The organism is Arcobacter sp. CECT 8989, assembly GCF_004116715.1.
GTDB lineage: Bacteria > Campylobacterota > Campylobacteria > Campylobacterales > Arcobacteraceae > Halarcobacter.
Genome location: NZ_PDKE01000011.1, coordinates 57,672 through 115,342 on the forward strand (window position 1 = coordinate 57,672; position 57,671 = coordinate 115,342).

General features: G+C 28.3%; 58 protein-coding genes (2 of these 58 cut by a window edge). 28 read left to right on the forward strand and 30 right to left on the reverse strand.

What is annotated here, in order from left to right; genetic code table 11:
* The 5 genes from CRV02_RS10915 to ccsA all read right to left on the reverse strand — a co-directional run.
* Window positions 1–1,371: the 5' portion of a methyl-accepting chemotaxis protein gene (locus CRV02_RS10915; RefSeq protein WP_164968995.1), read on the reverse strand. It extends 375 nt beyond the left edge of the window; 1,371 of the gene's 1,746 nt are visible here — the first part of the coding sequence; its start codon is at window positions 1,369–1,371; the stop codon falls past the left edge of the window.
* Window positions 1,372–1,473: 102 nt separating this feature from the next.
* Complete coding sequence (locus tag CRV02_RS10920) at window positions 1,474–3,432, reverse strand: methyl-accepting chemotaxis protein (RefSeq protein ID WP_375137086.1); 1,959 nt, start codon at window positions 3,430–3,432, stop codon at window positions 1,474–1,476.
* 207 nt (window positions 3,433–3,639) lie between these two features.
* Entirely contained in the window at window positions 3,640–4,263 is a 624-nt protein-coding gene (locus CRV02_RS10925) for an HAD family hydrolase (protein WP_129090366.1), read from the reverse strand.
* A gap of 15 nt (window positions 4,264–4,278) precedes the next feature.
* The gene (locus tag CRV02_RS10930) at window positions 4,279–5,016 is read right to left on the reverse strand and encodes a response regulator transcription factor (protein ID WP_129090367.1); all 738 of its coding nucleotides are present in this window, start codon (window positions 5,014–5,016) and stop codon (window positions 4,279–4,281) included.
* Between the two features lie 97 nt (window positions 5,017–5,113).
* On the reverse strand, window positions 5,114–7,864 hold the full coding sequence (ccsA, locus tag CRV02_RS10935; RefSeq protein WP_129090368.1) for a cytochrome c biogenesis protein CcsA: 2,751 nt from the start codon (window positions 7,862–7,864) through the stop codon (window positions 5,114–5,116).
* A gap of 161 nt (window positions 7,865–8,025) precedes the next feature.
* On the opposite strand from ccsA, the gene cmoB reads away from it, so the two are divergent.
* Window positions 8,026–8,940, forward strand: coding sequence for a tRNA 5-methoxyuridine(34)/uridine 5-oxyacetic acid(34) synthase CmoB (gene cmoB, locus CRV02_RS10940; RefSeq protein WP_129090369.1), 915 nt, complete (start codon window positions 8,026–8,028; stop codon window positions 8,938–8,940).
* A gap of 1 nt (window position 8,941) precedes the next feature.
* Here cmoB and CRV02_RS10945 read toward each other — a convergent pair whose 3' ends face one another.
* The 3 genes from CRV02_RS10945 to CRV02_RS10955 are packed head-to-tail and all read right to left on the reverse strand — an operon-like array spanning window position 8,942 to window position 11,444.
* Window positions 8,942–9,916 (reverse strand): GGDEF domain-containing protein, encoded by a 975-nt coding sequence (locus tag CRV02_RS10945; RefSeq protein ID WP_129090370.1) that lies wholly within the window; start codon window positions 9,914–9,916, stop codon window positions 8,942–8,944.
* Between the two features lie 8 nt (window positions 9,917–9,924).
* On the reverse strand, window positions 9,925–10,836 hold the full coding sequence (locus CRV02_RS10950) for a GGDEF domain-containing protein (RefSeq protein ID WP_129090371.1): 912 nt from the start codon (window positions 10,834–10,836) through the stop codon (window positions 9,925–9,927).
* A 14-nt stretch (window positions 10,837–10,850) separates the two neighbouring features.
* A complete protein-coding gene (locus CRV02_RS10955) occupies window positions 10,851–11,444 on the reverse strand; it encodes an MBL fold metallo-hydrolase (RefSeq protein WP_129085042.1) in 594 nt (197 codons plus the stop codon).
* Window positions 11,445–11,510: 66 nt separating this feature from the next.
* Between CRV02_RS10955 and CRV02_RS10960 the strand changes: the two genes are divergently transcribed.
* Both CRV02_RS10960 and CRV02_RS10965 read left to right on the forward strand, forming a co-directional pair.
* The gene (locus tag CRV02_RS10960; protein ID WP_129085041.1) at window positions 11,511–12,329 is read left to right on the forward strand and encodes a ferritin-like domain-containing protein; all 819 of its coding nucleotides are present in this window, start codon (window positions 11,511–11,513) and stop codon (window positions 12,327–12,329) included.
* Window positions 12,330–12,442: 113 nt separating this feature from the next.
* Window positions 12,443–12,970, forward strand: coding sequence for an AAA family ATPase (locus tag CRV02_RS10965; protein WP_129090372.1), 528 nt, complete (start codon window positions 12,443–12,445; stop codon window positions 12,968–12,970).
* 18 nt (window positions 12,971–12,988) lie between these two features.
* On the opposite strand, the gene trpB is transcribed toward CRV02_RS10965, so the two are convergent.
* From trpB to dnaJ, 3 genes are all read right to left on the reverse strand, one after another.
* A complete protein-coding gene (gene trpB, locus CRV02_RS10970; protein ID WP_129090373.1) occupies window positions 12,989–14,206 on the reverse strand; it encodes a tryptophan synthase subunit beta in 1,218 nt (405 codons plus the stop codon).
* 95 nt (window positions 14,207–14,301) lie between these two features.
* A complete protein-coding gene (locus CRV02_RS10975) occupies window positions 14,302–17,709 on the reverse strand; it encodes a transporter substrate-binding domain-containing protein (protein ID WP_129090374.1) in 3,408 nt (1,135 codons plus the stop codon).
* A gap of 36 nt (window positions 17,710–17,745) precedes the next feature.
* Window positions 17,746–18,873 carry a molecular chaperone DnaJ gene (dnaJ, locus tag CRV02_RS10980; RefSeq protein WP_129090375.1) on the reverse strand — a complete coding sequence of 376 codons (1,128 nt, stop codon included), beginning with the start codon at window positions 18,871–18,873 and terminating at the stop codon, window positions 17,746–17,748.
* A gap of 71 nt (window positions 18,874–18,944) precedes the next feature.
* Between dnaJ and recR the strand changes: the two genes are divergently transcribed.
* From recR to CRV02_RS10995, 3 genes are all read left to right on the forward strand, one after another.
* Window positions 18,945–19,517, forward strand: coding sequence for a recombination mediator RecR (gene recR, locus CRV02_RS10985; RefSeq protein ID WP_129085036.1), 573 nt, complete (start codon window positions 18,945–18,947; stop codon window positions 19,515–19,517).
* Window position 19,518: 1 nt separating this feature from the next.
* Window positions 19,519–19,695 (forward strand): uracil-DNA glycosylase, encoded by a 177-nt coding sequence (locus CRV02_RS10990; protein WP_129090376.1) that lies wholly within the window; start codon window positions 19,519–19,521, stop codon window positions 19,693–19,695.
* 63 nt (window positions 19,696–19,758) lie between these two features.
* Complete coding sequence (locus CRV02_RS10995; protein ID WP_129085034.1) at window positions 19,759–20,679, forward strand: dUTP diphosphatase; 921 nt, start codon at window positions 19,759–19,761, stop codon at window positions 20,677–20,679.
* Between the two features lie 19 nt (window positions 20,680–20,698).
* Here CRV02_RS10995 and CRV02_RS11000 read toward each other — a convergent pair whose 3' ends face one another.
* The gene (locus CRV02_RS11000; protein WP_129090377.1) at window positions 20,699–21,739 is read right to left on the reverse strand and encodes a PAS domain-containing sensor histidine kinase; all 1,041 of its coding nucleotides are present in this window, start codon (window positions 21,737–21,739) and stop codon (window positions 20,699–20,701) included.
* 64 nt (window positions 21,740–21,803) lie between these two features.
* On the opposite strand from CRV02_RS11000, the gene CRV02_RS11005 reads away from it, so the two are divergent.
* Genes CRV02_RS11005 through CRV02_RS11015 form a run of 3 tightly spaced genes read left to right on the forward strand, consistent with a single transcriptional unit; the run spans window position 21,804 to window position 23,184 of the window.
* A complete protein-coding gene (locus CRV02_RS11005; RefSeq protein WP_129090378.1) occupies window positions 21,804–22,550 on the forward strand; it encodes a response regulator transcription factor in 747 nt (248 codons plus the stop codon).
* 53 nt (window positions 22,551–22,603) lie between these two features.
* Window positions 22,604–22,987, forward strand: coding sequence for a response regulator (locus CRV02_RS11010; RefSeq protein ID WP_129090379.1), 384 nt, complete (start codon window positions 22,604–22,606; stop codon window positions 22,985–22,987).
* 11 nt (window positions 22,988–22,998) lie between these two features.
* Window positions 22,999–23,184: a hypothetical protein gene (locus CRV02_RS11015; RefSeq protein WP_129090380.1), complete on the forward strand. Its 186-nt coding sequence runs from the start codon at window positions 22,999–23,001 to the stop codon at window positions 23,182–23,184.
* Window positions 23,185–23,205: 21 nt separating this feature from the next.
* Here CRV02_RS11015 and CRV02_RS11020 read toward each other — a convergent pair whose 3' ends face one another.
* Window positions 23,206–23,706, reverse strand: coding sequence for a gamma carbonic anhydrase family protein (locus CRV02_RS11020; protein ID WP_129090381.1), 501 nt, complete (start codon window positions 23,704–23,706; stop codon window positions 23,206–23,208).
* A 138-nt stretch (window positions 23,707–23,844) separates the two neighbouring features.
* A complete protein-coding gene (locus CRV02_RS11025; protein WP_129090382.1) occupies window positions 23,845–25,092 on the reverse strand; it encodes an argininosuccinate synthase in 1,248 nt (415 codons plus the stop codon).
* 147 nt (window positions 25,093–25,239) lie between these two features.
* Between CRV02_RS11025 and CRV02_RS11030 the strand changes: the two genes are divergently transcribed.
* Genes CRV02_RS11030 through lptB form a run of 4 tightly spaced genes read left to right on the forward strand, consistent with a single transcriptional unit; the run spans window position 25,240 to window position 27,614 of the window.
* A complete protein-coding gene (locus CRV02_RS11030) occupies window positions 25,240–25,491 on the forward strand; it encodes a S4 domain-containing protein (RefSeq protein ID WP_129085027.1) in 252 nt (83 codons plus the stop codon).
* 5 nt (window positions 25,492–25,496) lie between these two features.
* A complete protein-coding gene (gene trpD / locus CRV02_RS11035) occupies window positions 25,497–26,480 on the forward strand; it encodes an anthranilate phosphoribosyltransferase (RefSeq protein ID WP_129090383.1) in 984 nt (327 codons plus the stop codon).
* Between the two features lie 8 nt (window positions 26,481–26,488).
* The gene (gene tsaE / locus CRV02_RS11040) at window positions 26,489–26,899 is read left to right on the forward strand and encodes a tRNA (adenosine(37)-N6)-threonylcarbamoyltransferase complex ATPase subunit type 1 TsaE (protein ID WP_258239291.1); all 411 of its coding nucleotides are present in this window, start codon (window positions 26,489–26,491) and stop codon (window positions 26,897–26,899) included.
* Window positions 26,892–27,614, forward strand: coding sequence for an LPS export ABC transporter ATP-binding protein (lptB, locus tag CRV02_RS11045; protein WP_129085024.1), 723 nt, complete (start codon window positions 26,892–26,894; stop codon window positions 27,612–27,614). The genes tsaE and lptB overlap by 8 nt, the downstream gene beginning before the upstream one ends.
* On the opposite strand, the gene CRV02_RS11050 is transcribed toward lptB, so the two are convergent.
* Genes CRV02_RS11050 through CRV02_RS11060 form a run of 3 tightly spaced genes read right to left on the reverse strand, consistent with a single transcriptional unit; the run spans window position 27,611 to window position 31,209 of the window.
* Window positions 27,611–28,927 carry a diguanylate cyclase gene (locus tag CRV02_RS11050; RefSeq protein ID WP_129090385.1) on the reverse strand — a complete coding sequence of 439 codons (1,317 nt, stop codon included), beginning with the start codon at window positions 28,925–28,927 and terminating at the stop codon, window positions 27,611–27,613. The genes lptB and CRV02_RS11050 overlap by 4 nt on opposite strands.
* A 57-nt stretch (window positions 28,928–28,984) precedes the next feature.
* Entirely contained in the window at window positions 28,985–29,710 is a 726-nt protein-coding gene (kdsB, locus tag CRV02_RS11055) for a 3-deoxy-manno-octulosonate cytidylyltransferase (protein WP_129090386.1), read from the reverse strand.
* Window positions 29,707–31,209 (reverse strand): PAS domain S-box protein, encoded by a 1,503-nt coding sequence (locus CRV02_RS11060; RefSeq protein WP_129090387.1) that lies wholly within the window; start codon window positions 31,207–31,209, stop codon window positions 29,707–29,709. Before CRV02_RS11060 ends, kdsB begins: the two co-directional genes overlap by 4 nt.
* 101 nt (window positions 31,210–31,310) lie before the next feature.
* Between CRV02_RS11060 and polA the strand changes: the two genes are divergently transcribed.
* The 5 genes from polA to CRV02_RS11085 all read left to right on the forward strand — a co-directional run bounded on the left by polA (window position 31,311) and on the right by CRV02_RS11085 (window position 36,563).
* Window positions 31,311–34,013 carry a DNA polymerase I gene (gene polA / locus CRV02_RS11065; RefSeq protein WP_129090388.1) on the forward strand — a complete coding sequence of 901 codons (2,703 nt, stop codon included), beginning with the start codon at window positions 31,311–31,313 and terminating at the stop codon, window positions 34,011–34,013.
* Between the two features lie 104 nt (window positions 34,014–34,117).
* The gene (locus tag CRV02_RS11070; RefSeq protein ID WP_129090389.1) at window positions 34,118–34,816 is read left to right on the forward strand and encodes a response regulator transcription factor; all 699 of its coding nucleotides are present in this window, start codon (window positions 34,118–34,120) and stop codon (window positions 34,814–34,816) included.
* A gap of 19 nt (window positions 34,817–34,835) precedes the next feature.
* Window positions 34,836–35,039, forward strand: coding sequence for a hypothetical protein (locus tag CRV02_RS11075; RefSeq protein WP_129090390.1), 204 nt, complete (start codon window positions 34,836–34,838; stop codon window positions 35,037–35,039).
* Window positions 35,039–35,299: a DUF2116 family Zn-ribbon domain-containing protein gene (locus tag CRV02_RS11080; RefSeq protein ID WP_114839111.1), complete on the forward strand. Its 261-nt coding sequence runs from the start codon at window positions 35,039–35,041 to the stop codon at window positions 35,297–35,299. The genes CRV02_RS11075 and CRV02_RS11080 overlap by 1 nt, the downstream gene beginning before the upstream one ends.
* On the forward strand, window positions 35,277–36,563 hold the full coding sequence (locus CRV02_RS11085; protein WP_129090391.1) for a hybrid sensor histidine kinase/response regulator: 1,287 nt from the start codon (window positions 35,277–35,279) through the stop codon (window positions 36,561–36,563). Before CRV02_RS11080 ends, CRV02_RS11085 begins: the two co-directional genes overlap by 23 nt.
* On the opposite strand, the gene lgt is transcribed toward CRV02_RS11085, so the two are convergent.
* The 6 genes from lgt to CRV02_RS11115 all read right to left on the reverse strand — a co-directional run bounded on the left by lgt (window position 36,556) and on the right by CRV02_RS11115 (window position 42,837).
* Window positions 36,556–37,374, reverse strand: coding sequence for a prolipoprotein diacylglyceryl transferase (gene lgt / locus CRV02_RS11090; RefSeq protein WP_129090392.1), 819 nt, complete (start codon window positions 37,372–37,374; stop codon window positions 36,556–36,558). The genes CRV02_RS11085 and lgt overlap by 8 nt on opposite strands.
* The gene (locus CRV02_RS11095) at window positions 37,374–38,669 is read right to left on the reverse strand and encodes a (Fe-S)-binding protein (RefSeq protein ID WP_129085015.1); all 1,296 of its coding nucleotides are present in this window, start codon (window positions 38,667–38,669) and stop codon (window positions 37,374–37,376) included. Before CRV02_RS11095 ends, lgt begins: the two co-directional genes overlap by 1 nt.
* A gap of 108 nt (window positions 38,670–38,777) precedes the next feature.
* Complete coding sequence (gene hemN, locus CRV02_RS11100; RefSeq protein WP_129085119.1) at window positions 38,778–40,145, reverse strand: oxygen-independent coproporphyrinogen III oxidase; 1,368 nt, start codon at window positions 40,143–40,145, stop codon at window positions 38,778–38,780.
* Complete coding sequence (gene argF / locus CRV02_RS11105) at window positions 40,145–41,077, reverse strand: ornithine carbamoyltransferase (protein WP_129090393.1); 933 nt, start codon at window positions 41,075–41,077, stop codon at window positions 40,145–40,147. Before argF ends, hemN begins: the two co-directional genes overlap by 1 nt.
* 66 nt (window positions 41,078–41,143) lie before the next feature.
* Window positions 41,144–41,686: a 5-(carboxyamino)imidazole ribonucleotide mutase gene (purE, locus tag CRV02_RS11110; RefSeq protein WP_129085013.1), complete on the reverse strand. Its 543-nt coding sequence runs from the start codon at window positions 41,684–41,686 to the stop codon at window positions 41,144–41,146.
* A complete protein-coding gene (locus tag CRV02_RS11115) occupies window positions 41,683–42,837 on the reverse strand; it encodes a 5-(carboxyamino)imidazole ribonucleotide synthase (RefSeq protein WP_258239061.1) in 1,155 nt (384 codons plus the stop codon). The genes purE and CRV02_RS11115 overlap by 4 nt, the downstream gene beginning before the upstream one ends.
* A 240-nt stretch (window positions 42,838–43,077) precedes the next feature.
* On the opposite strand from CRV02_RS11115, the gene CRV02_RS11120 reads away from it, so the two are divergent.
* The 3 genes from CRV02_RS11120 to CRV02_RS11130 are packed head-to-tail and all read left to right on the forward strand — an operon-like array spanning window position 43,078 to window position 45,980.
* Complete coding sequence (locus tag CRV02_RS11120; protein WP_129090394.1) at window positions 43,078–45,189, forward strand: ribonucleoside triphosphate reductase; 2,112 nt, start codon at window positions 43,078–43,080, stop codon at window positions 45,187–45,189.
* The gene (nrdD, locus tag CRV02_RS11125; protein WP_129008778.1) at window positions 45,170–45,328 is read left to right on the forward strand and encodes an anaerobic ribonucleoside-triphosphate reductase; all 159 of its coding nucleotides are present in this window, start codon (window positions 45,170–45,172) and stop codon (window positions 45,326–45,328) included. The genes CRV02_RS11120 and nrdD overlap by 20 nt, the downstream gene beginning before the upstream one ends.
* Window positions 45,309–45,980 (forward strand): anaerobic ribonucleoside-triphosphate reductase activating protein, encoded by a 672-nt coding sequence (locus CRV02_RS11130; protein ID WP_258239292.1) that lies wholly within the window; start codon window positions 45,309–45,311, stop codon window positions 45,978–45,980. Before nrdD ends, CRV02_RS11130 begins: the two co-directional genes overlap by 20 nt.
* Here CRV02_RS11130 and CRV02_RS11135 read toward each other — a convergent pair.
* From CRV02_RS11135 to hemB, 3 genes are read right to left on the reverse strand one after another with little or no spacing between them, the layout of a single operon-like run.
* Complete coding sequence (locus tag CRV02_RS11135) at window positions 45,957–46,640, reverse strand: response regulator transcription factor (RefSeq protein WP_129090396.1); 684 nt, start codon at window positions 46,638–46,640, stop codon at window positions 45,957–45,959. The two genes, CRV02_RS11130 and CRV02_RS11135, sit on opposite strands and share 24 nt — an antisense overlap.
* Window positions 46,641–47,840, reverse strand: coding sequence for a PAS domain-containing sensor histidine kinase (locus tag CRV02_RS11140; RefSeq protein WP_129090397.1), 1,200 nt, complete (start codon window positions 47,838–47,840; stop codon window positions 46,641–46,643).
* 4 nt (window positions 47,841–47,844) lie between these two features.
* Complete coding sequence (gene hemB / locus CRV02_RS11145; protein WP_129090398.1) at window positions 47,845–48,819, reverse strand: porphobilinogen synthase; 975 nt, start codon at window positions 48,817–48,819, stop codon at window positions 47,845–47,847.
* Window positions 48,820–48,878: 59 nt separating this feature from the next.
* On the opposite strand from hemB, the gene ribA reads away from it, so the two are divergent.
* From ribA to glyS, 6 genes are all read left to right on the forward strand, one after another.
* A complete protein-coding gene (ribA, locus tag CRV02_RS11150) occupies window positions 48,879–49,454 on the forward strand; it encodes a GTP cyclohydrolase II (protein WP_129085006.1) in 576 nt (191 codons plus the stop codon).
* Entirely contained in the window at window positions 49,454–50,035 is a 582-nt protein-coding gene (gene rsmG / locus CRV02_RS11155; RefSeq protein ID WP_129090399.1) for a 16S rRNA (guanine(527)-N(7))-methyltransferase RsmG, read from the forward strand. Before ribA ends, rsmG begins: the two co-directional genes overlap by 1 nt.
* Window positions 50,032–50,256, forward strand: a complete 225-nt coding sequence (locus CRV02_RS11160) for a PP0621 family protein (RefSeq protein WP_129090400.1) — start codon at window positions 50,032–50,034, stop codon at window positions 50,254–50,256. The genes rsmG and CRV02_RS11160 overlap by 4 nt, the downstream gene beginning before the upstream one ends.
* Before the next feature lie 9 nt (window positions 50,257–50,265).
* Window positions 50,266–50,640 (forward strand): hypothetical protein, encoded by a 375-nt coding sequence (locus CRV02_RS11165; RefSeq protein WP_129090401.1) that lies wholly within the window; start codon window positions 50,266–50,268, stop codon window positions 50,638–50,640.
* On the forward strand, window positions 50,641–50,802 hold the full coding sequence (locus tag CRV02_RS14845; protein ID WP_164968996.1) for a hypothetical protein: 162 nt from the start codon (window positions 50,641–50,643) through the stop codon (window positions 50,800–50,802).
* Between the two features lie 157 nt (window positions 50,803–50,959).
* A complete protein-coding gene (glyS, locus tag CRV02_RS11170; RefSeq protein ID WP_129090402.1) occupies window positions 50,960–52,972 on the forward strand; it encodes a glycine--tRNA ligase subunit beta in 2,013 nt (670 codons plus the stop codon).
* Between the two features lie 156 nt (window positions 52,973–53,128).
* Here glyS and CRV02_RS11175 read toward each other — a convergent pair whose 3' ends face one another.
* The 3 genes from CRV02_RS11175 to CRV02_RS11185 all read right to left on the reverse strand — a co-directional run bounded on the left by CRV02_RS11175 (window position 53,129) and on the right by CRV02_RS11185 (window position 57,165).
* A complete protein-coding gene (locus CRV02_RS11175) occupies window positions 53,129–55,390 on the reverse strand; it encodes a methyl-accepting chemotaxis protein (RefSeq protein ID WP_129090403.1) in 2,262 nt (753 codons plus the stop codon).
* Between the two features lie 68 nt (window positions 55,391–55,458).
* Entirely contained in the window at window positions 55,459–56,427 is a 969-nt protein-coding gene (locus CRV02_RS11180; RefSeq protein ID WP_129090404.1) for a response regulator transcription factor, read from the reverse strand.
* An 18-nt stretch (window positions 56,428–56,445) separates the two neighbouring features.
* Entirely contained in the window at window positions 56,446–57,165 is a 720-nt protein-coding gene (locus tag CRV02_RS11185; protein ID WP_129090405.1) for an SDR family oxidoreductase, read from the reverse strand.
* 254 nt (window positions 57,166–57,419) lie between these two features.
* Between CRV02_RS11185 and CRV02_RS14850 the strand changes: the two genes are divergently transcribed.
* Window positions 57,420–57,587, forward strand: a complete 168-nt coding sequence (locus CRV02_RS14850; RefSeq protein ID WP_164968997.1) for a hypothetical protein — start codon at window positions 57,420–57,422, stop codon at window positions 57,585–57,587.
* Window positions 57,588–57,589: 2 nt separating this feature from the next.
* Here CRV02_RS14850 and CRV02_RS11190 read toward each other — a convergent pair whose 3' ends face one another.
* Window positions 57,590–57,671: the end of an ATP-binding protein gene (locus CRV02_RS11190; protein ID WP_129090406.1), read on the reverse strand. The gene runs 1,322 nt beyond the window's last position; 82 of the gene's 1,404 nt are visible here — the last part of the coding sequence; the start codon falls outside the window, past its right edge; it ends in the stop codon at window positions 57,590–57,592.

Below are 57,671 nucleotides of genomic sequence, written 5' to 3' on the forward strand. Positions count from 1 at the left end.
AGCCTCTCCTGCTGTTGCAGCTTCAACTGCTGCATTTAGTGAAAGAATATTTGTCTGGAAGGAAATATGGTCAATAATTTCAACAGCTTCACTAATATTATTTACTTTTCCACTTATTTCATCGATTGAAGATGCTGTTTCATTTGTAAGCTCTTCCCCAAGTTTTGAAGAGTTTATCATCTGTTTTGCATAACTTTCCATTTGTCTTGCATTGTTTGTTGTTTCATTAGTTTTATTTAAAACTGTATGTAAATTTGATGTTGCTTCTTCTAATGATATTTTTTGATTATTTGATGACTGTGCAAGTGTTTCTACATTGACTGCAAACTCTTCTGCTTTGTCTTGTAGTGACAGACCATTTTTTAGGTTTTGACTACTTAATTTCACAAGAGTTTCTCCTAGATGATCAACTTGTTCAAATAGTTTTTTAATTTCTCCTCTTGTTTTTCCTTTTGAGTTTATTCTCTTATTAAAATCATCATTACTATAAGACTCTAAACTATCTAAAACTCTGTAAACATTGTATTGTAAAGCAGAAAGTAAACTATTTACAATACTTATTAGATTGTTTATTGATTGATTATTTGCATCTTTTGAAATCTGAATATTAATCTCTCCTAAGGAAGCATTTTCACAAATTGCAGAAATCTCTTGAATTGCTTCTTGGTCTTTTTTTATTCCTTTTACAATTTCCTCAATACTACTATTTATTGAAGTTATCATTTGTCCTATTTCATCTTTTGATTTAACTTTAAATGGTTTGATAGTATCAGTTTTTTGTAAGATGAAATCAAAGAATGTATTTAACTCTTTTTGTAGTACTTTTAAAGGAGAAGTAACTTTTTTTACAACAAACAAGGCTGAAAGTAGGGTAATGGCAATAATTAAAATTGAAATAATTAGTAAAAAATATGTTGAATCACTTATCATTTCATCTATATTATCAAGGTTAAACTCTAATTCAATTACACCAATTACATCTCCAACCTTTTCATTACTATGGCATAAAAGACACTCTTGAGTAGCAATCATTGGTTTTAAAACTCTCATTAGATGAGAATTGTTTTCATTGTGTCTATTTTCAACTAGCTCTTCTTTTGCTAAGAATACTTCTAAAACTTTTTTATCTTTTGTATATACCTCTTCTGGAGAATACATTTCAATGGTATTTTTACTTTTATAAACATTTAAAGTCTCAAGACCTTTTATAAACTCTCTACTATCTTCTTCTGCTTTTTTAATAGTTTGTGGGTCACCACTATTCATAGCATTTCTAAGTGTTAGGAAGATTGAATCTGTTAACATATTCATTGAGTCAACTGAATTTTTATTTATCATCTCTTCCATTTTAGAGGTAGAACTGTAGTTCATAAAAATATTCCCAAAAAGAAGTATAATTACTATTGGAAGAATAATTTTAGTACCAATCTTTAATTTATGGATTTTTTCTAGCATATCGTGTAGGGAGAGTTATTAAAAACTCTCCCATTCTCCTTGTTCATTATCAGCAAATTTTTTGTTTGGTATATTAAGCTCTTCTTTTTTCTTTCTTTTTATCTCTTTTGCTTGTACATCGTTTTTACCTTCAAACTCTTTTGCATTTGCATTACTTACAACAAGTTTTGCAATTTCATCAGTTAATGAAGCTATATCATGTGCTTCAGATGCAACCATTGCATTTTTTTGTGTTTGTTGGTCAAGCTGATTTACAGCATCATTTATTTGCTCAATTCCAAGAAGTTGCTCTTTTGAAGCATTTTCTATATCAGCAATTAAACCTGTAGTATGAGAAATATTCTCATTTAATAGCTTATATCCTTGAATCATATTAGAAGCGATATTTTTACCTTCATTTGCTTTTACAGTTGCATTTTCAACAAGAGCTTTAATCTCTTTTGCTGCTTCTGCACTTCTGTTTGCAAGGTTTCTAACTTCTTGTGCAACAACGGCAAAACCTTTTCCAGCTTCACCAGCAGTAGCAGCTTCTACTGCTGCATTTAGTGAAAGGATATTTGTTTGGAATGCAATTTGGTCAATTACTGTTATTGCATCATTAATAGATGTAACTTGTGTATTTATATCTTCCATTGCATTTGTTGTGTGAGAAGCAAGGTCTTCACCTTCAGTTGCTGATTTAGTAACTTCAGTAGAAAATTGTGCCATTTTTGCAATATTTTCAGTGTTGTGTCTAATATTACTTGTTATCTCTTCTAATGCAGCAGCAGTCTCTTCTAAACTTGATGCAGCTTCCGTTGAACTATCATTTAACTTATCAACATTCTCTAATAAGATATTTGAACTTTCATCTAGTGTTAACCCATTTGATTTATTTTCAACAAGCATTGATGTAATAGATGAACCTAAATCATTCACTCCCGTTGAAAGTTTTAATAAATGTTCTTTTAAATCTTTTGTAGGAATTTTATTTAGGTAGTTATAGTTACTGTATTGTTCTAAAATATTTAAGATATTGTCAATATTATTTTCTAAATTATCTGCCATCTTATTTAATACAGTTTTTAATTCCATTAGAGCAGGGTTATTAACATTTAGATTTAATCTCTGACATAAATCACCTTGTTCAAACTCACCTAATACAGAAATAGTTTCATCAATTAAGTTTCTATCTTCTTCTATACTTTTTTGAGTTTTTTCAATATTTTTATTTACTATTTTTGCCATTTGACCAAATTCGTCATTGCTAGTAATATTGATTTTTTCGCTACTTGAAGATTCTCTATTTAAATATGAAAAGAATGAATCTAAACCATTTTTAAATATTGATAACTTTTTTGTAATATCTGAGATAATTAAAAATGCTAAGAAAATGATAATGATTAATGCAATAATGATTGTAGAAATAGTCATTATTTTACTTGTGTTATAAATTTCAAATGCTAAATCAGTCTCTTGTTTCGCAACTTCTAATTGTAAAGCAATTAAAGCAGAGATTTTTTCTCCAATAGGGTCAATTTTAGGGTAAAGCTCTTGAATAGTTATAGCAGCAATAACTTCAAGGTCTTTATTTTTACAGGCTTCTTTTATTTTTTCAGCAACTTCAGTTCCTATTTTCATTAATCTTTCTGCTTCAGTTGCAAGTTTTTGTTCTTCTTTTGTAAGTGTTGTAGAAATATAAGATTGCCATTGAGTTTGAATCTTTTTTTCAGCACTTGATATATTTGCAATACATTTCTCAAAAGAGATATTGTTGTTTCTTACTTGATGCGTAGTATCAACAATATTAACTGCATATTCATCGGCAATAATTTTTAACTGTTCTAATGGTACAACCCTGTCATTATAAACTGTTTCAAGCCCAGCATTAACTTTTTTTAATTGTACAATAGACATAACACCTAGTATCATAAGCCCTACAAGAGCAATCACAGCTAAAATAGATAATTTGATTTTTGTAGATAAATTATTCATCAAATAACCTTTTTTTCAACTCTTTTTTCATTAATTCGTCCTTATTTTTAATCGTTTATATGTTTACTAATAACATATAACTTAAAATTAAATTTTTGAATTGTATAAAAAAAGGGTATCAGAAAAGTATCAAAAATGTATTATTTCTAGAAAATCTTTATAAAAGTAAACTAGTTTATTAATTTAAGGAGTATAGATAGAAAAGAATATCTATCTAAATTTATTTTTTATTTTTATTTCAAGCTCTTCAATTGTTTCGATGGCATCTTTCGTATGATTAGAAAAACCCCAGTTAACTAAAACTGAATCAACACCAGCATTTGTAGCAGCCATGATATCTTTGTGAGAATCACCTATTACCTGAGCTTTTGTATTTTTTATACTATGAGTATCTAAGATTTTATTTATCATCTCAGGGTGTGGTTTTGGGTTTTCAACACTATCATATCCTAAAATTGTGTTGAAATAATGACCTACTTCTAAGTGGTCAAGCATTTTCTTCGCAAAAAAAGAGTTAGCATTTGTAGCTACTGTTAATGTAAAATCAGAGCTAAGATCATCAATTAATTTCTTGATTCCATCATAAAGTTCTAAACCGTTTAAACAATTTGCATCATAATACTCTTCAAATAGTTTTTGCTGTTGTAATGTAAAATCAGAAGTTCCATAAAAAAACTCGGCAGCATTTATTTTAGGGTCATTAACACTTTCTAAAATAAGCTCTCTTTCAAGTCTTTCAAATCCTAGTTCTTCTCTTACATAGTTGATTGTATTTACTAATGGAGTACTACTATTTATCAAAGTACCATCCATATCAAACATTATTAATGCCATGAAATTCCTATATGATTAGATAAATTTTTTATATTTTAGTTTATAACCATGACCATAAATAGATTCAAAGAGTTCACAATTAAGTTTATTTTTTAATCTTGAAACTAGGTTTCTAACTCTTTTATTTGTATCACTAAAATCATTAAAGATATAGTTGTCTATTTCATCATAAGTTTTTAAAGAACCTTTTGATTTTATAAATAGTTTAAATAGTTTTGTTTCATTTTTAGTAAGTTTTATAGGTTCTTCATCTTTAAATAAAGCTTGGTCTTGATTATTCCAAATGAAATCATCATGAAGATGAACAATATGCTCATTTGTAGGCATAAGCTTGTTTTTTTCTATTATATTCATCAATGAGTTTGATATTTGTTCGATATTGTATGGTTTTAAAATATAGCCATCAATTCCAGCATTTATAGATTTTAAGAAGTAGTCAGTATTACTATGGGCTGAGAATATTAAAATAGGAATATCACTATCAAACTCTCTAATAGTAGTAATCATTGAGATACCATCTCTTTGTGGCATTTCAATATCTGTAATAATTAAATCATATGCAGTAGATTCAAATTTATTGTTTTTTTGAAACTCTTCTAAGCCTTGTTGACCATCACTTGCTACAACTATTTCATCAAAAAATATTTGAAGCATTTTAAGAGTTTGTTCCCTAACATCTTCATTATCTTCTATATATAGTAAACGTAAGTTTTTAGTTGATCTTATAATATCTTGAAGATTATTTTGATTCATTTTATAACTATCCTTCTAAAGGATGATTATAGTCTGTTTTAGATTTTAAAATAATTAAGTAATAAATTGAAGGATAGATTAAGTCCAAAGACTTAATCTATTTTTTCGTATGACAAATGTCATCTTTTAGGTTTCTATTTCTATATGCAAAGGCAATAGTAACAAATACTAAAGCAGTTACATAATAAACCCACATTGGAATTGGTACTGGGTCACCTGTTGCATATGAGTGAAGGCCAGATAAGTAGAAGTTAACACCAAAGTATGTCATTAAAATTGATGCAAATGATAATAATGATGCAACTGAGAATGCATATGGATTGTTAAGCTTTTTAACAAATCTCATATGAACAACTAATACATAAATTACAATTGATACATAAGCCCAAGTCTCTTTTGGATCCCATCCCCAATATCTACCCCAAGATTCATTTGCCCAAACACCACCAAGGAAGTTACCTATAGTGATTGCACTAAGTCCAATGATTAGTGAGATTTCATTAATAGCAGTTACTTGTTTAATTGTTTCATCAAGGTGTGGTCTATTTTTTCTAAAAATAAATAGAATTAAAACCATAAATCCTAAAATTGCACTAAGTCCAAAGAAACCATATGAAGCTGTTAAAATCGATACATGGATAGTTAACCAGTATGATTTAAGTACAGGAACTAGGTTTGTAATTTGTGGGTCAATACTTGTAAGATGTGCTGTAAACATAAAAATAGCTGCAACAATAACCGCTGCACTTAATGCAAGTAATGATTTTCTAAAGAATACAACTCCTGCAAATACTGCTGACCATGAGATATAAAGTAGTGATTCATAAGTATCTGACCAAGGAGCATGTCCTGAAATAACCCATCTAAATCCCATACCAAATGTATGTACAGCAAATAATAAACTTAACATAATAAAGAAGAATAGTGTTGTTTTTCTTGGTTTGATATTTGGATTAAATACAACAATAAATGCTACAACAAGCATAATAAATCCAACAAATAAATAAGCAAGTGTTAGTTTTTCAAAAATTTGTAGTTGATTGAATGCTATTTCTCTATCTATTTGAGATTTTGGAGGCATAACTTCTTTACCAACTTGAGTTTGGTATTCTTGAATCATATCAATAAATTTATTTGATAATTCCCATTTTTCACTAATAATTGAATTTAAAAAACCTCTTACCAGTGTTTCAATTGCTTTTTGGTTATCACCTTCAAATCCTTGAATAGCATCTAATGGAGAATACCATTTATTGTTTTCAAGTTTTTGTGCACCTGTTTTAGGGAAGATATTAAATAAACTTCCATTATAAACCATATATGAAATACTTAATCTTTCATCAAGTTTTACAATATCTTTTTCATAAGTTCCTCTTTGATTAGGGCTAATCATAGAGATTCTTTGAGTCTCTTCTTGAAGAATATATTTATTGTCTTTGAATACTTCAGTAAAGGCAATATATTTTCTATCTTTTTCAATTCCTAAAAACTCTTTTAATTTTGGAGTTTTTACTCTAATCATTCTCATATTTCGCCAAATCTCTGGTCTAGTAAGCATTCCTAATACTACTTGGTCTGCATTCATACCAAACATTGACTTTTTACCAGCAAGTTTACTTAGAATCTCATGGTTAAGAGTGTCTAGTGGTTTCATTCTACCACCATTACTTTGAACTACGATTTTAGAAAACTTCTTAGCAGTTTGGGCTGAGTCATTTTTAAATCTCTCTAAATACTTTTCAATCTCTTGTTTATCAGGAGTAAAATTAGCTAGTTGGTCTTCTGCTTGTAAGTTTGTACTTGCAAAAGTAATAAAACAGGCAGCAACAATTGATGCTAAGTTTTTTCCACTTACATATTTAGTAAGTTTCCAGAATCTTGATTTCTTATCAAATAAATTCCAAATAAGTCCTAAAGTAAGTAAGAAATATCCAAAATAAGTTGGCCATTTACCCGGGTCATTATTTACAGACAATACAGTTCCTTTTTCATCTGGGTCATATGAACTTTGGAAGAATAAGAAGTTTCCTTCATGAAGTGTTCTGTTCATAAAAATTCTATAGTCATATTTTCTGCCATCAGGTTTGATTACTGTTACTTCAGAAGCATAAGATGATGGAGCCATACTTCCTGGGTATCTATCAAGTTGGAAGTCTCTTAATTGAATAGCAAAAGGAAGTTCAAGAGTTTTTGAACCATACTCTAGTGTTACAACTGCATCACCAAAGTCTTCAACTTTTGTAACACCTTTCATTCCTCTTTTACCTGGTAGTTTTACAGTTTTTGTTTCTCCATTTAATGAAACATCTACTGTTAAAATACCCATGTCATTTTTACCTTTTTTAGCATACATATAGTTGTTAAAATCTACAGTTAACTCTTTATTGTCAAAAGAAATACTATGAGAAAAATCATTGCTACCTAAAGCAGTAAATTCCATTGGGTACTCTTTATAAAAAGTAGAGTCTTTTTGTTTTATTTTAACTTGTAAATAAGGTTCTAAAGAGATCATTCTGTTTTGAATCTGACCTTCTCTAATTTGCATAATTCCTTCATAACCAACATATCTAGTTACAGCTGCACCAATTAATATTACAACAAATGATAAATGGAAGATAAATCTTGGTTTATGTTTCCACATTTTATATTTATAGATTATACCTGCAAGGTTAATAGTTGTTAAAACTAATACTGTTTCATACCAGAAGTGGTTGTAAACAAGAACTCTAGCAGATGATGTACCGAAATCATTTTCGATGAAAGTTGCTACTCCTGCCCCAATGGCTAGAATAGCTAATAAAGTAAGTGTTGTCTTGAAGGAGAACAAGACGTCAGTTAGCTGTTTCAATATAAATCCTTTTTAAAAAGTTACCCGCTAATTATACGTATTATCTATTTAATTAACGTGTAGAAAGTATTTTTTACAAAATTTCGTTATTATAACCAAAAAACTTTACTTATTCTTGATTTAAAACAAGTTTTTAAATAAATTAAGATTATAATTCTAGAATGAATTTAGAAGAACTTAAAAAGAAAAAAGACGACTGTAGAAAATGGAAAAATGTTGAACCTTGGTATAATCAATTACTAAAGGTTTTTGACTTACATAAAGAGAAATTACACGTAGATTATGGTGATTGGTTTACTATTGGAAAAAGAGAAGATTTAACTGATAGTGAATTTGCTTTAATAGAAGAAACAGCACAAAAACTTATTCCTTGGAGAAAAGGACCTTTTAATTTATTTGGTGTTGAAATTGATAGTGAGTGGCAGAGTAATATAAAATACAATCTAATAAGACCTCATTTTAATTTAAAAGATAAGGTTGTTGCAGATATTGGTTGTAACAATGGTTATTATATGTTTAGAATGCTTGAAGATAAGCCAAAAAGATTAATTGGTTTTGACCCAAGTGCTTTAACACTACATCAGTTTGAGTTTGTTAATCACTTTGTTAAATCAGATATCATTTATGAGATGCTTGGAGTAGAGCACTTAGAGTATTATAATCATAAATTTGACTTTATTTTTATGCTTGGTGTTTTATATCATAGACCAGATCCAGTTGGAACATTAAAATCACTTGCACGAGGATTAAACTCAAAGGGTGAGATTTTAATTGATACTTTTATGATAGATGGAGAAGATGAGATTTGTTTAACTCCGGATAAAAGATACTCTAAAATCCCAAATATCTATTTTATTCCAACTATTCCTGCTTTAAGAAATTGGTTAAGTCGAGCTGGTTTTGAAGATATTGAAGTAATTGCTACAACTACTACAACTAGTGAAGAACAAAGAAAAACAAAATGGTCATTTGATCAAAGTTTAGAAGACTTTTTAGACCCTGAAGACCCAACCAAAACAGTTGAGGGTTATCCTGCTCCAAAAAGAGTTTATATGAAAGCTAGAAAGATACAGTAGATTAGAATAAATCTATTGTATCATCAGGAGTTAAATCTTTATAGTTGAAGAATTGGCTTCTTCCTCTATTTTTAGCTTCATATAGAGCTATATCTGCATTTTTAATAGTTTTATCTATTGTATCACTATCATCAGAAGTATCAAATATATCATATCCAATACAGATTGTTTTTTGTAGTGTGTGTCCTAAGTCATTCACAGTAACTTTTACTTCTGAAAAATCTTTTATTATATTTTGTGCAATTTTTGCGATATCTGACTCACTTGTAGTGCTAAGCATTGAGATTAAAAACTCATCACCACTTAATCTTGCAACCATATCAAACTCAGAAATATTTGAGTGAATTATCCTTGCTAATTCAACTAGAACTTGATCTGCAACTTCATGGTCAAACTCATCAATAACTGCTTTAAAATGATCAACTCCTACCATCAAGAAATAGATACTCTTATACTCTTTTTTAGATAAAGTAATTTGTCTATTTAGGTTTTCAATTAAATAATGTCTATTATAAACTTTAGTTACAGAGTCTAATGAAAGTGACTCAATAAAGTTTTTCTTAATAATACCATTTTGAATAATTGGTGAAATTTGAAATAGAGCTGACTCAATAACATTATATTGATCCGCTAGCATGTCATGATGTTCTTTTGATGAAGCACAAAATGATACAATAGCATTTAAATTTGTATGAGTGTTTACAATAAAGAAAAAAGATAATGAATCATCTAAATAAAACTCATCTCCTTCAATAAATACATTTTCTCTATTATTTCTTTCTATATCAAATAGAGCAAATGTTACGTTATCTACATCAAAGTTTGTATGTAACCAAAGATAAATATCTTCTGCCATTTGTTTTAAGTTTGAAGAGTATTGTAATTGATCATATAATTTATAAATATTTTCTAAAGCTTTAAAGTCTTTTTCATTTGATTTTGCTGATTTTACTAATTCTAAAATATTATTCTTCATTCTATCCCTTAAAAAAGTTCTATTGTATTAGTCTTTTCTTTCTTAAATTTGAAAAATTGACTTCTTCCTTTATTTCTTGCCTCATAAAGCGCAATATCAGAAGATCTGAAAATCTCTTCAGTTTTACTTGCATCATCAGGAAACATAGAAATACCAGCACAAATTGTTTTCATCAACGTTTGATTTGTATCTATGTTAACAATAACTTTTTTATTCTTAAAGTTTTCTATTATTTTCTCAGCAACTTTAATTGCATTATCTTCACTATCTATATTATGCAAAATAACTAAAAATTCATCGGATTCAATTCTTGCAACAATATCAGAAGTTCTAACAGAGTTTTTTAAGCTTACTGCAAGCTCTTTTAAAACTTTATCTCCTGTATTATAATCAAATTCATCAATAACAGCTTTGAAGTGATCAATACCTATTTTTAAAAAAGCAACTTTTTTCTTCTCCCTTGAAGAAAGTGGAAGCATTGTTTTTAAATATTCATCTACATATTGTCTATTATAAAGGCCTGTTAACGTATCTTTTAATGATAACTCTTTTAGTTGAGATGTTAAGTACTTATTATAAATAGTTTGTGAAATTAAGTTAAACGTTGTTCTTACTATTTCTGAAGTAGATTCAATCTTATCTTGTTCTAATCCTGATTCAAAATAAAAAGTTACTTCTAATTCATCACTTTCATCAAGTTTAATAAATAGATTTTTACTTTTAAAATCTTTATTTGAATCAATATTCGAATAAATACTTCTATTGTTGATAGCTGCTTTAAACCTAGATATTCCAAAGTCCTTATTTAAATACGATGATAAATATGCGAAGATATCATCTAATTTATGTAAAGTCTTTAAGTGATCATTTAACGCAATAATCATTTGAAAACTATAAGAGTTTAACTTATTATAATTCATTTTTTACCTAACTATTATAAATAATTTTTCCAATTTATTAAAGAATCTCTTTCACTATTTAAAGATGTAGCTGGGCCATGCCCTGGGTAGATTCTAATATCTTTTTCCCAAGCTAAAATCTTATCAATACTTTTTCTCATCTTTTCTGGACTAGAAAAAGGAAAATCTGTTCTTCCAATAGAGTTATTAAAGATAAAGTCACCTGAAAACAAGTGTTTATCTATCTCAATTGCAGAACATCCTGGAGTATGACCAGGAAAATAGTGAAACTTAACCTTTACACCGTCAAAGTCAAACTCTTCATCAGGCTCGACTAATACATCAGCACATGATGGAGTCATTCCAAACCCATAAGGGTCTTTTTCAAGCATAAAGTTGTCTTCTTTTGGAGTGTAGATTTTTAAACCTAATTCTTCACTCACTTCTTTGTTTGACCATACATGGTCAAAATGTCCATGTGTATTTAAAATCGCAACAGGATTTTGTACGTTTTGAAGTACCCATCTTGTTGCTCCAACACCTGGATCAATAATAAAATCTTTTCCATCTACAGTAATAATATAACAATTTGTTTGATAATCACCCATTGGTTGGACTTTTAATGACATAGTTCTTTAATCCTTAGTTAGCTAAAATTTAATCTAGTATATTAAATTAAAACTGTAAGGAAGATTATGCATTATCATTTAAGGCTAGAAAATATCGTACTTGAAGCCAATCCTAAAAAGAAGATTAGCGACTTTAAAGCCTTTTATAACGATTATTTAAACAAAAAATCACAATTTGATTACAATTATACACCATATGAGCTAAAAAATCCATCATATAATGATTTTTTGAAAATTGTATTACCAAAACATGTTAAAACACCAAAGCATTTCAAGACAAATGAAGGGAAAATAATCCTTCTACATACAATTGCTCATATTGAATATAGTGCAATTGATTTAGCTCTTGATGCAGCATTAAGATTTAAAGATTTACCAGATGAGTATTATGATGATTGGTTAGAAGTTGCAAATGATGAAGTTCGACATTTTGAGATGCTTGAGGGCTTACTTAAAGAGTTAGGTTCTTATTATGGTGAGCTAGAAGTTCATACAAATCTTTTTGAAGCAATGAAAAGTACACCTGATTTATTATCAAGGATGGCTGTCGTTCCAAGGTTTTTAGAAGCAAATGGTCTAGAACAAAACCCAAAAATCATGGAGAAATTAAACTCAAATATAGATGATTTTAACCAAAAAATACTAGATGCATTAGAAATCATTTTAGAAGAAGAGGTTGATCATGTAACTAAAGGTGATAGATGGTTTAAGTTTGAGTGTGAAAGACAAGGACTAGACCCAGAAAAAACTTATATTGAAATACTTGAAAAAGTATTCCCTGGAAGCACAACCAAAAAATATCAATTAAATATTGAAGCAAGGAAAAAAGCTGGCTTTTCTTGTGATGAATTGAAATTCTTAGCAAAGAAAGATGACTGTAATTAGTTTGTAATGTATCTTTTTTATAATTAAATAAATTAATTAAAAAGAGTTAACATGGTTACTATATATAGAAGTATTTTACATTTGAACGTAAAATATAATTAACTAGGAAGTAAATGGACGAAAAAATTATATTGATTGTAGGTGATAGTGGAGCAGGTAAAGACACTTTATTGAAATCATTAAGAAATGAGTTTAGTAATATAAATTTTGTAAGAAGATATATTACAAGAGAAGCTGATAGTCATGAAAATAACTATTTCTTAGAAACAAGTGCTTTTACTATTTTACAAACACAAGGGTTTTTTATTTCATCATGGTATGCCCATGGCAATAGTTATGGAATATCAAAGTCATCAATAAAAAAGGGTGTAAATATAATATCTATTTCAAGGTCAAAAATTAAAGACTTTGAAAGTAGTTATGAAAAAGTATTTACAATAAATATTACTGTTTCAAAAGAAGTTCTAAGAAAAAGACTTGAAAAAAGAGCTCGTGAATCAAAAGAAGAAATTGATAAAAGGTTAGAAAGAAATTATCTAAAGTTAGAGTGTAAAAAACTTATAAACTTTGAGAACTCTTTACCTTTAGAACAATCAAAAGAAAAGTTTAAAGAGCTAATTAAATCTCTTTGTGAAATTTAATTACTCTTTTATGACTTATTAAAACTTTGCGTTTGGAATAGGGTAGTTTTCTACAACAAAATCAATATCTTTGTCTCCTCTACCACTTAAACTAACTAAAATAGTTTCATCTTTTGCTAGTTTACTTGCAAGTTTCATTGCAAAACCAACTGCATGAGCTGATTCTAATGCTGGAATAATACCTTCAAGTTGAGAAAGCTTATAGAATGCATCCACTGCTTCTTCATCATTACAAAGACCAACTTTAGTTCTTCCTATATCTTTTAAGTGGGCATGCTCTGGTCCAACTGATGGATAGTCAATTCCAGAACCAATAGAATGAACAGCAGCAGGTTCTCCATTTTCATCTTTTAGCATAATAGAGTTAAATCCGTGCATTACACCTTCTTCTCCATAAGTTAAAGTTGCAGAGTGTTCACCTATTTTCTCACCTTTACCCATTGGCTCAACTCCATAAAGGTTTACTTCTTTATCATCAATAAAGCCTGAAAAGATTCCCATTGCATTTGAACCACCACCAACACAAGCAACAACATTATTAGGTAAGTTATCTTCGTGTTCAAAGAACTGTTCTCGTGACTCTATTCCAATAATACTTTGGAAATCTCTTACCATCATAGGAAAAGGATGTGGACCAACAACTGAACCAATACAGTAAATAGCAGTATCAGCTTGATTAATATATGATTCAAAGGCTGAATCAACTGCCTCTTTTAAAGTTTTTAATCCATGAGTTGCAGGAATTACGTTTGCTCCAAGAATTCTCATTCTTACAACATTTGGGTGCTCTTTTGCAATATCTACTTCACCCATATGAATTTCACATTCTAATCCAAAATAAGCAGCAGCAGTTGCTAATGCAACACCATGTTGACCAGCTCCTGTTTCAGCTATAACTTTTTTATATCCCATATGCTTAGCTAAAATCACTTCAGCCATGCAGTGATTTAGTTTGTGTGCTCCTGAGTGATTTAAATCTTCTCTTTTTAAATATATCTTTGCCCCACCACAGTAATCACTTAAATTTTTTGCAAAGCTAATTGGAGTTGGTCTCCCCTGGTAATGTTTTCTTACATATTTTAAATCTTCAATAAATTTTGGGCCTTTTTTGATTTTTTCATATGCTTCTTTTATATCTTCAAATGGTTTTTCTAAAACAGGAGGAATAAAAGAACCTCCAAATCTTCCAAAATAACCATTTTCATCTGGTGTATTCTCTAAATAATTTGACATTATTTTCCTTCGTGTGTGTAATGAACTTATATTTTTATTTCGATTATTATATTTATATTTTTTTAAATAGCCCTTTATATAAGGCTACTTAAGGAGTTTTACTCAATAGGAAGTGATATTGTAACCTTTGTGCAGTTATTAAAACCTGCATACTTACAATTCTCAATTTGGATTTTACCCTTCATACTTTCAGTAATGATTTTATGAGTCATATATAATCCTAACCCTGTTCCTTGGGATTTATGTTTAGTTGTAAAATAAGGTTCAAATACTTTTTCTAAAAGCTCTTTTTTTATTCCTCCACCATTATCAATAATCTCAATAATTGCATTGTTATTCTTTTTTAATACTTTGATAAATATATATTTTTCTTTATCATTTTTTATCTCTTTTAATGCATCTTTTGAATTAGCAAATATATTTAATAAAACTTGATTTAATTCATTTTGATAACTATTAATTTCTATATTTTCTATCTCTTTTTTTATTTCAATATTATGGTTTATAAAAGATGTATCCAAAATAGATAATACTTTCTCAAAACTATCATTGATAATAAAAGGGACTCTTTTTTTATCATCTTTTATATAGTTTTGGAAATCATTAATTGTTTGTGATAAAAATTGTGTTGTACTAGTTATTGTATCAAGGCTATTTATAAGCATTTCATCAGATAAAGTATCAAACTCTTTTTGTATTTTTAAGCCAGAAGCAGCCGTTGAAATAGTAGAAAGAGGTTGTCTCCATTGGTGGGCAATATTTCCTATCATCTCTCCTAAACTTGCCATTTTTGATTGCTGTAAAAGAAGTTCTTCTTTGCTTTTTATATCTGTTAAATCAATTATTGAAATAATATATGATTTTCTATTGTCATAAATAATATCTTTTAGCTTTACTAATATAGGAATAGTAAGTTTATTATCATAATTTAATTCAATTTCAAAGGAATCATTTTCTTTATTTTTATTTATTAAGCTTTCTATATTTTGATTAGGGAATAGAGTTTCAAAACTTTTTTCAAAAAGGAGCTCTTTAGAGTCAAGTTCTAGGATATTTAATAGTTCATCATTTAAATACTTGATTTTATTGTCTCTAACAATTAAAATCCCAGCAATGTTTACATCTAGAAGTAATCTAAAGTTCTCTAAAGAGTTTTCTAGATTGTCTTTAGTTTTTTTCAACTCTTTTTGAAATCTTACTAATTGTCTGTTTTTATACATTACAAACAGAAGTACTAAAGTAAAACCTAAAACTATTTTCCAGATTAATGAATAGTTAAAATTCTCTTTATACTCTAAGTCAATCCATTTATTTTTTATTTTCTCTTTCTCTTCTTCTGAGATAGTTAAAAGTACTTTGTTAACAATAGATTTTAAAATTTCATAGTCATCTCTAATCAGCATTTTCATATTAAAAATAACTTTTGTACTTCCAGAAATTTTAATATTTGTATATCCAAACTCTTTAATTTGGTCTGATAAAGCAGGCATACTATCAACTACTGCAAATACCTTGTTTTCAGACAATAAATCAAAGGCTTCTTTTAAATTTTTAGTTTCAACAAACTCTATTTTAGGATAAACTTTTGATAAAAGTTTTTGAGCTGTATAAGATTTTCCTACTGCTACTTTTTTCCCTTCTAAGTATGAACCATCTGGAATATAGTTTTCATCTTTTATTGTTGCTATACCAATAGGTGTTTTAAAGATAGTATCACTAAATATTGAGTACTCTTCTCTTTCTTTTGTATTTGAAGTTAAAAGTATGATATCTCTATTTTTATTTTTTATCTCTTTTAGAGCAGTTGTAAAATTGTCTTCATAAATATAGTTTGTTTTTAGATTTACTTTATTGCTAATAAGATTCCAGTAGTCGTAAGCAAGCCCTTGTGGTTGATTGTCCTTAACAAAACTAAAGGGTCTCCAATTTGATGTAAAAGAGATATTTATTACATTGTTTTGTATGAACTCTTTTTCTTTATCCGTTAAGGTTAGAGCTTTAGAACTATTGTGCCATTTCTCTTTTAATGCTTTTTCTTCTTCTGCTGTTACATTTTCTAGGGCTTTATTATAAAGAGTTTTAAGTAAGGGTAGGTCTTTTCTTACTCCCATATATAAGTCTTTATAAAAGCCATCAATTGTCACACCACCTACTGTTTTTAGATGGTTTTCATATCTATTTTGATTGATATAATACTTAGCAGATAATTCATTTAATACTGTTGCTTCTATAAAGTTTAATTTGATTGCTTCTAAAATATCTTCAATGGTATCAAACTCAATAACTTTGATATTTGGATAGTTATTTTTAATTTTATTTGTAATATTCCAGCTTCGAATCATTCCAATTTTTCTATTTTCTAAATCATCTATATTTATAATCTCTGTTTTAGAAGCTTTTGTAACAATAGTTAACTCTTGAGATAAAATTTTATTTGTATAGTGTAGATATGTTTTTCTTTTTTCATTTACTGAAATCATAGGAAGTACATCTATCTCTTTGTTTTTAATTTTATTTTCTAACTCAAACCATTTATCTGTAATAAACACAGGTTCAAGGTTTAATTTTTTTGATAAAAGTTTTAAATAATCAACAATATAACCTTTAGGAACGCCATCTTCATTATAATCATAGGGTCTAAAGTCATATTCGTTTGAAATATAAACCTTTTTCTTTTCAGCTAAAAACTCTTTTTCTTCATTTGTAAAAATGATATCAGAAGTAGTTGGAGTTTTGTTTGAGAATACCCATTTATGATGAAGCTTTTGCTTTTCTTCAATACTTATGTTGTTAAGTACTTTATTTAAAATATCAATTAAAGTTCCAAAGTCATTTCTTGTTGCCATAAACATTTCATTCTTATTATACTTTAGAGGAAAGTTTGCAAGAATATCAGTTATATTATGTTTTTTTGTTAGATAACTTATGATTGCAGAATTAGCAATAAGAGCTTCTGCTTTATTTGTAACAACTGCATCAATAGCTTCAAGCATATTATTTACAGAAAGTACAGTAATATTTGGATATCTATCTTTTATGTATGTTTCGTATGCATAATCCTTTGGAATTGCAATCGTTTTGTTTATTAAGTCATTTAGGTTGTTGTATTGTATTTCTTTAGAAAATAGATACTCTCTTATACTAATATATTTTTGCGTAAATAGTAAAGACTTTTCTGTTTGTTTTGTTTTTGTTAGAATAGGGAGTAAATCAATCTTTTTAGCTTGTGTTTTTTGAAGAAGATTAGACCAGCTATCATCAATAATATATTGAAATTTTATGCCTGTTTGTTGACTAATAATATCTAAATAGCCTTTTGTAAGACCTTTATACTCTCCTTCTTCAACAAACTCAAAAGGAGGCCAATTTGTTTCCACCCCAACTTTAATAAGAGGGTGTTTTTTTATAAACTCTTTTTCTTTTTTTGTTAGAGTTATTTTATCACTACTGTATAAAGAAGTAGTGATAAAAATAAGTATAAAAAATAATTTTATAATGTGTTTCATTTTAAACCTTATTTGGTAATTATACCAAATAAGATTTTAAGAAAACCACTTTTTAACTTTTTCAAACATACCTTCAAAGTTTGACTCATGAGGTTTACTTTCAACCCCAAAACTCTCTTGAAGTTTCTCTAAAAGCTCTTCTTGTTCACTATTTAAAGACTCAGGATAGTTGATTTTAATTTGAACAATTAAATCCCCTTGTCCATATCCTTGAACTGACTTAACACCTTCATTTTTAAATTTGAATTGTTCTTTATCTCTAGTTCCTGCTGGAACTTTTAATTCTAGTTCTCCTCTAAGACCTGGAATTTTAATTGTTGCACCTAAAGCTACTTGAGTAAAGAAAATTGGAACTTCTAAATAGATATCATCATCATGTCTTACATAATGTGAGTCTTCATTTACTTTAATTTGTAAATATAAGTCACCTCTTGTTCCATCTGGTGCTATATTCCCTTTATTTGAAACTCTGATTCTATTTCCATCATTTACACCTTCAGGAATATTTACTTCAAAAGTCTCTTTTTTCTCATCATAACCAGTTCCATTACAAGTATTACACTTACTTGTAACTGCTTGACCTGTTCCATTACAATGAGGACAAGTTTGAGCAAATGTCATAAAACCTTGTCTCATATGAACTTGTCCTTGCCCATCACAGTGAGGACAAGTGTTTAGTTTACCATTTTTTGCACCAGTTCCTTTACAGTCACCACAAGCATCTTTGTATTTAAACTCAACATCTTTTTTGCATCCAAAGATTGCTTCATTAAATTCAATTGTTACTTCAATTGCAATATCTAAGTTATAGTTATATGTTTTTCTCTGTCTTCTTGAACCACCGCCGAAGCCTCCGAATCCAGAACCTCCAAACATCTCTTCAAAAATTGAACTTAAATCATCAAACCCACCAGAGAAACCTCCACCTTGTCCATGACCTTGAAGTCCAGCTTTTCCATATCTATCATAAATAGATCTTTTTTCTTCATCACTTAGTACCTGATAGGCTTCATTTACAGCTTTAAATCTCTCTTCTGCTTCTGTATCATCAGGGTTTTTATCTGGATGATACTTCATTGCCATTTTTCTATAGGCTTTTTTAATAGTTCCTTTATCACTATCTCTAGCAACTTCTAATAATTCATAGTAATCCACTTCAGTCAATTGCTAACTCCTAAATATATATTTTTCGCGATTTTATCTAAAATACCATTAATCTTTGATATAATAAATACATGAAAAAAGGTTTAGAAAAGTTTTATAATTTAGTTGAAGCCTTTGAGTCTTTGCCAACTATTGGTAAGAAATCTGCATTAAGACTAGCTTATCATGTCACAATGAATGATCACTACAGTGGTATTAAAATAGCTCACAGCATAGAAAGTGCATTAAAAAGTATTAAAAGATGCGTAAAATGTGGTTCAATGAGTGAACATGAGATTTGTGAGATTTGTTTAGATGATAGAAGAGACTCATCGAAGGTTTGTATTGTACAAAGTGCTAAAGATATCTTTTTAATTGAAGATTCAAAACAGTTTGATGGCTTATATTTTGTTATTGAAGAGTTAGAGAGTGAAAGCTTAGATAGATTACTTAATTTTGTAAAAGATAACGTAATAAGAGAAGCTCTTTTTGCAATAACACCATCTTTATCGAATGATGCATTTATGTTATATATTGAAGATAAACTAAAAGATTTTAATATTACATTCTCTAAAATTGCACAAGGTGTACCAACAGGTGTTAGTTTAGAAAATGTTGATATGTTGTCTTTAGCAAAAGCAATACAAAGTAGGGTAGATATTTAAAATGACTGATAGAATAGTATGTCAAAAATGTATTCACTATTTTGTTACATGGCAACAAAATAAACCCCATGGTTGCAAAGCTTACGGCTTTAAATCTAAAATTATTCCTTCTGTAGTAGTAAAGAATAGTAGTGGCTTACCTTGTTCGTTTTTTCAGTTGAAAAATCCTCAAAAATAATATAAGATTTTTTGTAAGTTATTTTAGAGTATAATCTAAGTTTATTTAGTTTAGGAGTTATAATTGTTATACAAAGATTTGAAAGATAGTATTAAGTCTCTTGGTTTCCTTTCTATTGAAGATTTTGTTCAATATATTGGGGTTACACCTTCAGATATTTTAGAGTGGGAAGAAAAAGATGAAGTTCCTTACACAGTATCATTAATTATTCACTTATTAAAAGGTGATAGAGACTTACCAAATAATAAATCATTAGATAGTTTAGTAGAAGAGTGTTTACCTTTAGCAGAATTATTAGAGGAAGCATCATCATTCCCTTACAAGTTAGAAGAGATGTTTTTATTACAAAAAGAGTTAAATGACTCTACAAATGGTAAAAACTGGGAATTAGGAAGAAACAAGTTTGGAAAAGAGATTAATTGGCTTAGATGTATTCATATGGAAGTTGCTGAATTAATTGATTCAACTCCATGGAAACACTGGAAAAATATCAACTCTGAACCAGATATGAATAATATTCATGTAGAGCTAGTTGATATTTGGCATTTCTTAATGTCTTATATTTTACAAGAAACAAATGTACCAAGAGCTGTTTCTTTAGTTAACACACATTGTATCTATGAAGCATCAGAAGATATCGATGTAAAAGCAATGGTAAAAGAAGCAGAGAAATTATCATATATTGCTTTAGCAATTGAGACTGGAAATATCCCATCTTTTGGTGGAATAGAAAGATTTATTGATCAGTTCTTTAGATGTTGTAAAATCTCTGGACTTTCTTTTACTTGGTTACAAAAACTTTATATTGGTAAAAACTGTTTAAATAAATTTAGACAAGACCATGGTTATAAAGAAGGAACTTATATTAAAACATGGAATGGTAGCGAAGATAATGTTATCATGGTTTCTGTATTAGAGAATATGGAAAATGTAAGTTTCGATGAATTATATTCTAAACTAGAAGAAAACTATCCTTCAAACTAACAAAGTAAAGAGTTTCTCTTTACTTTGAAATAGTTATCTCAAAACAAGCACCATCTTTTTTATTTGATACTTGTATCTTACCTTGAAAATGTTTTTCAATAATAGTTTTACACATATATAAGCCAATACCTGTTCCATTTTTATTATCTTTTGTAGAGAAATATGGATCAAACACTTTATCAATGATATTTTCTGGTATTCCTCCAGCATTATCACTTATTATAATTTTTTGAACTTTCTTTGACTCTTTATATTCTATTACTATTTTATTATCAGCTTTGTTTTGCTTATCATTAAAAGCATCTTTTGCATTTGTTAAAATATTAATGACAACTTGAAGAAGTTCATTTTTATATAAAAAGATATTGTCAAGTTTGACACTATTTTTATTCTCTATTTTAACACTGTTTTTTTCAAAAGCTTCATATAACATTTCAACAGCAATATTTGTTATATATGGAATATTTGTAAGCTCTTTATCTCTATCTTTTTTAAAGAAATTTCTAAAATCATCAATTGTTGTAGACATATACTCTAAATAGTTTTCTACATCATCTAATTTTTTGTTAAATGTTGTTTCATCATAATTTTTCATATTAATACGAAGTTTTAGATTGGAAACAGCAGTTCCTATTGAGCTTAAAGGTTGTCTCCATTGGTGTGCAATCATTGAAATCATTTCACCCATTGCTGCCATTCTTGACTGCTCTATTAATAGACTCTCTTTCTCTTTTAAATCTGTTAAATCTTGAATAAAAACCATTTTATATGTATTGTTATGTTCTTTGATATCTTTGATTCTTATTATTGCAGGAATTATCTCACCTTCTTTAGTTATTAAAGAAACTTCCTCAAAGGTTGCATTGTTGTATTCAAGGTATTTATGATTAATTGTTGGGATTAATATACCCGTTGCAAGGTTTCCAATAATTTCATCTTTATTGTTGTATTTTAAGATATCAATCATAGCTTGGTTAATATTTACTATAAAACCATTTTCTATAATTAAAATACCTTCTATAGTATTATTGAAAAAGCATTCAAAATGATTGTCATTCATTATTGTCCTAATTAAAATAAAATATCTTTATAGTATAATTTAATAACACTTTTTAGGAGCTAAAATGGTTGATTATATTCTTTTAGAAAAATATGCAAAAGATAAAAGTGTTCTTTTTGTAGAAGATGATAAAGATATTATAAAAGAAACAAGTGAATTGCTAGAACTGATTTTCCCAAAAGTAGATGTTGCTTTTGATGGTGAAGAAGCAATTGAAAAGTATAAAGAGTATTATAAAAGTACAAATTCATACTATGATGTTGTAATCAGTGATATAAAAATGCCAAATAAAGATGGTATAGAACTTACAAGAGAAGTTTATGATATAAATAAGGAGCAATTACTAATAATACTATCTGCCCACAGTGAAACTAACTATTTATTAGAGCTTGTAAATATAGGTATTTCTCATTTTATTACAAAACCGTTAAATTATGACTCTTTTGTACATGTTTTATATACAAAACTGAAAGAGTTATATGAAAAAAGTAATAAAGATGAAAATATTTCTAGTACCATTTTAAAAATAAATGATAATCTTTCTTGGAATAAAGAAACAAAACAATTATTAAAAGATGACAAAAGTATCAAACTTACAAAAAAAGAGATACTTTTAATTGAAGTACTTTTAAAGTACAGTGAAAAGACTCATACAATTGAAGAACTACTAACTATTCTTTGGTCAGAAGATGAAGAGAAGAACCCAAATATCTCTAATCTTAAAAATATTATCTCTAGACTTAGAAAAAAAGTCCCAGAACTAGATTTAGAAAATGTTTATGGCTTTGGATATCGAATAAATTTAAAATAATGATACCTTTATAGTACTATTTATTAGTATAATTTTTATAGTGGAGGTGTATCATGTTAAATACATCAGAAAATTATAAAGATTATACTATTTTATATGTAGAAGATGAGACTATTGTAAGATCAAATGTTGAAGTTTGTTTGAACTATATCTTCAATGTAGTAATTGCAGAAAATGGAAAAGAAGGTCTCGAAAAGTTTACTAGTGAAAAAGTAGATTTAATCATTACAGATATAAACATGCCTCTAAAAGATGGAATATCAATGTTAAAAGAGATAAGGGATATAAATCCTACTATTCCATGTATTATTACTTCGGCTGTTGATTTAGATATAATCGAAAAAATTAAAAGTTTAGGTGTTAGTAAATGCATACCAAAACCTTTTGATATGAAAGATTTACTAAATACTAGTATGAAGGTATTAGATTCGATGTAAAAGGAGTTTAAATGAAAAAACTTTTTTTAAAGATTTTCTCTTTTATTTTTATTTCATTATTCTTCATTTCTTGTATAGGTAATGAAACAGTTACAAAAGAAGAGTGTCAATCTTTAGGATTAAAATATAAAAAAGAAAAAGTTCTTAATTTTAGAACTGGAGAATACGAACTAAGAAGTTTTTGTAAACAAAACTAGAGTATTAAAATACTCTAATTTTTAACAGTAGTCATTTTTATATTCTACGTAATGTCCTGCGTGCTTTATAAGCTTTTCAACGTCTTCATCTGTTAATTGTTTAACGACTTTTGCTGGACTTCCCATAATTAAACTTTTTGGTGGAAATTTCTTTCCCGCTGTTACAAGTGAATTTGCTCCTACAATACTTCCTTCACCAATTACAGCATGGTCTAAAATAGTTGCACTCATACCAATTAAACAGTTGTCTTCAATAGTACAGCCATGAAGCATTACTTTATGTCCAATAGTTACATTATCACCTAAAATAGTCTGAGAATCTGTATCCATATGAATCATTGATAAGTCTTGAACATTTGTATTGTTACCGATTTTGATATTATTTACATCACCTCTTAAAACACAACCAAACCAGATAGAAGAGTTTTCTCCTATTTCAACTTTTCCTATTACATCAGCACTACTTGCAACCCATGCAGTTGGTGCAATTTTTGGATAGTGTCCTTTAAATTTTAATAACATATAATTCTCCCTAGTCTTATATTTAAAGATAAATTATAACTAGTGCAATATGAAAATAGCAAGGGTTTTTATTGAAAAGCTGAGGATTTTAAAGAGTAGGGGTAAAAAAGTCAAGGATTAACTTGACTTTTTTATATTTTATAAGTGATAGTATTTTTTGTTTTCACCAGAGATGATAAATCTAAGTGCATTAAGTCTAATAAACCCTTCTGCATCTTTTTGGTTATATACTTCATCTTCTTCGAAAGTTGAGTGTGCTTCAGAGAATAAAGATCTTTCAGATTCTCTTCCTACAACAATAACATTTCCTTTGTAAAGTTTTAACTTAACAGTTCCCTCTACATTTTCTTGTGTTTTGTCGATTGCTGCTTGCATCATTTCTCTTTCAGGAGAGAACCAATATCCTTGATAAATTAATTTAGCATATTTAGGCATTAACTCATCTTTTAAGTGAGCAGCTTCTCTATCTAAAGTAATAGACTCAATTGCTCTATGAGCTTTTAACATAATTGTTCCACCTGGAGTTTCATAACAACCTCTTGCTTTCATTCCAACATATCTATTCTCAACAATATCAATTCTTCCAATACCATGTTTGTTTCCATAGTTATTTAAAGTTTCTAAGATAGTTGCTGGTGACATTTCTTCACCATTGATTGCAATTGGGTCTCCATTTTTATATGAGATTGTGATATATTCTGCTTCATCAGGAGCTTCTTCTGGTGAATTTGTCCATAACCACATGTCTTCACTTGGTTCTGCATTTGGATCTTCTAAAGATAAACCTTCATAAGAAATATGTAAAAGGTTTGCATCCATAGAGTATGGAGAAATTACAGGATTACCTTCTGCATCAATATGTTTTTTATCAATTTCAATTCCATGTTGTTTTGCATAAGCTAGTAATTTCTCTCTTGAGTTAAGATCCCACTCTCTCCATGGAGCAATTACAGTAATATCTGGGTTTAATCCTAAGTATCCAAGCTCAAATCTAACTTGGTCATTACCTTTTCCAGTTGCACCATGAGATACAGCATCTGCACCCATTTTATTTGCAATTTCAATTTGCTTTTTAGCAATAAGTGGTCTAGCAATTGAAGTACCTAATAAATATTCACCTTCATAGATTGCATTTGCTCTAAACATTGGGAATACATACTCTTTAACAAACTCTTCTTTTATATCTAAGATAAAAATATTTTCTGGTTTAATTCCACAAGCTAAAGCTTTTTCTCTTGCAGGTTCTACTTCTTCACCTTGTCCTAAGTCAGCAGTGAATGTAATAACTTCTGCATTATACTCATCTTGAAGCCATTTTAAAATAGTTGATGTATCTAGCCCACCACTATATGCTAATACAACTTTTTTTACATCTTTTTTATTCATTTAACTTATCCTATAATCATCATAATTTCAAGGCATATATAATATCTAAAATTAAATATAATTCTGTTTAATTGATTAAGATAAAATCTTTGAAAATATCTATTTCTATTCTGTTTATTTTAGTACTCTTTAGATATAATCCATACTATGAGAATTGATAAATATTTAAATGCAGTTAATATAACAAAAAGAAGAGCAGTTGCAGAAGATATGCTTGAACATAAAGTAGTGTTTATAAATGGACAAGCTGTTAAAAAAGCAAAAGAGGTAAAAGTTGGGGATATTATTGAAATAAAATATCTTGAAAGAACTGATAAATTCGAAGTTCTTCAAATACCAACAACAAAATCTACTCCAAAATCAAAGATGGATGAATACGTAAAAAGATTGCAAGGATAATGGATATGTTTAATATGGCAAAATTAAAATTTGATGATATTTTTGAAAACAGATTACCACAAGAAGAAGTAAGAGAGTATTTAATAGAACTATATGAAAGAGGTGAAACAGCAGCAGAAATAGCTGGTGCTGCAAGTGCTATGAGAGAGCATTTGATTCCTCTTCCTTTACATTATGAATTAAAAGAAAAAGCTATTGATATTGTAGGAACAGGTGGAGATAAAAGTTATAGCTTTAATATCTCAAGTACAGTTTCAATTCTTCTAGCTGGTGCTGATTCATATGTTGCAAAACATGGAAATAGAAGTGTTACAAGTAAAAGTGGTAGTGCTGATATGTTAGAAAAGTTAGGTATTAATCTAAATTTATCTTTAGATAATACTGCAAAAATGCTAGAAGAAACAGGTTTTTGTTTTATGTTTGCACAAAATCATCACCCTGCAATGAAATATATTATGCCAATTAGAAAATCAATTGACCATAGAACTATTTTTAATATTTTAGGACCATTATCAAATCCTGCAACTGTATCAAAGCAGTTAATTGGTGTTTTTGATAAATCTTATATCAATAGAATTGCAACAGCTTTAGATTTACTTGAAACTAAAAAGTCTATTGTAGTTTCGTCAAAAGATGGAATGGATGAAATCTCTATTTCTGATATTACATATGCAACAAGATTAGAGAATGGAAAAATTGAAGACTTTGAAATTGACCCTCAAGCTTATGGATTAAAGTTAGCTCCAAAAGAGGCTATTGTAGGTGGAGATGCAAAACAAAATGCACAAATAACAAGAGATATTTTATCAAATAAAATTGATGGACCTATGCTTAATATTGTTTTAATCAATGCCGCTGCAGCATTAGAAGTTGATGGAAAAGCAAGGGATATACAAGATGGTTTAGAGATTGCAAAAGAAGCTATTCAAAGTGGAAAAGCAAAGACTAAATTAGAACAAATTATTGATGTATCTTCAAAATTAAACTAGGTAGAATATTGATTTTAGCTTTAGATGAAATTGATAAAATAGTAAAAAAAGTCTCTTCTTTAACTTCAAAAAAGAGTAATGACTGCGTTGTTATTTTAAGGGGAGACTTAGCAAGTGGTAAAACTACCTTTGTAAAACATTTTGTAAAAGATTTAGGTTTAGATGATGAAGTAACTTCACCAACCTTTTCTTTACAATCTATTTATTCAGACAAAGTTTTTCATTATGATGTTTATAATAAAAGTTTAGAAGATTTCATCTCTTTAGGCTTATTAGAAGAGTTTGAAAAAGCTGGAATTCACTTTGTAGAGTGGGGTGATGAACGTTTAGAAGAACTATTAAAATCATATGGCTTTGAAGTACTAGTATTAAATATAAAAAAAGAAGATGATAAAAGGCAATATATTATAAATGAGTAAATTAAGAATTGAAGATATTAAAAAGAGTATTAAAAAAACACAAATATTACATGGAATCTCACTAGAAGTAAATGCCGGTGAAATCGTAGGTTTACTTGGACCAAATGGTGCTGGAAAAACTACTACTTTTTATACGGTTTGTGGATTAGTTGCACCAACTAGTGGAAAAGTATTTTTTGATGATGAAGAGATTACGAAACTGCCTTTACACAAAAGAGCATTAAAAGGAATAGGGTACTTACCACAAGAATCATCTATTTTTAAAGATTTAAGTGTTGAAGATAACCTTTTACTTGCAGCTGAAATTATCACAAAAGATAAAGATGAACAAAGAAAAAGAGTAGAAGATTTACTTGAAGTATTTAATATTGAACCAATTAGACAAAGAAAAGGTATCTCTTTATCTGGTGGGGAGAGAAGAAGAACAGAGATTGCTAGAGCTTTAGTATCAAAACCAAAGTTTTTACTTCTTGATGAACCTTTTGCAGGGGTTGACCCTATTGCTGTAAAAGATATTCAAGAGATTATCAATGAGCTTACTAAATTTGGTATTGGTATTTTAATAACAGACCACAATGTAAGAGAAACTCTACAAATCTGTCATAGAGCTTATGTTATGAAAAATGGGTCTTTATTAGCTTCTGGTAAAGCTGAGGATATTAAAAGTGATGGTAGTGTAAGAGAACACTATCTAGGAGAGAGTTTTAGTTTTTAAAAAACTTCAACTCTGTTTTTACCTTCTTTTTTAGCTTTATATAAAGCATCATCTGCTTTTTTTAGAACAGAAGTTTCATTGTCATCTTCTTTAAATCTTGTTACACCAAAACTAGCAGTTATTTGTCTTGGAATATCATCTCTTTTATAGCTTTCTATTGCTTTTCTAATTTTTTCAGCAACATTTTTTGCACCTAATTCATCTGTTTGAGGCAGTAGTACTAAAAACTCTTCTCCACCCCATCTAGCAACTGAATCATGCTCTCTAATATTTTCTAAAAGAACTTTTGAAATGATTTTTAAAACTTCATCTCCAACATTATGACCAAAGTCATCATTGAAGTTTTTAAAGTTATCAATATCAAAAATAATTAGAGATAAATTATTGTTATATCTCTTTTCTCTTTTTATCTCTTTTTTAAAGATTTCATTAAATTTTTGTCTATTAAATAGACCTGTAAGTTGGTCATGGTTTGCTTGATATTCTAAAAGATTTGATTTCTCTTTTAATTCAGTAATATCAGTAAAAGAGATAACATAGTGTTCCCCTTTTTGCTCATAATCATCTATATTGATAGTAAAAACTCTATCTTCACCATCTTTGTTTTCAATTTTTATTGTTCTATCTATTTCATTTAACTCAGAAAGTTTACTTATCCAGTTTTTTGAGTCTTCAAAGATATCTTTGTTTAAAAGGTTATTGTCTCTTTTAAATACATCTAAAATAGAATTATGTTTAACTAAAAACTCTTCTAGATTACTTACTTGGAAATATTCAAAGAACTTTTTATTTGCATCAATTGGATTTGCTAAATCTGTTAAAATAACCATGTTATCCTGTGCATCAAGGATAGATTTAGTCTGTTTTACTGCTTCTTCTACTTTATTCTCTAAAGTTAAGTTTATATATTCAAGTTTCTTTCTTAAAAAGATTGGCTCAACAGCTTTAATCATACTTTCAATTAAATGATATAAATCTATTGGTTTCATAGCATAAGCACTTACTTTTACATCAATTGCTTTTTTAAGAAAATCTGGATCACTATGGGCACTTGTTATTACAATAGGAACTTCATTATCGATTTTTCTAATTTCAGCACACATCTCTAAACCACCCATTTTAGGCATATTAATATCTGTCAAAATTAGATTAATCTCTTTATTATCCTGAAACTTTTCAAGACCTTCTTTACCATTTCTAGCAGTTTCTACACTATTTACTATAGTACTAATTGTTTTACTTGTAAACTCTCTTACATCATCTTCATCTTCAACATATAAAACATTAATATCTTTTAAAATTTCTTTATTCATAAATAGTGCCTTTAAATTTAATAAAATTTATATAATTGTGTTACATTATAGCAAGTTTTACTTATCAAAGATTTTAAGTGCATTTTCTAGGTCTTCTTGAGTATCAATACCAAAAGATTTTGACTCAACTTCAACCATTGCTATTTTATGACCATTATCAATGGCTCTTAATTGTTCTAGTTTCTCTATATTTTCTAAAGTAGAAGGGTTTAGGCTACAAAATTTGTTTAAAGATTTTTTAGTGAATCCATAAATACCTAAATGTCCATAGTATTGAGAGTTTTCATAGTGGTCTCTATGGTATGGAACTTTAGCTCTTGAAAAGTAAATAGCATTTTTAGTTTCATTTAAAACTACTTTTACATGATTTGGGTCATCTGCTAACTCAGAAGATATTTTTTTATAGCATGATGTTATCATAATATCTTCATCATTTTCTCTTACTTTTTCTACTCTATTAATAACTGTTTTTATAACATCTTCTTCTATAAAAGGTTCATCAGCTTGTACATTTACAACTATTTCATCTTCTGCTAAATTTAGTTTATTTACAGCTTCATTTATTCTATCTGTACCACTTTTGTGCTCACTTGATGTCATAACAGCATCAAAACCATGTTCTTTTGCTAAATCAATAACTTCTTGTGAATCTGTTGCAATTACTACTTTATCTAATGAACTAACTTGTTTTGCAGTTCTTATAACCATTGGTAAGCCTAAAATATCTACTAATATTTTGTTTTCAAATCTACTTGAATTTAGTCTTGCTGGTATTATAATCATTTAATTAAATCCTCTTCTATGGGTATTGAAATTTTTATTATTGTATTTTTATTTTCACTTGTGGCTGTAATTATACCATCTAAATGTAAGTTTACAATCATTTTACATACATATAACCCCAAGCCAACACCATTTCTTTCAGTCTTTGTTGAAAAATATGGTTCAAATATTTTATTTAAAATTGAAGTTTCTATTCCACCTGCATTATCAGTAATATTAAAATATAATCTTCCATTTTCAAAACTTTGAATAATATCAACTTTTCTATTACTTATACTATTTTTCTCAAAGTTTTCAATTGAGTTTTTTAAAATATTTAAAAATAGTGTTTTGAAATCTTCTTCATAAGATAAAAACGATAGCTTATTATTTACCTTAATACTTAGTTGGACTTTAGAGTCTTTTAGTTCTTCTTTAAGTGAATCATTGATTTTATCAAAAAAGCTTTGAAGCTCTATTTGTGTTTTTTTACTACTTGGTTTTAAAAACTCAGAAAACTTCTCTATTGTATTTGATAGATTATTTGCTTCTTCTTTAATATTATCAAGTACATTTAGTGTATCATCCGTTGATGGTTCATTGCCCATAGAGTATTCAAGTTCTAGCTTTTGTGCTTGTATTGAAATGAAATTTAACGGCTGTCTCCATTCATGAGACAATCTTTGCAGTGTTTCATTCATAATTGATAGTTTAGATTGTTCTTTAAGTAGATTGTTTTTTATATCAATCTCTTTTTTAGAGGTTTCTACTTGTTTATTTAATATTGAAATCTCATCTTTTGATGTAACCTCATTTGTAATATCAAATAAAAGATAAGTATACCCTGTAATATCCCCATATTTATTGAATATTGCTTTTGCTTTTATATTTAACCAGATAGCTTCATTTAAACTATTTTTACCCTTGATTTTTCCACTATATTCTTGATAAGTAAGTAGTGATTTATTAATATTTTTAAAAACAATAGGATCTATGTCTTCATGGATTATTTTACTATAATGTTCTCCTATTAAAGCATCTTTTTCAAAAGAGAAAAATTCCAAGAAAGCCTTACTAACTTTTGTAATATGTCCATGTAAATCAGTATGCATTGAAAGTACGAAATCATCAACAATTTGTTCATCAGAGATACTACTTGTAATATCTTTTGTATTTATTACAAAAAGGTCTCTATTTAACATAGAAGAGATAGTTACTTTTAAAAATATTTTTTGTTTGTCTTTTCTTAAGCAAGCAATATCAATTTCAGCTTTGTACTTATTTTCTTTAAACTCTTTTTTTAAAAGCTTTAAAAAAGGCTTTTTATATTCCTCTTCCATTAGGTCAATAAAGGGTCTATTTTTTAGTTCATTTTTATCAAATCCAAGCATAGGAATAAAGGCATTATTTAAATAGACTAAGTGTGTATCATAGTCTATAATTCCGATACCATCCCAAGAGTTATTTATAATCTCTTGTAATTCTTGATTATTTCTTTGAAGTTTTTCTATCTCTTTCATTATCCGTAAATAAACCTTAGTTTCAGTTCTTTTTATTATAATATAAAATCTTTAAACAAGAGAACTTTATTTAAAAAATATAATTTTGAGAGAAACATTTTATGAAAAAAACAATCACAGTAATTGATACATTTGGATTTTTATTTAGAGCTTATTATGCATTACCACCTTTAAAATCAAAAAGTGGTTTTCCAACAGGTCTTTTAACAGGTTTTATGAACTTTATATCAAATATAGGAAGAGATTTCCAAACAGACTATTTAGTATTTGCCCTTGATGCAAAAGGAGATACTTTTAGAAAAGAGATATACGAAGAGTATAAATCTCATAGACCAGATGTTCCAGAAGACTTATTAAAACAACTTCCTATTGCAATTGAGTGGATTGAACAAATGGGCTTTCAAACTGCTATGGAAGATGGTTATGAAGCCGATGATGTTATTGCTTCTATTGCAAAAGATGCAAAAGAGAAAAATCTTGAAGTAAGAGTTGTTTCCCATGATAAAGATTTATATCAATTAATTGACGAAAATGTTTACTTATTTGACCCAATAAAAAAATCAGTAGTAGATGCAGAAAAATGTTTTGATAAATATGGTGTAACACCAGCACAATTTACAGACTATCAATCTTTATTAGGGGATAGTGCCGATAATGTTCCTGGAGTAAAAGGTGTTGGAGCTAAAACAGCAGAAGCTTTAATTAAGCAGTTTGATAACTTAGACAATATTTATGAAAACCTTGAAAACATTGAAAAAACAAGATGGAAAAATCTATTAACAGAAGGAAAAGACTTAGCTTACGTATCAAAAAAGCTTGTAACACTTTATACAGAGTGTCATGCTATTGAAGATATTGAAAAATATGTTTTACCTCAAGAGAATCCTATTTTAAAAATAGCAGATACTTTAATTGAATATGATTTAAATAGAATTATTTCTAAAGTTGAAAAAGATGGCTTAAGTTATAAAACTTCTATTCCAAAAGGATATGAAGAAAAACCTGTTGAAGTAAAGCAAGAACTAAAAACAGAGTATATTTTATTAAATGATGAGAAAAAACTGTTAGAAGTAGTTTCATCAATTCCAGAGATTGCTATTGTTGCTTTTGATACAGAAACAACTGACTTAGATGTAAGAAATGCTTCTTTAGTGGGATTCTCTTTCTCTTTTGAAGAAGGAAAAGGTTATTACGTTCCAGTAGGACACTATTATTTAGGTGTTCCTAACCAAGTATCAAAGGAAGTTTCAAAACAAGCAATTGAGATTTTAAATAAAAGAAAACTTGTATTACAAAACTTCAAATATGATTTTGCAATAGTAAAAAATCAATTAGGAGTAGAATTAAACCTTTATGCTGATACTATGATTTTAGCTTGGCTTTTAGATACAAGTTCAAAAATTGGTCTTGATGCACTTGCGCAAAAATATTTTGACCATGAAATGATTAGCTTTAAAAGTATCGTAAAAAGAGGAGAAAACTTTTCAAATGTAGACATTAATGAAGCTTGTAAATATGCAGCAGAAGATGCTGTATTTACTAGAAATATATATTTTAAACTACTTGATGAGTTTAAAGAGAAGCAAATTGAGCATTTAGTTGAATTAGCCCATGAAAAAGAGTTTGACTTTATTTATGTTCTTGCAAATATGGAAGAAAATGGTATCAAACTTGATGTTAAAAAACTTGAAGAACTAAAAGAAAAGAGTAATGCTCACATAATAGAGCTAAAATCAAAAATTTATGAAACAGCTGGTGTTGAGTTTAATATAAATTCACCAAAACAGCTTGGTGAAGTACTTTTTGATACTTTAGGCCTTCCTCCTTCAAAAAAGACAAAAAGTGGTTATAGCACAAATGAAGTTGTATTACAAAAACTATATGAAGAGCATGCTGTTATTCCTTTAATTTTAGAGTATAGAGAAGCATTTAAACTACAATCAACATATATTGAGCCACTTTTAGAGTTAGCTTTAAAAGATGATGAAAATAGAATTTATACATCATTTTTACAAACAGGAACAGCAACAGGAAGATTAAGTTCTAAAAATCCAAATCTACAAAATATTCCAGTTAGAACACCAGCTGGAGCAGAGATTAGAAGTGTTTTTATTCCCAAAGATGGATATAAGTTAGTGGGAATTGATTACTCTCAAATAGAGTTAAGACTACTTGCACATTTTAGTGAAGATGAAGCTTTAGTATCTGCATTTAATGATGATAAAGATATTCACCACCAAACAGCAGTTAAAATTTTTGGTGAAGAGGAAGCTAAAGAGAAAAGGTCAATTGCAAAATCAATTAACTTTGGACTTTTATACGGAATGGGAAGTAGAAAACTTGCTGATACTTTAGGAATATCAACTAAAGAAGCAAAGAAGTATATTGAATCATATTTTAAAGCCTTTGTTAGTGTAAAAGACTATTTTAAATCAGTTGAAGAGGGTGCTTTAGAAGAGGGTTATGTTGAAACACTATTAAAAAGAAGAAGACTTTTTGATTTTGACTCTGCAAATGCAATGATGAGAGCAGCATATTTAAGAGAATCAGTAAATACACTTTTCCAAGGAAGTGCTGCAGATCTAATCAAACTTTCGATGCTTAAAATATATGAAGAGTTTAAAAATAACGAAGATATAAAAATGTTACTACAAATCCATGATGAACTTATTTTTGAAGTGAAAGAATCAGAGGTTGAGAAAATAACGAATAAGTTAGTAGAAATAATGGAGAACATTCATGAGTTAAAGATACCACTAAAAGTATCAAAAACTATTGGTAATACATGGCAAGAGTTAAAATAGTATTCAAATAGTGTATAATAAATTTATTTTTTAATAATTTTTCTTTGACAATTTGAAATATTTTAGATAAAATGTAAAAAAATTATTTAGTAAAGAGTGATATTATGCTTAAAACTTTAAAAAATATAAGAAAATTATATAATGCCAAATTACTAGTAATAAGTAGTGATAATGAAGTGCAAAATAGTATTGAAGCTGAATTTGATGAGTACTTTAAAGAATTAGTGTTGGTAAAAAGTTCTGCGGAAGCAATCGAATTGCTTAAAAGTCAAAATTTTGATATGGCTATTATTGATACAAATGTTGAAGCAAAAGATTTTGATGATGCATGTTCTGGAATTACTAAGGTTGCTCCTACTTTACCAAAAATAGTTATTTCTGACAGAGGAAGTAATGAAGATATTGTAACAGCAGTAAATAATAGTGCATATACTTTTTTAACAAAACCTTTAAGGCCAGAAGATATTAAACTTTCTGTTATCATGTGTTTAAACCAAACAAAAAGAGGTGACAAAGTAGAGTTCAATAATGGAATTTACTTTGATGAATATAGAGACCAATTCTTTAAATCAGGTGGAAGTTTAGTTGACTTCACTAGATTAGAAAAAGGTTTCATGAAACTTCTTATCTCTAAAAGAGGTGAAGTTGTAGATTATGATACAATTAAAGAAGTTGTTTGGAAAGGTAAAAATATGTCTATTTATACAATGAGAAATATTGTAAATAAAATTAGACAAAAAACTTATTATGAAATTGTTAGAAACCATTCTAATAAAGGTTATACATTAGAATTTAAAGAATAAATTTTTAATGAAGTAAAATATGGAAGAACAAATATTATCAAAAAGTGAATTAGTTCAATTATTTGAAGACGAAGTTATTATTGATACAGATAAGGCTTGGTTGATGGATGGTAAAGAGATTGAAATAGTTGCTTTACATGATGTTGAACCAAAATATTTACAAGACGTAACCAATGCTAAATTTTATAAAATAATACCTAAAGAAGAGGGGAGAAGATACTAATGTCACATTGTCCATACTGTGGTAAAAAGATTGCTATGAGTAAGGCTTTCTGTTCAAGAAGCTGTAAAGAGAACTATTTTCAATTAATTGCAATACAGGTACCAAAACCATTTTTAAAAAGAATTTTTGTTTTTTGTACTCCTGAACAAAGAGAAGTAGAGATTGAAAACTTTGGAAATAGACATGGTTGGAGAATTGATCTATTGCAAAAGAAAATTGAAGAACTGGCAATAGAATATGGATATATCGAGTCAAATTAGTCAGTTTTCTGATACTATTTTAAATGAATCAACGCTATTATTTTTAGAACCAGATGAAGAAATAAGAAAAGATACTTTATCAACTTTTGAAAAGGTTTTTAAAAAAGTTTTAGTAGGCAGTGATGGTAAGGAAGGGTTGGACCTCTTCCATACTCATAAATCTGAAATTGATTTAATCATAACTGATATTGATATGCCTAATCTTGATGGAATAGAGTTTTTATCTCATGTGAGAAAAGAAGACCCAGAGATACCAGTTCTTGTTTTTACAATATTTAACGATATTAATCAATTAATAAAGACTATCAAATTAAAAATCACAGACTATATTGTAAAACCAATGCAACTAAATACTACACTTAGAATAATGTATAAAATATTAGATGATCTTGCAAATAAAAAAGTTGTAGAAAAACAAAGAAATGAGCTTGTCATCTATAAAGATATCTTAGATAAAGAAAACCTAGTTTCTGAAACAGATTTAAAAGGTATCATAACTTATGCAAATGATATTTTCTGTGAGGTTTCTGGATATACAAGAGAAGAACTTATAGGTAAACCACACAATATAGTTAGACACCCTGATATCTCAAAAGAAGTTTATAAAGAGCTTTGGGAAACAATCCAAAATAAAGAGACATGGAAGGGTAAAATTAAAAATAAAGCAAAAGATGGCAGTACTTATTATGTACAGGCTACAGTTTTCCCTATATTGGATAATGAAGGTAATATTGAAAAATACGTTGGAAGTAGATTTTTAATTACTGAACAAGAAGAAGAGAGACATAAACTTAAAAAATATATTATGCATCAAAAATCTCAAAAAGTAAAACATGAAAAACAGTTACAAGAAGAGTTTCAAGATGCTGTACATGCTGCAAAAATGGAAACTGATGAGAAGATGGCTAAGTTTATTCAAGGTCTTAATGAGCAAATTAAAAGCCTTAGAGAAAAACATAGTGATGATAAAGGTAGAATCCTATCTTTAGAGAGAAAATATAAAGAATCTAATGATAAACTAGACAGTATGCAAAAAGCATATCAAGAAAAAGTGGAAAAGCTTCATAAAACAGCTGTTATCTCTTTAGAAAAATACAATAGTTTTAAAAAGAAAAATGCTCTAATTACAGAAAAAATTGAAAAATCTCAAGAGGCAATTATAACTTTACAAAGTTATATTGATGAATATAGAAAAAAGATTGCTGATTTAGAAGATTTAATTGAGGCTTATGAGAAACAATATGGAAAGATTACCGTTAGGTAGTCTTTCTTTTTTTATTTATTACAAGTAAAACACTTAAACTTAAAACTGCAAAAATACCTGAGATTAGCATTCCCATTGTCAACCAGTCACTATAAATAAATCCTAATTGAACATCTGGTTGTCTAAAAATTTCTGCAATAATTCTTGCAATAGAGTATAAAACTCCGTACATGATAGCTAATTGACCATCAAAGCTTTTTTTATTTCTAAAGTAGTAAAGAATAGCAAAGATTAATAAACCTTCTAATACTGCTTCATAAAGCTGAGAAGGGTGTCTTAATACACCATTTACATTAATAGCCCAAGAAACATCAGTAACTCTTCCTACTAACTCTTGATTAAAGAAGTTTCCAATTCTTCCAAATACATATCCTGCACTAATACCAAGTACAGCAATATCAGCTAAGAACCAAAAAGATACTTTGTTTTTTCTACAAAAAAGAATTGAAGCAATTAAGAATCCAATAAAGGCTCCATGGTAACTCATTCCCGAAATACCAGTAAACTCTCCATTTATAAAAGGATTAAATATTTGCCACGGATGAGTTAAATAATACATAGAATTAGGGTCATAAAATATAATATATCCTAATCTAGCACCTAAGATAACTCCTATTTCAACCCACCAAATATATGAGTCAAAAAGGTCTGATGAAATAGGTAGTTTATCTTTTTTAATAAGCCATTTTGCTACAAAGATTGCAGAAAGTAGGGCAAGGGCATACATAATCCCATACCAATGTACATCAATAGAACCTAAACTTACTGCAACAGGGTCAAAATGAGAATATATATTTTGCCAAAAATCCATTAGTCTAAAGCTTCTGCTATAAGTTCAATTGGGTTTTTAAACTCAACATCAACATCAGCTTGATGTAAAGAATTTGTTATTTGCATTCTACAGGCAGAACATTCAGCACTTACAATTTGTGCTTTCGTATCTTTAATCATTGCTGCTTTTGGAAGTCCTGCTGCTTTTGCAAAGTCATATTTTTCAGTTTGCATAGTAACTCCACCAAATCCACAACATCTATTAGAATCACTCATCTCTTGTAGATTATAGTTTTGTTTTAACAGATTTCTTGGTTCTTGCCATACACCTTGCATCTTTTTAGCATGACATGGATCATGGTAAGTAACTAACTCATCCATTTTCTTATCAGACTTAGCTAAGATATCTTTTAATTCAGTATTATTCTCAAGCCATTTTGTAGCCATAAATACTTTTTTAGATATTTTAGCTGCTCTTTCTTTCCATTCAGGTTGGTCATGTAAATAATGTTCCCAATCTTGGTTTATCATAGCAGAACATGTAGCTTCAGGAATAATAATAGCATCAACATCATCAATCCAAGACTCAAAATACTCAATATTATGTTTTACTAAGAAATCAACTGTATCAAATGCTCCTGTAAAGTATGCAGGTGCACCACAGCATAATTGTTTTTTAGGAATAAAAATATCAAGTTCTAGTTTTTTAAGAATTTTTACTAAAGAATCACCAGTTTTTGTATATGTGTAGTTACTCATACAACCAATAAAAATAGCAACTTTATTTTTCTTCTCTTCTACTTGTTTTTTATGTTTTGCAAAGATAGTCTCTGGATACTTATTTAAAAATGATTTAGAGTCAGCATAAGGTAAAGCTCTATCTTTTTTTACAATAGGTAAAGAAAATCTAGGAAGTGCTGACTTTTTCTTTTCATTTATTTTTAAAGCACATGTTTGGAACATCCATCCAAGTTTTGATAAAAAGTCCATAGTTTTTCTATGTCTTAAAAGGAAGAAGAATAGTCTTTTATACCAAGCTATTCCATATTTTTGAGCAATATCACTTCTAACTTGTTCAATAATCATATCAGTTGGTAAGTCATTTGGACAAACTTCAACACAGTTCGTACATAAGAAACATGACTCAAAAATGTCTTTTGCATTTTTATCAAGTTCTAATTCATCTCTTTTATATGCACCTAATAAATCAATAAAACCTCTTGGTGATGTTGCTTCATCTTGGTTAATATTAAAAATAGTACATACAGGTTTACATTTACCACACTTCACACAATCGTCTGAAATAGCAGTGTAATCAAATTTTTCCATAGCCACTTTTATAACCTTAGTTATTAGTTTAAAATATATTATATTTATTAAATTGTGGGGATTATACTATAAAAAGTGTTAAGAGTTAGTGAATAATTTGAAGAATTTCTAAGACTAAATTGTCTTAGAAAATCTTCTTTTATTTTCAGGAATTTTATTTAAATATGCATCAAATGGCATACAAATATTTCTAATAAGCATCGTTCCTGTTTGCGATACTTGAATTTTATCTTCTGTAATTTCTACAAGTTCAGCTTCAACAAACTCATTTAAAGCTTCAATTGCATCATCAAAATATTCATTAAAGTCTATTTTGAAGTTTTCTTCAACTCTTTTAATATTTAAAGAGAAGTTACTCATAAGTTCCATAATTACATATTGTCTTAAAATATCATCATCACTTAATTTATAACCTTTGAAAATTGGTAAATCACCATTATCTATTGCAGCTTCATACTGTTTTAAGTCTTTGAAGTTTTGAGCATAATAATCAACACCGTTTCCAATAGAAGTAACACCAATTCCTATTAAATCAGCACCACCTTTAGTTGTATAACCTTGGAAGTTTCTATGTAGTTCACCTTTTTCAATAGCTTTAAATAGTTCATCTTCTGGTTTTGCAAAGTGATCCATTCCAACCATTTTATAACCATTAGTAGTAAAGAACTCAATAGTATCTTTTAAAATCTCTAATTTCTCTGATGGTGGAGCAAAAGTTGATTCATCAAACTTTCTCATTGTCTTCATAAGCCATGGAACATGAGCATAGTTAAATACTGCTAATCTATCAGGATTTAACTTTATAACCTTTTCAATAGTTTCATGGAATGTTTTTTTGTTTTGGTGAGGAAGACCATAGATTAAATCAATATTTATAGATTTAATTCCAGCTTCTCTAGCAATATTCATCACATTTTGAGTAGTTTCATATGGTTGGATTCTATGAATAGTTTTTTGAACCTCTTCATTTAAATCTTGTACACCAAATGAAAGTCTATTAAAACCACCAGCTTTAAGTACATCCATATGTTCTTTTGTAAAATATCTAGGGTCTACTTCACAAGAAATTTCAGCATCAGAACTAAAGTTAGGGAAAACCTCTTTAATCATAGAGATTACTTCTTCTAATTGTTCAGGTGAGAAGAATGTTGGAGTTCCTCCTCCAAAGTGCATTTGAGTTACTTCTCTAGAAGTATTTAGATGCTGTTTTAAAATATTTAACTCTTTTTGTAAATACTCTAAATATCTTACTTTTTTATCCTCTTTAGATGTAAAAATAACATTACATCCACAAAAATAACAGGCAGATCTACAAAAAGGTAAATGTACATATAAAGATAAGTTTCTATTACTATCTTGGTTTTTAAAATACTCTTTTAAATCTTCTTGTGCAAAGCTTTCAGAAAACTCAGGAGCCGTAGGATATGAAGTATATCTAGGTCCTGGTCTTGAATATTTTTCAAATTTTTTAAAATCAATCATTATTGTTCTTTTTTTCTTAAGTTGTGAAGCCAAACCATTACACCTTTTTGTGCGTGTAATCTATTTTCTGCTTCTTCAAAAACTAAACTATCTTGACCTTCAATAACATCTTCACTTACTTCATAACCTCTATAAGCAGGTAAACAGTGTAAGAATTTTGCATTTTTGCTACCTAGTTTCATCATAGCATCATCTACAATATATCCATCAAAATCTTTTAGTCTTTGCTCTTTCTCTTCTTCTTGTCCCATAGAAACCCAAGTATCAGTTGTAATAACTGTAGCATCTTTACAAGCCTCTTTAGGGTCATTTCCAACAGAGATTTTTGCTCCTGATTCTTTTGCAAACTCTAAAGCATCATTTAAAATGTTTTCATCTACTTCATAGCCTTTTGGTGTAGCAATTCTAAGCTCAAATCCAAGTTTAGAAGCTAACATTAACCAAGAGTGAGCAAGGTTATTTCCATCTCCAATATAAGCAACAACTAAATCTTTATCTAATCCTGCTTCTTGGATAGTCATATAATCAGCCATAAGTTGTACTGGGTGATACTCAGTTGTAAGTCCATTTATAACAGGAACTTTAGAATATTTAGCAAACTCTTCTATTTTTGATTGTGCAAAAGTTCTAATCATAACCATATCAACCATACTAGATACAACCCTTGATGTATCACTCATAGGCTCACCTCGTCCTAATTGAATGTCATTTGATGATAAGAATAGTCCTACACCACCTAGTTGATAAATACCAACTTCGAAACTAACTCTTGTTCTAGTACTTGATTTTTCAAAAATCATTCCTAGAGTATTTTTTGGCATATAGTCTTTAAATACACCTTTTTTAGTCTCTTTTTTTATTTTATGTGCTAATTCTAAAATTTCTAATATTTCTTCTTTTGAATAATCTTTTAATGTTAAAAAATGTCTCATCGGGTACCCCTTTGTAATAAAAGCACAAATTATATATTAAGTGCCTTTACTTTAACTTATATTGTTTTATTTTTTCTTTGGCATTTGCTCTAAGTATTTTTTGTATTTAATATCTTCAAGCTTTTCAATTTTTGCGTTAACCTCATCAAGCATCTCTTTTTTATATTCAGATACTTTTTTTCTAACTTCTTTTGATTTTACACCAATCATTTGTGCAGCTAAAATACCTGCATTTTTAGCTCCATTTACTGCAACAGTTGCAACTGGAACTCCACCTGGCATTTGAACAATTGATAAAAGTGAGTCCATACCTTCTAAGTTTGAACCTTTAACTGGAACCCCTACAACTGGAAGTGCAGTCATTGATGCAACCATACCTGGTAAGTGTGCTGCTCCACCAGCTCCTGCAATAATAACTCTTAGTCCTCTTTTTTCTGCTTTAGTTGCATATTTAACTAATCTCTCTGGTGTTCTATGTGCTGAAACAATTGTTACTTCATACTCAATACCAAATTTTTCACACATATCAGCTGCTGCACTCATAACTGGTAAGTCAGAGTCAGACCCCATAATAATTCCTACTAATGGCTTATTTACTGATTGGCTCATACTTTTTTGCTCCCTTTAATTTTTAAAATATCTTTTGCTTTGTTAGCTTTTTCTAATGCTACATTAATATCATCATCTAAAACTGTGATATGTCCCATTTTTCTAAATGGTTTTGTAAATGACTTTCCATAAAAGTGGAAAGATAGTTCAGGAATTTCAAGTGCATCATGAATTCCATCAATAAATGGTTCACCTTCGTAACCTTGCTCTCCTAATAAGTTAACCATAACAGCAGGAGAAATAAGTTTTGTAGAACCTAATGGTAAGTTTGTAACAGCTCTGATGATTTGTTCAAACTGTGATGTTGCACATGCTTCTACTGTATAGTGTCCTGAGTTATGTGGTCTTGGTGCGATTTCATTTACTTGAATTTCTCCAGATTTTGTTAAGAATAACTCAACCCCAAAAATACCAACACCATCTAAAGCTTCAATTGATTTTTTACAAATCTCTAAAGACTTCTCTTCAATCTCTTTAGAAATTCTTGCAGGAGCCATTACTGAGTCACAGATGTTTACTCTTTCATCAAAAAGCATTTCAACTACTGGGTAACATTTCATCTCACCTTCAATGTTTCTAGCAACAATAACTGCAAGCTCTTTATCAATATCAACCATCTCTTCAATAAAAGATTCTGTTTGAAGTGCTTTTGTATCAGCATCTTCTTGAGACTTTAATACTTGAACACCTTGTCCATCATATCCACCAAGTTTTGCTTTTTGTACAACTGGGAAACCAAATGCACCTAAATCTTCTTTTGATTTTACATCTTTGTATGCAGGTACTGGAATACCTTTTTCATCTAAAAGTTTTTTCTGCTCATATTTATTTTGAATTAATTCCATTACATATGGAGAAGGATGAATATTGTGACCATTATCATATAACTCTTTTAAAATAGAAGTATCTACATGTTCTAATTCAAAAGTTGTAACATCACTTTCTTGAACTAATTGTTCTAGCTTTTCTTTATCATAGAACCCACCCATGATATGTTTATCTGAAACTTGAGCTGCAGGACAGTTAAATGTTGGGTCTAAAATAGTTACGTGAAATCCCATTTTTTTAGCTTTTTGAGACATAATCTTACCTAATTGTCCACCACCAATAATTCCAAGCTTTAAACTAGAATAGTTAAAGTTTTTATCCATTAATCTTTTCTCCATTAATTTTTTGTGTAAGTAAATTAAACACTTTTCATAACTTTTTGTTTTCTTAAAAGGCAAATATTATATCTAAAAATTGCTTTTTATAAAATGAAAAAGATTTGAATTAGTTATTTATTTGTAAAACACGATTATATAGTCTAATCAGTGACTTTTTTGTGACATTTTTAATTATTATTTTTTAAGTACGAAAGCTTTAATATTGCTATCGTGAAAGGTAAAAAAATGGTAAATAAAATATTAAAAAGAGATGGAAATTATGAAGATTTTCATTCCTATAAAATTAAAGATGCAATAAAAAAATCTTTTAAAAGTGCACATACAACTTTTGACTCATCTGTTTATTTTAATGTATTAGCTGTTATTGAGCAAAAAAGAGTAGTTGCAGTTGAAGATATCCAAGATATTATTGAAAATGAACTATTTAAAGCTAGATACTTTGATGTAATGAAATCCTTTATGCTTTACAGACACTTGCATAAACTACAAAGAGAACAAGTCTTAGGATTAGAAGAAGATACTACATATATAAATTCTACACAAACAATTGAAGAGTACATAAATGGAAGTGATTGGAGAATTAAAGCAAACTCTAATACAGGGTATTCTCATGCAGGGCTTATAAACAATACTGCAGGAAAAGTTATAGCAAATTATTGGCTTGATAAAGTATACTCAAAAGAAGAAGGTTATGCCCATAGAAATGCTGACTATCATATCCATGATTTAGATTGTTTAAGTGGATATTGTGCAGGCTGGAGCTTAAGGGTGTTACTTGATGAAGGTTTTAATGGAGTAAGAGGAAGAGTTGAAAGTACTGCTCCTAATCATTTTAGAGAAGCTTTAGGACAAATGGCAAACTTTTTAGGGATTTTACAGAGTGAATGGGCAGGAGCTCAAGCTTTCTCTTCTTTTGATACTTATTTAGCTCCTTATGTTTTTAAAGACAAACTATCTTTTGAGGATGTAAAGAAAAATATTAGAAGCTTTATTTATAATCTTAATGTTCCAGCACGTTGGGGACAAAGCCCTTTTACAAACGTAACTATTGATTGGACTGTACCAGAGGATTTAAAAGATCAAATTCCAACTAAAAATCAACATCACCTTTTTGAAGGTATAGAAGATGAGGAGTTACTTCAAAGAGCAAAAAATAAAGGCTTTGAGTCTTTAACTGAAATGACATATAAAGCTTTCCAAAAACAGATGGATATGATAAATAAAGCTTATTATGAAGTTATGACAGAAGGTGATAAAACAGGACAACCTTTTACTTTCCCAATTCCTACAGTAAATATCACAGAAGATTTTGATTGGCATGGAGAAAATACTGATTTATTATTTGAAAATACAGCAAAAATAGGAAGTTCATACTTTCAAAACTTTATAGGAAGCCAATATACTAAGGATGAACAAGGAAACCTAGTACCAAATGACAAGGCTTATAAACCAGGTCATGTTAGGTCTATGTGTTGTAGATTGCAATTAGACTTAAGAGAACTTTTAAAAAGAGGTGGTGGTCTTTTTGGAAGTGCAGAGATGACAGGAAGTATTGGTGTAGTTACAATAAATATGGCAAGACTAGGGTATTTGTATCAAGGAGACAAAGAAAAGCTTCTTGAAAAGCTTGAAGAGCTGATGGATTTAGCAAAATCAACTTTAGAGAAGAAAAGAGTTTTTGTAAATGAGATGTATGAAAGAGGGCTATTCCCTTATACTAAAAGGTATCTTCCAAACTTCAATAATCACTTTTCTACTATTGGAGTAAATGGTATAAATGAGATGATATTAAACTTTTCTCAAAAGGAGTTTGATATAGCCCATAATGATGGAATTGTTTTTGCCCATGAGATTTTAGATTTCATGAGAGAAAAGATGGTTCAGTACCAAGAAGAAACAGGAAATTTATATAACCTTGAAGCAACACCTGCTGAAGGAACAACATATAGATTTGCAAAAGAAGATAAGAAAAGATATAAAAATATTTTACAAGCAGGTTTTGATAAAAATATTTATTATACTAACTCTTCTCAACTTCCTGTTGATTATACAGAAGATGTTTTTGAAGCTTTAGATTTACAAGATGATTTACAAGGAAAATATACAGGTGGAACAGTTTTACACTTGTATATGAAAGAGAAACTTTCAAGTAGTGAAGCTTGTCGAAAGTTAGTTCAAAATGTTATATCAAATTATACTTTACCGTATATTACAATTACTCCTGTTTTTTCTATTTGTCCTAAACATGGATATATAAATGGGGAGTATGAATATTGTCCAAAATGCGACCAAGAAATCTTAGATGAGGAGTTAAAAAATGCAGAGCTTAGAGCTTAAAAAACTACAAGAAAAGCGTACAAAATGTATAGTGTATACTAGGGTTATGGGTTACCATAGACCAGTTGAAAGTTTCAATATTGGTAAAAAAGGTGAGCATAAACAAAGGGTTAAGTTTCTTGAAAAAGATCATTTATAGTATTACACCTTTTACTACAATTGACTATAAAGACCATCTTTCGTGTATTGTCTGGTTTATTCACTGCAATATGCAATGTCAGTATTGTTATAACTGCAATATTGTTAGTGCTAAAAGTGGACAATATATCTTAGAAGACTTATACAGTTTTTTGAAAAAAAGAGTAGGGCTTCTTGATGCTGTTGTGTTAAGTGGAGGGGAAGCTACTATTCATAATTTACTACCTATTTGCAAAGAAATAAAAGAGTTTGGATTTAAAATAAAGCTAGATACAAATGGTTCAAATCCAAAACTTTTAGAGACACTTTTAAAAAGAAATTTGTTAGATTTTGTCTCTTTAGATTTTAAAAGTACAAAGGAAAAGTTTAAAGATATTACTAAAAGTTCTTTGTATGAAAGATTTATTTCTTCCTTAAAACTTCTTACAAACTCTTCAATAAATTATGAAGTAAGAACAACTTTACATAGAGATTTATTAGATGAAAAAGATATAAATGAAATGCAAAAAGTATTAAGTGAAAATGGTTACAAAAAGACATTTTATATACAAAATTTTTTAGAAGAAGAGAATTTTGCAAATTTAGAACAAAGTAGTACAAGATTTGATTGTTCTAAGTTAGATAAAACCTTAGATATCAGTTTTAGAAATTAAATATCCTTGTCCAGAAATATTTAAAATAAGCTCTTTATTCGTCTTTTGTCTTAATCTTTTAACAAATGTTCTAACTCTTTCATCAGAAACCTCATCTTCTTCCCAAAGTATGCTTTTCATCATATCTGTTGATACAAACTCTTTAGAGTTTTTTATAAGTAAAGAGATAAACTCTTTTTCTCTTTTGCTTAACTTGATTAAAACATCATTTTCAAATAAATTTTTACTGTTTACATCAAAAGTGAAGTATCTATTTAGACAAATAACTCTTTGTTTGTTTATCTTTTTTGCAATCTTAACTAGATACTCTAATAACTCTTCAGGGTCAAAGGGTTTAATAAAATACTTAGAAATACCTACATCTATGGCTTTTAAAAGCTTCTCTTTCTCAGAAAAGGCACTTAAAACTATAATAGGAGTATCTTCATTTATCTGTTTTATTTGCTTAGTCATATCTAAACCATCAAGATTAGGCATCATAATATCTGTAATAACAATATCTGGACTTAGCTTTTTAAACTTTTCTAGACCTTCTACTCCATCTTTAGCAATAGTATAAGAGTAAAAGTATTCAGAAATGGCACTTTTTAATAGTTTTGAAATATTCTCTTCATCTTCTACACATAAAACTTTTAAATCTTTTAATATATTTTCTTGCACTTATTTCTCCAAAGGAAGTTTTATAGTTATATTTATTCCATCATTATAGTTTTCTAAAGTAATTTTACCATTTAGACTCTTTTCAATAATCATTTTTGACATAAAAAGTCCTAATCCTGTTCCATTTGATTGATGCTTTGTAGTAAAGTATGGTTCAAATACTTTATCTAATGTTTTCTCTTCTATTCCACCTGCATTATCTTTAAACTCAATAATTGCATAACTTTTATCTATAAAGCTTTTAATAGATATTTTCTTTTTTCTTTCTTTATCTTTAAAAGCATCAGTGGAGTTTTGAAGAAGATTTATAATAATTTGAGAAAGTTCATTGGAAACTCCAAAAATATCTATTTTTTCTAAATGAGTTTCTATTTTTATACTGTTTTTTTCTAACATCTTTTTTGTTATTGCCAATGCTTCTTCAATGGAAGATTTTAAACAAAACTCTTCTTTATCTTTATTGGGGTTAAAAAAGTTAGAAAAATCATCAATTGTTTTAGACATATTGTTTATTATCTCTAAGGACTCTTTGTAGTAAGCATCTATTTCTTTAGTATTCTCTTTTTTAACAGCTTTTTTTACGTTAAATAGAGTTAATGTAAGCTCTGTTAATGGTTGTCTCCATTGATGGGCAATATTAGCTAGCATTTGCCCTAAACTTGCCATTCTTGATTGCCAAAATAGAAGTTTTTGTTTCTCTTCATTTTTTTCAATCTCTTTTGCTACCCTATGTTCTAATGTCTGATTTAGCTCTAGTAGTTTTGCAGTTTGTTCTTTAACTTTTTCTTCTAGGGTTTTATTTAGAAGATTTAACTCTTTATCTTTTTGTTCTAAATGTTTTTTTAGTTCTACTTCTTGTGTAACATCATATCTAATAGCAATGAACTCTTTGATGTTTTCATTATCATCTAAAATAGGTGTAATCGTAGTATTAAGATAAACAGTTGAACCATCTTTACATAGATTTTTAACTGTAGTTTTATAAGGTTTTTTAGAAAGAATAGTATTCCAAAGAAGAGTAAAATTCTCCTTTGGAACATCAGGATGTCTTACTATATTGTGATTACTTCCAAGAAGCTCCTCTTTTGAAAAGCCAGAGATTTTACAAAACTCTTCGTTTACAAAAGTGATTATTCCATTGATATCTGTTTTTGATACAATGTTTGAATTTTCTATTGCCTCTTGGTAAGTTTGACTCATAATATTAGTTTTTATTTAAAAGTTCACAAGCCTCTTTTGCATGATATGTAATAATTAAATCAGCTCCAGCTCTTTTAAAACTAGTTAATGTTTCAAGCATAATTCTTTCATAATCAATAAGTCCAGCTGCTCCTGCATGTTTAAGCATAGCATACTCACCACTTACATTATATGCACAAATTGGAAGATTTGAGTTATTTCTAATATCTCTAATTACGTCCATAAAAGATAATGCTGGTTTAACCATTAAGATATCAGCACCTTGTTTCTCATCTTCTAAAGACTCTTCAATTGCTTCAAGTCTATTTGCTGGGTTCATTTGATAAGTTCTTCTATCTCCAAATGAAGGAGTTGACTCAGCAACATCTCTAAATGGTCCATAATAAGCACTTGCAAACTTAGTAGAGTAAGCCATGATTGGAAGGTCTTCATATCCATTTTTATCAAGAGCTGTTCTTAAACACTCAATAATTCCATCCATCATCCCTGAAGGTGCAATCATATCAACACCAGCTTTTGCATGAACAATGGCTTGTTGTGCTGAGATTTCTAATGTTTTATCATTATCAACTGTTCCCGTTTTAGGATCTAAAATTCCACAATGTCCATGGTCTGTATATTCGCAGAAACAAAGATCTGTAACTATAAACATATCTGGGAATTTTGCTTTAATAGCTTTAATTGTTCTTGCGATAATACTTTCATCACATAAACATTCACTACCAACTGAGTCTTTTACATCAGGAATTGCAAATAAAATAATTGAATTTAATCCAATAGTTCTAATGTATTCACACTCTTTTAAAATTTCATCAATACTCATTTGAAATACACCTGGCATAGATTGTACTTCAGTTTTGATGTTTTCACCTTCTCTTACAAATAGTGGATATATAAAATCATTTGCTGTAAGAGTTGTTTCTTGTACTAGATTTCTTAGAGTTTCATTAATTCTTAATCTTCTGAATCTTTTAAACATAATATTTACCTTTATTAGCTATAATCTCGCTATTTTAACAGTTTAAGGTTTAAAAAGATATGAATATAGAAAAATCAAATATTGCTAACCTACCTACAAAATACGGAAAGTTTAAAATAAGAGCATATAAACAAAATAATCAAGAACATTTAGCAATTATGAGTGAAAATTTTGAAAATTTAGAATCTCCATATGTAAGAATTCACTCTGAATGTTTAACTGGTGATACACTAGGAAGTTTAAAGTGTGATTGCCAAAATCAACTTGATTTATCTCTTAAATTTATTTCAAAAGAGGGTGGTTTAGTTATTTATCACAGACAAGAAGGAAGAAACATAGGTTTATTAAATAAAGTAAATGCCTATGCCTTACAAGACCAAGGAAGAAATACTATTGAAGCTAACTTAGAGCTTGGATTTGGAGAAGATGATAGAGACTACTCTGTTGTTGATGAAATCTTTAAAGATTTAAATTTAAAGAAGATAAAACTTATCACAAACAATCCTAAAAAGCTTTCTTATGTTGAGTCTTTAGGTGTTGAGATAGTAGAAAGAATACCTGCTATTACTAAGACTAATGTGCATAATGAACATTATGTAAATACAAAAAAAGAAAAAATGGGACATATGTTTTAATGCTTCAAGCTATTGATTTAGAAAAACTAAAAATAGAGAAAGAGTTTTTTAATAGATGTGGAACTTTTATTTCATTACTTCAAAAGTGGGGTAAAGTTCACAATTTAAGTGGAAGACTTACAAAAGAAGATATTGAGGAAAATATTATTGACTCAATAACACCTTTAGGTTTTATAGATGATTATGAAAGCTTTGCAGATATTGGAACAGGTGCAGGTTATCCTGGACTTATTTTAGCAATGGCAAGAGCAGATAAAAAGTGTTATTTAATAGAACCAAGACAAAAAAGAGTTGCTTTTTTAAATTTTGTAAAAAATAGTTTAGGTCTAAAAAATGTAGAAGTTCTTTGCAAAAGAGTTGAAGAAGTAGAGGGCTTAAAAGTAGATTTAGTTACTTCAAGAGCAGTTACTAATACAAAACTTCTTTTAGATATCACTTCAGAAATCTCTACAAAAGATACAAAGTTTTTATTTTATAAAGGTTCTTTACTAGAAAGTGAAATTGAAGAAGCTAAACTAAAAGATTGTATCATTCAAAGCAGAAAAGATAGAAACTATTTATATTTAAAAGGTAATGTATGATTTTAAAGATTTTAGCTGCTGCAGTAGTACTTTTTTTGATTTATATTGTGTTATTCAAAAAAGATAGAGAAAAAGAAGTAAATAAAGACAAAAAACCAAAAGAAAAAATAGAAGATATAATGGTTGAATGTCCAACTTGTAGTACTTATGTTTCAAAAAAAGAAGCTATTTTAAGCAATGGAAGATTTTTTTGCTCAAAAGAGTGTTTATTAAATAAATAGGAGATAAAATTGATTTTAATTGGTGATAACTTAGTTCCTTCAGAAAATTTAAGTTTTATTGATTCAATTGCAGATATTGAATACACTATTGCTAACTCAACAGTTGTTTTTAACTATGATGAAAATCTTCTATTGTATTGTAGTAAAAATGATATAGAGTTTGCAGTTGTTGTAGAAAACTTAACACAAGCTATTTATTGTAATGCTTTAAATAGTAAATATATTATTTGTGAAAAAAGAGTTGCAAAGAATGTTCAAAAAGTAGCAGAAAACTATATTTTTGATTCAAAAGTTTTAGCAATAATAGAAGACTCAAATGAGATTGAAAAAATTGCTTTAAATGAAATAGATGGAGTTATATACTCAAACTTATTGGATAAATAAATGAAAGAAATATTAGATGTTATTGTTTTAGTTCTTTTTGTGTTTTTTGTTTTTATGTTTATTAAAGGCTTTAACCAGCAACAAATTGAAAAACATAAAAATAGAATGAATCCTTCTGAAGAACCTGAAGAAAAAGAAGACGAGACTAAAACAAAAAACTAAAAATACTTAATTTTAGCTATCAACTCCTTTAGGCCCAAAAGGAGTTTTTTAGTTACTTAAATATAATACTTACTAACCAAAAAATAAGCCTTCTTTCGATAAAATATCTACTTTTTAAGATAAATATACTCTCATACAGTTTACTAAGGAAGAATAGATGAATAAACCATTATTAATAGAGATTGGTGTAGAAGAATTACCAGCAATCCCATTTTTAAAAGAATTACCAAATATTGAAAAGAAATGGGCAAAAATATTAGAAAAAAATAGATTATTATGTGATTTTGACTTTTTTTATACACCAAGAAGATTAGTATTATGGCATAGAGAATTTCAAGTTAAGCAAGAAGATTCAGTTGAAGAGATGTTTGGTGCTCCTGTAAAAATTGCATTTAAAGATGGAGAAGCTACTCCTGCTGCACTTGGTTTTGCAAAAAAATGTGGTGTAAGTGTTGATGAACTTGAAAGAAAAGACCAAGGTAGAGGTGAAGTTCTATATTATAAAAAAGAGGTTTCAGGAATTGAAGCAAAAGATTTACTAAATGATATGGTAAATGAGTTTATTTCATCTTTAGATTTTGGAAAATCAATGAGATGGGCTAGCAGAACTGATAGCTTTATTAGACCAATTAGATCTTTAGCTATTCTTTTAGGTGAAGAAGTAGTTGAGGCTGAACTTTTTGGAGTTAAATCTTCTAACTTCTCATTTGCACATAGAATGGTTTCATATGAGCCTTTCACTTATGATTTTGCAGGTGATTATTTCTGCAAACTAGATAAAAATGGTGTTATTCTTTACCCTGATGAAAGAAGAAAAAAAATCTTAGAACAAATGAAAGAGATTGAAGCTTCAAATAGTGTAAAAATTGATATTGATGAAGAGTTATTAGAAGAAGTTGTTGCAATTACTGAATATCCAACGGCTTTAATTGGTAAATTTGATGAAGAGTTTTTAGAGTTACCAGAAGAGGTTATTGTAACTTCAATGAAAGAACACCAAAGATATTTTGCTGTTTATAAAGATGGTGAGCTAACAAACAACTTTATCGTTGTATCAAACTCTAAAACTGAAGACTTCTCTCATATTATCGCTGGAAATGAGAAAGTACTTAGACCTAGACTTGCAGATGGTATGTTCTTCTGGAAAAATGATATTGCAAATGGATTATCTAACGAAGGACTTAAAAAGTTAACTTTCGTAGAAGGTTTAGGGTCTATGTATGAAAAATGCGAAAGAGAAGCTAAAATAGCTACATTCTTAGCAGAAAAACTTGGTGAAGATAAAGAATCAGTACAAAAAGCTGTAATGCTTTCAAAAGCTGATCTAATGTCTGAAATGGTATTTGAGTTTACAGAACTTCAAGGACTTATGGGATATTACTATGCAAAAATTGCTGGTGAGAAAGAAGAAATATATACAGCACTAAAAGAGCAATATTTACCAGATGGAGAGGATTCTGACTTACCATCAACTACATTCTCTTCTATTGTAGCACTTTCATATAAACTTGATAACTTAATGGGACTATTCTCTGTTGGAAAAATTCCTTCAGGTTCAAAAGATCCATTTGGATTAAGAAGAGCAGCTGCTGGTATTGTAAAGATTGCAATTGAACATAAACTGGCAATTGATTTAGAAGAGATTATTGACGTACTAGCTTCTAACTATAAAGGTTTAGAAAAAGCAAAACTAGTAGAATTTTTCAATGAAAGATTATTTAAGATCTTTGATGTAAATCCATCTGTATTAAAAGCAGTATTAGGTTCAGAAGAGAGTGATATCTTTAAAATTTCTCAAAAACTTTGTGCTTTAAATCCTATAGTATTAAGTGATAACTTTAAAGAGTATTCTGCAACATTTAAAAGAGTTGCAAATATCATTAAAGATTTAGATATTAACTCAGAATTAGCAGTTAAGGCAGAGCTTTTAGAAGATAAAGAAGAAAAAGAGCTTTATGAGGCATTTAATAGTGTAACTTCAAAAGAATACTTAAGCTATGAAGATGAGTTAGATGCTTTATTTGCTTTAAAGCCACAACTTGATAATTTCTTTGATAATGTTTTTGTTAATCACGAAGATGAAAACATTAAAGCAAATAGAAAAAATATTATTGGTAAAGTTTATCAAGCATTCAAAGAAATTGCTGATATTAAAGAGATTACAATATAATCAATAGTTAAATTTACAAACCTAATATTATGAGGGTTTGTAAATTTGCTCTATAAAGTTGATTCGTTGAGTTTGTAATTATCAAGTTTCTATAAGAAATAATAAAATTGAAAAACTATTTGTATATAGACCCTATCAGTTATTTTATTATTTAGCTTAAATTTCTTTTCCATTGAAGTTGTTTTTTTGAACATTTTCAACTATTTTAGAAGATATCTTTTTTGTTTGACTTGCAATATCACTTGTTTTATTTGCAACTTTTGTATTTTCATTGGTAAATCTATTTAATTCATTTATAATTTGACTAATTTCATTTATTTTATTTTCTTGATCTTTTGCTGCATTTGTTACTGAATCTATTAGTTTATTTGTTTCAACAACATTATTCTCCAAGTCATTAAATCCTTCGATCATAGAATCACTTATTATTTTACCTTCATTTGTTTGAACCGTAGCACTTTGAACAAGTTTTGATATCTCTTTTGCAGCTTCCGCTGATCTATTTGCCAGATTTCTTACTTCTTGTGCTACAACAGCAAAACCTTTACCTGCTTCACCAGCTGTTGCTGCTTCTACTGCTGCATTTAGTGAAAGAATATTTGTTTGAAATGCAATTTGATCAATGATAGAAATTGATTCATTTATTGCAGAAACTTTTTCATTTATTTCATCCATAGAATTAGCTGTCTGAAAAGCTAATTTTTTTCCTTTTATTGCAGAATCTTTTGTACATGAAGATATATTAAACATCTGTGTTGATTTAGAGCTAGAATCTCTTATATTCTCACTTATTTGATTTATTGAATCAGTTGTCTGTTCTAAAAAACTAATCTGTTTTAATGCATTTTGTGTCAATATTTTTACATTATTATTTAACTGATAAGAACTTTGTTCTAAGGTTTTACCATCTAATTGATTTTGTTGAAGCATCTTATTAATCATATCATTCATAGATATAATTTTATTCCCAAGTTTTCCTGAGGTTTTTTCATTAAGTTGCAACGTGAAATTATTACTTGAATATTCTTCAAGAATCTCAGACAGCTTGTTTATATCATTTCCTACAAAGTTTTCTAAATTTTTAAGCATATTATTTATAAGGTTTTTTAATTCATTTAAAGTATCAGAATTTGAAGATAATGTTATTTTTTTATCAATATATCCATGGTTTACACTACTAAGCACTTTTTTAACATCATCAAGTAAAAGACTCTCTTTTTGAATATTTGAACTTATATTTTCTATATTATTATTAATATTTAATGCCATTTTCCCAAACTCATCATTATTTGATATTTCTATATTCTTAGGATTTTTTGTTTTTTTGTTTAAAAAATCAAAAAAACTATTTAATCCACTTTGAATAATAGTTAACTTAGAGTTTAGAATTTTAGTAAAATAATATAATACAAGTGCTATTAAAATAGTTGAAATACAACTTGCAATAATTGAAAAGTTTTTTATTGTAAACGCATCATTTAAATATTCTTCATTTGGTACAGATAAACCAAATCCCCAATTAACACCAGAATTTGCGATAGTAAAAGTATCAAGATAATTATATGAGGATTTATTAGTATATGTAGACGTATTATCAAAAAATAACTCTTTTTTATTTTTTATATTTTCTAAAATCTTCTTTGTTATTTCATTTTTTTCTAATTCAATCAGTTTTTTTCCATGATATTCTTCATCTGGATGAGCAATAACTGTACCTTCTGCTGTTAATATATATCCATATCCATTATTTAAAAGTTTTAATTTAGAAATTTTCTTAACTATTGACTCAAGAGAGATATCTATACCTACAACACCAACTATTTCATTATTATTAAATAAAGGTATTGATACTGTTGTATTTAATACATTTTCTCCATCAACAACAAATTTATAAGGTTCAGAAATAAACTCTTTACCTGTTCTCATAGGTTCTAATATCCAAGAGTTTGCTTTTAAAACAGGATATTGCCACATTAAATCTAGGCTTCCATTATTTTTTAATACATAAGGGGAAAATCTACCATTTTCATCATGTGAATACCTTCCTGCCATTGAAGGATTATTTTCATAAAAGGTATTCGGTTCAAGATATAACCAGACTCCTACAATATAGGGATTTTTTTCTAATACAGAACTCATCAGTGATACTAGTTCAGGCTTGCTATAAATAAAATCTTCTTTTAAGGCTGTTTCTAAAGTAGAACTAAATGTTTTAATTAATACAACTGATTTCTCAATATCCCCTTTTATTTCTAAAGCATTCTTATGAGCTAATTCAATCATATATTTTTCTGAAGTTGTTTTTGTTGCTTCAAAAGCTTTGTTATAGATTAAATAAGTTGTAATAATAGATGTAAGAATCAGTACAGTAAGTACACCATATAATAATTTGTTGCTAAAAGTTAAATTTTTAAACATAGAATAACCTTAAAAAAAGATATTATATTATAGAGAGATAATATGTAGACTTTGTTTAGCAGCAAATATTAAGAAAAAATAAGAAGGTGTTTATCAAGCTTTTTGAAAAAATATGTTTCTACTTTAAAGTCATAAAACCCATCTGATTTAAAGTCATATATTTTTACTTCTGTTATTGTTTTTTTGTTAAAAAGCTCTTTTTTTAATTGCTCTTTATTTTTAGAACTATGTTTTATTAGTTGAAAGAAATCCCCATTTTCCTCATCCCAAAGCTCTTTTACGACTTCATTACCAAGTAAATCTCTAAAAGCTTTATTTATACAAAAAAGTTGTTTATGAATAAAGGTTACAATATAAACAGAAGAATTATCAACTATTTTTTGAATTAATGTATTTTGCTCTTCCAGTTCTTTTATATAAAGTTCTGAATTATTGTTTTCCTTTTCAAAATTATCAATATTTAGCTTATAACCATGATTTCTTTTTTGAATAAATATATCAAATTTAATTTTCTTTTTAATTCTATTAATAAGCGTTCTAACAGATGTATCACTATTTAGTTTTAATAAAGACTTCAAATTTTTTGTAGATACAAACTCTCCTTTTGATAGAGATTTAAATAGTAGTATTTCTTGCTTTGTTAAAATATATATCTGATTATCTATGAATATTTCACTTTTTTTTAGATTTATATTGATTTCTTGGTTTAAGTGAATTATTTCTGTTTTTTTTGTCTTTTGAAAAAACTTACACCAACTTTTTAATTCTTCAGAAGAAAAAGAATATTGAATATAGTTTGAAAAACCATTTTTTAAAAGTTTTTTTATATCTTCATCATTATTTACAACAAAAAGTAGGAAACAACTGGCCTCTCTATTTTTATAGGATTCGATAGCATTATCATCTATTGTCTCTGTATCAATTAACAAAAAATCGACATCTTGAATATGAATAGCTTCTTTCATATTCAAGATATTAAAAATTGATATAGCTTTTAGTTTTAAACTATCATTAAAAGATACAACTTTAAAATTCATTATATATTCTAGCTATTTCTACGGTTCTTGTCTAGTTGCAGCGATTACAAGTTCTCTAATGTTTACATTTTGTGGTTGTGAGTATACAAACTCAATTGATCTAGCAATATCATCTGCAACAATTACACCATCCATTGATTCTTTCCATTCTTCATAACCCTTGATAATTTCATCATCAGTTGTATGCGATAATAGTTCAGTCTCAACTGCACCTGGGGCAATAGTTACAACTCTTACATCAAAAGTAGCTACTTCTTCTCTTACATTTTCAGAGATTCCGTGAATTGCAAATTTTGTACCACAATAAGCTGCATGAGTGGGAAATGTTTTTTTACCGGCAATTGAAGAGATATTTACAATTGTTCCAGTTCTGTTCTCTTTCATATCAGATAGTACAGCTTGCATACAGTTTAATACAGCAAGAACATTTAAGTCAAACATCTTTTGCCACTCTTTTATGTCTTGTGTATCTACTGAACCTAATAACATTGCTCCTGCATTATTTACTAAGCAACCAGTTTTTCCATACTTTTCTTCTGCATCTCTTATAAGTTTTTTTATCTCATCAAAATCTGTAACATCAACTTTTGCACAAATAGAGTTTGGTAAGTTTAATGCCTCAAGCTTTTCTACTCTCCTTGCAATTAATAAAAGAGGATGACCTGCATCAGAAAACCTTTTTGCTGTTGCTTCTCCAATACCTGAACTTGCACCTGTAATTACTACTAATTCTTTCATTTTTTATCCTTTTTAGTTTTTATTAAATGATTATATATGAACTAACGTTCTAATAACGTTCTATAGTTGATTTGAAATAATAATGGAAGAATAAATGTAAATTCATCCCAATATTAAGAAACATAAAATAGTATTGATTGTTTTTAAATTACATTGAAATTTATTTAATAAAGAAGAAAAACTATTTTGATATAATTTTATCGGTTAAAAACTATTTAGATTTTAAAAAAATTACAATTTAATAGGAGACTAAAATGAGAGCTTTTTTATTAGGTTTAAGTATACTTTTTATATTTAGTGGTTGTGCAACATGGAAAGGGGTTAAAAAAGACTCTTCCGATGCATGGGAAGCAACAAAAAAAGGAACTAACAAAGCTTATAAGGCTACAAAAGAAGCTATTAACGAAGCAACTGAAGACTAAGCTTAGTTTTCTTCCTTTAAGGGGATTGTTATTGTAAAGCAAGCCCCTTTATATCTCTTATCTTGAAAATACTTCTCTTTATTA

Bases quoted from the DNA above. Each gene is read 5' to 3' on its own strand.
- CRV02_RS11050 (WP_129090385.1), bottom strand. From the start codon at position 28,927: ATGAATAAAGAAATTTTAAAAGATATTAATGTTTTATATGTTGAAGAT.
- CRV02_RS10955 (WP_129085042.1), bottom strand. From the start codon at position 11,444: ATGTCATTAAAAGTCCAACCAATGGGTGATTATCAAACAAATTGTTAT.
- CRV02_RS10925 (WP_129090366.1), bottom strand. From the start codon at position 4,263: ATGGCATTAATAATGTTTGATATGGATGGTACTTTGATAAATAGTAGT.
- CRV02_RS11015 (WP_129090380.1), top strand. From the start codon at position 22,999: ATGAAAAAACTTTTTTTAAAGATTTTCTCTTTTATTTTTATTTCATTA.
- cmoB (WP_129090369.1), top strand. From the start codon at position 8,026: ATGAATTTAGAAGAACTTAAAAAGAAAAAAGACGACTGTAGAAAATGG.
- CRV02_RS11060 (WP_129090387.1), bottom strand. From the start codon at position 31,209: ATGAAAGAGATAGAAAAACTTCAAAGAAATAATCAAGAATTACAAGAG.
- CRV02_RS10965 (WP_129090372.1), top strand. From the start codon at position 12,443: ATGGACGAAAAAATTATATTGATTGTAGGTGATAGTGGAGCAGGTAAA.
- rsmG (WP_129090399.1), top strand. From the start codon at position 49,454: ATGCTTCAAGCTATTGATTTAGAAAAACTAAAAATAGAGAAAGAGTTT.
- purE (WP_129085013.1), bottom strand. From the start codon at position 41,686: ATGAGCCAATCAGTAAATAAGCCATTAGTAGGAATTATTATGGGGTCT.
- CRV02_RS11175 (WP_129090403.1), bottom strand. From the start codon at position 55,390: ATGTTTAAAAATTTAACTTTTAGCAACAAATTATTATATGGTGTACTT.
- CRV02_RS14850 (WP_164968997.1), top strand. From the start codon at position 57,420: ATGAGAGCTTTTTTATTAGGTTTAAGTATACTTTTTATATTTAGTGGT.
- glyS (WP_129090402.1), top strand. From the start codon at position 50,960: ATGAATAAACCATTATTAATAGAGATTGGTGTAGAAGAATTACCAGCA.
- CRV02_RS11005 (WP_129090378.1), top strand. From the start codon at position 21,804: ATGGTTGATTATATTCTTTTAGAAAAATATGCAAAAGATAAAAGTGTT.
- CRV02_RS11185 (WP_129090405.1), bottom strand. From the start codon at position 57,165: ATGAAAGAATTAGTAGTAATTACAGGTGCAAGTTCAGGTATTGGAGAA.
- CRV02_RS10930 (WP_129090367.1), bottom strand. From the start codon at position 5,016: ATGAATCAAAATAATCTTCAAGATATTATAAGATCAACTAAAAACTTA.
- CRV02_RS11075 (WP_129090390.1), top strand. From the start codon at position 34,836: ATGGAAGAACAAATATTATCAAAAAGTGAATTAGTTCAATTATTTGAA.
- CRV02_RS10990 (WP_129090376.1), top strand. From the start codon at position 19,519: ATGACTGATAGAATAGTATGTCAAAAATGTATTCACTATTTTGTTACA.
- nrdD (WP_129008778.1), top strand. From the start codon at position 45,170: ATGCAGAGCTTAGAGCTTAAAAAACTACAAGAAAAGCGTACAAAATGT.
- CRV02_RS11180 (WP_129090404.1), bottom strand. From the start codon at position 56,427: ATGAATTTTAAAGTTGTATCTTTTAATGATAGTTTAAAACTAAAAGCT.
- CRV02_RS10960 (WP_129085041.1), top strand. From the start codon at position 11,511: ATGCATTATCATTTAAGGCTAGAAAATATCGTACTTGAAGCCAATCCT.
- CRV02_RS11020 (WP_129090381.1), bottom strand. From the start codon at position 23,706: ATGTTATTAAAATTTAAAGGACACTATCCAAAAATTGCACCAACTGCA.
- hemN (WP_129085119.1), bottom strand. From the start codon at position 40,145: ATGATTGATTTTAAAAAATTTGAAAAATATTCAAGACCAGGACCTAGA.
- CRV02_RS10950 (WP_129090371.1), bottom strand. From the start codon at position 10,836: ATGAATTATAATAAGTTAAACTCTTATAGTTTTCAAATGATTATTGCG.
- CRV02_RS10945 (WP_129090370.1), bottom strand. From the start codon at position 9,916: ATGAAGAATAATATTTTAGAATTAGTAAAATCAGCAAAATCAAATGAA.
- CRV02_RS11025 (WP_129090382.1), bottom strand. From the start codon at position 25,092: ATGAATAAAAAAGATGTAAAAAAAGTTGTATTAGCATATAGTGGTGGG.
- recR (WP_129085036.1), top strand. From the start codon at position 18,945: ATGAAAAAAGGTTTAGAAAAGTTTTATAATTTAGTTGAAGCCTTTGAG.
- CRV02_RS11010 (WP_129090379.1), top strand. From the start codon at position 22,604: ATGTTAAATACATCAGAAAATTATAAAGATTATACTATTTTATATGTA.
- kdsB (WP_129090386.1), bottom strand. From the start codon at position 29,710: ATGATTATAATACCAGCAAGACTAAATTCAAGTAGATTTGAAAACAAA.
- CRV02_RS11115 (WP_258239061.1), bottom strand. From the start codon at position 42,837: ATGGATAAAAACTTTAACTATTCTAGTTTAAAGCTTGGAATTATTGGT.
- argF (WP_129090393.1), bottom strand. From the start codon at position 41,077: ATGAGACATTTTTTAACATTAAAAGATTATTCAAAAGAAGAAATATTA.
- CRV02_RS11030 (WP_129085027.1), top strand. From the start codon at position 25,240: ATGAGAATTGATAAATATTTAAATGCAGTTAATATAACAAAAAGAAGA.
- hemB (WP_129090398.1), bottom strand. From the start codon at position 48,819: ATGTTTAAAAGATTCAGAAGATTAAGAATTAATGAAACTCTAAGAAAT.
- lgt (WP_129090392.1), bottom strand. From the start codon at position 37,374: ATGGATTTTTGGCAAAATATATATTCTCATTTTGACCCTGTTGCAGTA.
- ribA (WP_129085006.1), top strand. From the start codon at position 48,879: ATGAATATAGAAAAATCAAATATTGCTAACCTACCTACAAAATACGGA.
- CRV02_RS14845 (WP_164968996.1), top strand. From the start codon at position 50,641: ATGAAAGAAATATTAGATGTTATTGTTTTAGTTCTTTTTGTGTTTTTT.
- CRV02_RS10975 (WP_129090374.1), bottom strand. From the start codon at position 17,709: ATGAAACACATTATAAAATTATTTTTTATACTTATTTTTATCACTACT.
- lptB (WP_129085024.1), top strand. From the start codon at position 26,892: ATGAGTAAATTAAGAATTGAAGATATTAAAAAGAGTATTAAAAAAACA.
- CRV02_RS11080 (WP_114839111.1), top strand. From the start codon at position 35,039: ATGTCACATTGTCCATACTGTGGTAAAAAGATTGCTATGAGTAAGGCT.
- CRV02_RS11160 (WP_129090400.1), top strand. From the start codon at position 50,032: ATGATTTTAAAGATTTTAGCTGCTGCAGTAGTACTTTTTTTGATTTAT.
- CRV02_RS11120 (WP_129090394.1), top strand. From the start codon at position 43,078: ATGGTAAATAAAATATTAAAAAGAGATGGAAATTATGAAGATTTTCAT.
- trpD (WP_129090383.1), top strand. From the start codon at position 25,497: ATGTTTAATATGGCAAAATTAAAATTTGATGATATTTTTGAAAACAGA.
- CRV02_RS11070 (WP_129090389.1), top strand. From the start codon at position 34,118: ATGCTTAAAACTTTAAAAAATATAAGAAAATTATATAATGCCAAATTA.
- CRV02_RS11140 (WP_129090397.1), bottom strand. From the start codon at position 47,840: ATGAGTCAAACTTACCAAGAGGCAATAGAAAATTCAAACATTGTATCA.
- polA (WP_129090388.1), top strand. From the start codon at position 31,311: ATGAAAAAAACAATCACAGTAATTGATACATTTGGATTTTTATTTAGA.
- CRV02_RS11085 (WP_129090391.1), top strand. From the start codon at position 35,277: ATGGATATATCGAGTCAAATTAGTCAGTTTTCTGATACTATTTTAAAT.
- CRV02_RS11000 (WP_129090377.1), bottom strand. From the start codon at position 21,739: ATGAATGACAATCATTTTGAATGCTTTTTCAATAATACTATAGAAGGT.